The sequence below is a fragment of the Rhodoferax sp. P2_H8_2 genome, assembly GCF_056403235.1.
This window is the reverse complement of record NZ_JBFUFW010000001.1, coordinates 110,450-167,377: the sequence shown is the minus strand read 5'-3', so window position 1 is coordinate 167,377 and position 56,928 is coordinate 110,450. Positions and strand designations below refer to the sequence as shown.

Here is a 56,928-nt window from a genome sequence, read left to right as displayed (position 1 = left end):
CAAAGCAATAGTTTTTGTTCTGGAGACGCAGATGGATGAAGCGAGTCAGGTCATTACGTTGGGCGGAGGCTGTTTCTGGTGCACGGAAGCGGTCTTCAAGGAAGTAAGGGGCATCACCGACGTGGAGTCCGGCTACAGCAATGGCCATGTCGTAAACCCGAGCTATGAGCAGGTCTGCACGGGTGACACCGGCCACAACGAGGTCGTGCGTCTCACGTTTGACACCACCCAGATCAGCTTGCGGGAAATCCTGGAGATCTTCTTTGTGATCCACGACCCAACCACCTTGAACCGTCAGGGCAACGATACGGGGACCCAGTACCGCAGCGGCATCTATTTCAGCGACCCGGCCCAGGAGCAGGTGGCTGCCGACGTGGTGCGCGAACTGAAAGAAAGCGGCATCTACAAGAGCCCAGTGGTCACCGAGATACTGCCCGTGCGCAGCTATTGGCCTGCCGAGGAGTACCACCAGGACTTTTTCGAGCGAAACCCCAACCAGGGCTACTGCATGGCGGTGGCCGCGCCCAAGGTGGCCAAATTTCGCAAGACCTTTACAAGACTGCAAAAATAATCGCTTACCCTTGACCCTCAGGATTCACGCCGTACTTAGGAGGCCGCCATGATCAAGAAGATTCTCGGAGTTGTAGCGCTGCTGTTGGTGCTTTTGCTGGCTTATGCCGCGACGCGGCCTGATACGTTTCGCGTGGAGCGCTCGGCCACGATCAAGGCGCCGCCGGACAAAGTGTTCGCCTACCTGAATGATTTCCAGAAATTCGGCGCATGGTCGCCGTGGGAAAAGCTGGACCCGGCCATGCAGCGCACCTTCAGCGGCCCAGCCACGGGCGTGGGCTCGGTTTATGCTTGGAATGGCAATAGCGACGTGGGAGCGGGCCGTATGGAGATCAAGAGCGTTGAACCCAACGCCAAGGTCACCATCAAGCTCGACTTTTTGAAGCCCTTTGAGGCCAGCAACACGACCGATTACATTTTGCAGGCGAATGCTGATGGCACTACAAAGGTCACTTGGGCCATGTACGGGCCTATGCCCTATATCAGCAAGCTGATGTGCATCTTTGTCAGTATGGACGCGATGGTAGGCAAGGACTTTGAGCTGGGGCTGGCCAATCTGAAAGCAGCCGCAGAAAAATAGACAGTAAGAACAGGCAGTATTGAAGTATGGCGTCCAAGTCCAGTCCCCCCGGTTTTCTCGCCAAGATGGCGCAGCTGGTGCGGGCCGCTCCCGCGCAGGACGCGGGCGATTCCGAGCAATCGCAGCAACCCGATTTCAGCCATTCGGATTTGCAGGCACGCATTGAAGGCAAGCGCCGGGATGACCAAGTGCGCAAGCGCGAGTTCGAACATTTGCGCAAGGTACGCGCCAGCGCCGGCCTGGGCTCCCTGGGGCTGGCAGCGCAAGCCCGGTTTGCAGTCAGCTCCAGCTTCAACCCGGAAGAGGTCACCAGCGCCGCGCGGTTGCACACGCTTAAAAAGATCGATGCGATTGAAGCCTACATGGGCGAACAGTTGCAGCGCAAGCGCCAGACCGATATGGCGACCCACAAGCCAGCTGCCCAGGCGCCTTCTGCCGCATCGCGACGTGATATCCCTGTATTGACCCAAAGTGTGGATGGCCCGAAACGCACCACCATGGTGGGCAATGTGGCGCACGCGCCGGAAGCGGAGTCCTCCATGTCGGACATGGATCTGGATTTCACCGGCATGAGTGCGCCGGCGCCGCTTGCGGAAGAGCCTTCCTCCGGCAACAGCAGCATGAACAGCAGCTACTCGGAGTCGCGGCTGGAGTCACAGGAGATGAGTGGTGGTGACCACCCGGCGCTGCAGGATGCCGCCATTCGCTTCGCCGAAGGCGATGTGGCGGGTGCCGAAGCGGCGCTATTGGCTGTGATGCAAGACGCGACGCTGGACGCCGCAGTGGCCGACCGTTGTGCCTGGGCGCTCATGGACTTGTACCGCGCGACCGACCAGAGCCCGGCGTTTGATGTCGTGGCGATTGAGTACGCTCAGCGGTTCGGCCGATCGGCGCCAGAGTGGTATTCGATTCCGCATCTGCTGCGCAACTCCACAGCGGTGCATCAGGCACAAGCGCCACAGAGTGGTGCGACCTGGAGCAGCCCGCCGCTGTTGACAGCCCAGGCGGTTGCCCAAATGGCGGCGGCGCAACAAGGCGCGACGCGCCGCCTGCAATGGGGTGCTTTGCAATCGATGGCGCCAGATGCACTGCCGGCATTGACCAAGGTACTGACCCAGTGGGCCGAGCAACCGGTTTCGCTGGTGTTTGGTGGGGCCGAGGTTTTTAACGCGCTGCTGGAGGGCGCAACGGTCACCGAGCAGCGCGAGACCGACCCGGCTTGGTGGTTGTTGCGTTTGGAGGCCTTGCGTGTGCAGGGCGCGCATGAGCCCTTTGAAACGGTAGCGCTGGATTACTGCATTACCTATGACGTCTCGCCCCCCAGCTGGCTGGAAGCTGTCTGCACCTACAGCAATATGCAACCTGCGGGTGATGAAGCGACCTCTCCTGCGGAGCTGGACCGTCCGGCGTTTGTAGATACCCGCGCGCCCGAAGGCGCCGAGTTGCGAGGTGATTTGCTGGGCGATGCACAGGCAGTGCTGGACAAATTGCTTGCCGGCGAACACATTGTTGGCGAGCCGCTGGTTATCCACTGCCAGCGCCTGCTGCGAGTGGATTTTTCGGCGGCCGGCAGCATGCTGAACTGGCTGATGCAGCGCCGTGCCGAAGGCGTGGAAGTGCGATTCGTGCAGGTGCCGCGGCTGGTCGGAGTTTTCTTCCAGCTGATGGGCGTTGCCGAGCACGCCAGCGTGGCCATCACCACCAAATAAGCGACAGAGCTTCCAATGATCCAGACGCAGGGCCTGGCCTACCAGTACCCCCAGGGCCCTTTGCTGACGTTCCCGGATGTGGACGTTGCACAGGGTGCGGTGTTGTTGCTCAACGGTCCGTCGGGCTGTGGCAAATCGACCTGGCTGGCACTGGTTGCCGGTCTGGTATCTCCTACCCATGGCACGGTAAGTGTCGCAGGCCAACCGTTGCATTCGTTGCGCAAGATCGCCGCCGACGCGTGGCGCGCGAAGACCATTGGTTTTCTGCCACAAAAGCTGCACCTGAGCAGCGCGCTGACGGTGCAGCAAAACCTGACGATGGCGCAATGGGCGGCAGGCCAGTCAGAAGACTTGCCACGCATTGCCACTGCGCTGCAAGCGCTGGGCGTGAAAGACCTGGCTGCGCGTTACCCCTCGCAGCTCTCTGGTGGCCAGGCGCAGCGCGTGGCTTTGGCGCGTGCTGTGTTGCTGTTGCCACGTGTGATCCTGGCCGACGAACCTACCGCCAGCCTGGACGACGACGCCGCCAAGGACGCGGTGGAATTGCTGCTGTACACCGCCAGCCTGCACCAGGCGACGCTTGTAATCGCCACGCACGATGCGCGCGTAGCAACCTTGATACCCCCGGGGGCTGATGGTCAAATCGGCTTCCAGCGCTTATCCCTTGTGCGTAAGCAGCTATTAAATGTATAGCGGTGTGGCATAGCAAGGCAGTCACTGTGAAAACACTTTTCTTTGCCTGGCGCTATCTGTGGTCGCGGCCTCTGGGCGCTGCACTGAACCTGCTTCTGCTGAGCCTGGGTCTGGGTGCGATCACGTTCCTGTTGCTGGTCGGGCACCAGCTCAACAAGGCCTTTGACCGTGATCTGGCGGGCATTGATCTGGTGGTTGGTGCCAAGGGCAGCCCGATGCAACTGATCCTTTCTGGCGTGTTCCACATCGACGTGCCGCCTGGCAACGTGCCGCTGAAGGCGATACGCGAGCTGGAGAAGAATCCACTGATCGCCAGCGCAATTCCCATTAGCCTGGGCGACAACCTGCGCGGCTTTCGCATCGTCGGCACCTCACACGCCTACATCCAGCATTACGACGCTGCGCTGGCCCAAGGCCAGTCGTGGACTGCACCGATGCAGGTGGTGGTCGGTGCAACCGTCGCCAAGAAGCTCGGCCTGGTGCTGGGCAATACCTTTGCCGGCACACATGGCTTGGGCGGTGGTGGCCATGTGCATGGCGACAGCACCTACACCGTTACCGGCATCCTCGCGCCCAGTGGCAGCGTGCTGGACCGTTTGATCCTGACCGACACGGCGTCCGTGTGGAAAGTGCACGAAGACTTTACCGCGGTGGATGACGACGACCGCAAGGTGATGGAAGAAGAGCGCGAGATCACGATGGCGCTGATTCAGTACCGCACACCGCTGGCGGCGATGAGCCTGCCGCGGCTGATCAACACCACGACCGAAATGCAGGCCGCCTCACCCGCGTTGGAAATCTCGCGCCTCTTGAACATGCTGGGACTGGGTACCGATGTGTTGCGCGCGTTCGCCGGGGTGTTGTTGCTGACCGCGGGCCTGAGTGTTTTCATCGCGCTGTGGAGCGCGCTGCGCGAACGCCGCGCCGACTTGGCGCTGTTGCGCATGTTGGGCGCATCGCCCGCCAAGGTGGCGCTGCTGCTGCTGACCGAAGGTCTGTGGCTGGGCATATTGGCATCCATTTTGGGCTTGCTGTTGGGGCAAGCCTTTGCGGCCGCGTTGGCGTGGCTGCTGCAACTCGACAACTCGCTGCTGATTGGCGGCATGGTCTGGCCGCTGGAGCTTTGGGTTGTACCGGGTCTGGCGTTGTTCGTATCCCTGGTGTCGGCCTTGCTGCCGGCACTGGGTGCCTACCGCGTCAGTGTTCTTGAACTTTTACAAACGAGGTAAATTTATGAAGAAAACGCTCGTAGCGCTCGCCACAATTGCGTGGGCAGCTACCTTTTCGATAGCGGCGCTGGCCGCACCGGAAACCGACAAGGAAACCAAAGAAGACGTCGCGCGCCACCGTGCCATCGCCGCTGCGCATGAGGCCGCCGCCAAATGCCGCGAGGCGGGCAAGGGCGAAGACGTGTGCAATGCGCAATTGCAAGCCGCCTGCAAGGGCCTCGCGATTGGCAAGTTCTGTGGCATGAAGCACCAGCACTAAGACTTCGGGTACGCAGACTTTCTATGGCGTTGTTGAAATTCATGGCCCAATACTGGGTGAAGGGCAGATGGCACATCGGTGTGCTGGCCTTGGCGTTGGTGCTTGCACAAAGCATCGGCCTGATCCATGGCATCGCACACGCACCCTTGCTCACCGGATCGCAGCAATCGGCGTACGCCGAGCAAGCAAGCGATGCCACAGACAGCTTTGTCGAGCGTCTGTTTGGTGACCACCAAGACCAGAATGGCAATGCGAAATGCCACCTGTTCGACCAGAGCAACCATCTCGATGGTCTCTGCGATGTTTCCGTGGTGGTATTGCCCACCCACTTTGCAACAGCCATTCCTGTTGCGTTCGCGGGCCTGTTCACGGTCCGCTGGTTAGCGGCGTTTCACGCCCGCGGCCCTCCTTCCTTCCGTTGATTTTCTGAGTTAGTCGTTTCCGCCTCGCAGATTGCGCAGGCGGTGTAGTGCTTTGCACTTCCCTAGTCAATTTGGCTTCAGAGCATGTCGCTTTCGCGAGTGGTCTGACCCGCAAATCAATGGAATTCTCATCATGAAAAAATCTTCTTTTACGCTGCTCGTATTGAGCACGCTCACCGCTGCGCCGGTGTTCGCCCAAAACACGTCATCGTCCATATTGGCGCCGGTCACCGTCACCGGAAACCCGCTAGGTGCTACGGATTTAATAGCGCCTGCAGCACAGTATTCAGGCACAGAACTGCTCATTCGCTCGCAAACCACCTTGGGCGAAACGCTGGACGGTACGCCTGGCGTGGCCAGCACCTACTTCGGTCCGAACGCCAGCCGCCCCATCATCCGCGGGCTGGATGGTGATCGCGTGCGTGTACTCAACAACGGCGGCTCGGTCACCGATGTGTCCAGCCTGAGTTACGACCATGCAGTGACTGCTGACCCCTTGAGCGTGGAGCGCGTGGAGGTGCTGCGCGGCCCGGGCGCCTTGTTGTACGGCGGCAATGCGGTGGGCGGTGTAGTCAATGTGCTGGACAGCCGCATCGCGCGCGAGCCGCTGTTTGATGCCAAGGGTGGTATCAGCGGCAAGGCCGATCTGGGCGTCGCCAGTGGCAACGACGAGAAAAGTGCGGCGCTGATGCTGGACGCAGGCACAGACCGCTTTGCGTTGCACGCCGACGCGTTTCACCGAACCACCGACGATGTCGCTGTGCCCATCGATCTGGCATGCAGCAAACCCGGCGCGCCCACCACGGCCCGCGCTATCTGCAATTCGGCCAGCGATACGCACGGCGCGGCGGTGGGCGGCACGGTGTTCTTTGCACAGGGCTACCTCGGCGCTTCGGCCAGCCAGTTTGTCAGCAATTACGGCACCGTGGCCGAAGACGATGTGACGATTGGGATGCGGTCCGAGCGTTATGCCATCGACGGCGCACTGCGTGGCTTGCAGGGGCCATTGCAAAGTGTAAAAGTGCACCTGGGCCAGAGCGACTACCAGCACACCGAGTTTGAAGGTACCGAGACCGGTACTGTGTTCAAGAGCAGCGGTCATGACCTGCGACTGGAGGCGCGGCACGCGCAATGGGCTGGGTTGGACGGTGTGATTGGTTTGCAAGCCGAGACGTCGAACTTCTCGGCAGCGGGCGAAGAAGCGTTTGCCCCCTACAGCCAGACGCGGCAGGCGGCGGTGTTTGCGTATGAAGAAAAAACTTTCTCGTGGGGTCGGCTGAGTGGCGGTGTGCGTGTGGAGCAGGTGGACGTGCAGTCCTATGGCAACCCGGACGTTGACCGCTTCACAGTCGGCACACGCAGCTTTACGCCCGGCAGTTACGCGCTGGGCGCACTGTGGAATGTCGCACCCGCTTGGCAACTGACCACCAACCTGGCCTATAGCGAACGCGCGCCCAAGGACTACGAGCTGTTTGCCAACGGCCCCCACGTGGCGACGCATGCATTCGAGATCGGCGACGCCGGCCTGCGGCTGGAGCGGTCGACCAACCTGGATGTGGGTGCGCAATGGAAGAGCGGTGCCAACCGGTTTGCCGTCAGCGCTTTTGTGAACCAGTTTGACAACTACATCACCCAGGTAGCGACCGGCACGCAGCAGGATGACATGGATGTTTATGCCTTCAGCCAGGTGCGTGCCCGCTTCACCGGGCTGGAAGCCAGTGGCAATGTTCGCCTGCTGGAAGGCGCGCAAACGCTGGATCTGGAGCTGCGCGGTGACACCGTGCGCGCCCGCAACAGCGACACCAGCGAGGCATTGCCGCGCATTGCACCCGTGCGCGCGGGTGCCACGCTGGTCTGGACACAGGGGCAGTGGACTGCGCGGCTAGGTGCCAACCACTCTGCGGCGCAAACCGAGGTGCCTGCGGGTCAGCTCAGCACCGACGCGTACACACTGTGGAACGCGGCAGCAGGGTATACGACCAAGGTAGGCGCAACGCAAATGCTGTGGCTGGCAAAGGTGGAGAACATCACCGATGCGCTGGCGTATTCCGCCAGCTCGGTGCTGACGCAAACCGTGCCCGGCAAGGCGCCCATGCCGGGGCGCACCTTGAAGCTGAGCTTGCGCTGGAGCTTTTGAGCATTTACATACCGGGATTAAGATAGACCCAACCGGAGAAATTCCATGAAGTCTGTCTTCAATCCCATGTTTCCACGCAGCGCCGTTGTGGCGGCCTGCGTGCTCTTCGCAAGTCTGTGGGCGCCCTTGGCGGGCGCCCAACTCAGTTCGCCAGTTGCTGGTGGCGTGCCCGTGGGCAGCGGTGCTGGCGTTCATAGCCCGAACAGCCCGTTTGCGCCTATTCAGGACCGCTCTGACGTGTTGCCTTGGTCCGTATTGACGGCGGTGAAAACTAAAGTCGAAAAGAACCGTGTGCTGCCCGTGTTCAACACCAGCATCGTCGCGCTGGACAAAAAGAGCCAACGCGTGCAGGGTTTCATGATGCCGCTGGAGCCGGGCGAAAAGCAGAAGCATTTCTTGCTCAGCTCTGTGCCACTGACCTGTTCGTTCTGTACCCCCGGCGGGCCGGAGAGCATGGTCGAAGTCAAGACCAAGACACCGGTGAAATATTCGCTGGAAGTCGTGGTGGTGGAAGGGCAGTTTGCGGTGCTCAATGACGACCCGTATGGCCTGTACTACCGCATGACTGACGCGGTCGCCATCAAGTAAGGCGCCCATGCTGCAGGTCAAGGCGCTCAACAAATCTTTTGGAGCGCGCAAGGCCGTTGACGGCGTTTCGTTCTCACTTGAAAAAGGCCAGACGCTGGGCTTGATTGGCCCCAACGGCGCTGGCAAATCCACTACGGTAGGCATGATATGCGGGCTGATTCAGCCCGATGCGGGCGAGGTCTTGCTCAATGGTCAGCGCATGGAGGCCGGTGCGAGCGCTGCCAAGCAGACACTGGGTTTGGTGCCGCAGGATCTGGCGCTGTTCGATGACCTGTCGGCCCGCGAAAATCTTCGCATCTTTGGCGCGTTGTATGGCTTGCATGGTGCTTTGCTGAAAGAACGCTGCGCCGCGGCGCTGGAGCTGGTGAGCCTCAGTGACCGTGCCGGCGACAAGCCTTCCACCTTCTCCGGCGGCATGAAGCGGCGCTTGAACATCGCTGCGGCGATGCTGCACCAGCCGCCACTGCTGATACTGGATGAGCCCACGGTGGGCGTCGACCCGCAAAGCCGCAATGCGATTTTTGATTGCCTGGAGGCGCTGCAAGCCAAAGGCCATTCGCTGATCTACACCAGCCACTACATGGAAGAAGTGGAACGCCTGGCAGACCATATCGTGGTTATCGACCATGGCAAGGTGATCGCCGATGCCACGCCTGCCAGCCTGTACCAGCAACTGCCTGCGAAAGCGGCGTTGCAAGTGGAACTGGCAGAGCCTTTGTCAACGGAGTTGCAAGCCGCATTGGGTGTAGTTGCCGGGGTGCGCGAAGTGCATGTCGATGACAGCAAACTTCGAATTGCATTGGTGACGACCGAACACGCCAAGCCGGTGTTGGACTGGCTGGTTCAGCAGGGCGCAAGGCCTGTGCATTTCGCCACCGCCCGCACCAATATGGAAGAAATCTTCCTCACTCTCACAGGCCGCAGCTTGCGGGATGGATCATGACAGCACTGTGGGCGTTGATTCGCAAAGACCTGATCCTGTTTGTGCAGGACCGCCGCGCGCTTTTACTGAGCCTGGCGATGCCCATCGTGCTGGGCGCGTTCTTCGGCTATATCTTTGGCGGCTCTGGGCGCTCGGGTGATAACGCGAAGATTGAAATCGCCGTGGTGTCGCAGGATGACAGCGCGGTGGCGAAGAAAATTGTGGCGGGCCTGAAGGCAGACACCGCGCTCGCGGTTGAAGAGTTACCACTGGAAGACGCGAAGGCCAAGGTGCTTAAGGGCAAGACGAAGGCCGCCGTGGTGATTCCTGCTGGTTTTGGCGAAGCCGCGGGTGCTGCATTGTTTGGCGGGCGCGAGAAGCCAGATATTGCCGTCTATTACGACCCATCGCAATCGGCTGTGCTGGCCATGGTCAAAGGCATGCTGACGCAGCATGTGATGCAAAACGTCAGCGCTGAAATGATGGGCGTTGCCGGTGGCAAAAAGTTCGTAGACACCAGCATTGCGCAGCTGGACCAGGCGGTTGCTGCAGACCCCAGCAAAGCGGAGCAGGGTGGTTTGCGCGATTTTCTGGTGAGCCTGCGCAAATTCCAGACCACACAAGAAGTGGCCACCAAACCTGCGCAGTTTGGGTCGGGGCCAGAGGGCACTGGTGCTGCGGGCGGTCTGTCCATGCCGTTTTCTACCCGCGACGAAGCCATGAGTTCCGGCCCCAAGTACAACGGCTATGCGCATGCGTTTGCCGGCATGGCCGTGCAGTTCATCTTGTTCATGGGCGTTGATGCGGGCATCGGCATTCTGCTCGCGCGGCGCATGGGGCTGTGGAACCGGTTGTTGGCCGCCCCCATCTCGATCGGTACGATCCTGGCCGCACGCGCGATTTCCTGTGCGCTGATTGCGCTGGGCATCTTGTTTTTTATCTTCACCGTTGCTGGCCTGTTCTTTCAAGTGCAGATTGCGGGCAGCTTCCCTGGCTTTGTCGGCGTCTGTGCCGCGTTTGCGTTGTTTACGGCCACCTTTGGCCTGCTGATCGCCGCCTTTGGCAAGACGCCCGAAGCTGCGCGCGGCATGGCGATCTTTGCGACGCTGATCATGGTGATGCTGGGCGGTGCCTGGGTGCCGTCCTTCATCTTCCCGCAGTGGATGCAAACCCTTACGCTGGCCGTGCCCACGCGCTGGGCGGTGGACGGGCTGGACGCCATGACTTGGCGTGGTTTGGGGCTGGATGTGGCACTGCCGGCCATCGGTGTATTGCTAGGTTTTGCGGTGGTGTTCGGCCTTTTGGCTTGGTGGAAGTTCCGCAGTGAGGGTGCGCGGGCTTGAACGCGGTCGTCCTGTCATCGCTGCTGCCGGTTGTCTTTCTGATTGCTATCGGTTTTATAGCTGCTCGCGCACGTATTCTGGGCGCTGCAGGCACAAAAGACCTCTCAAACCTGGCCTTTCTGATCCTCACGCCCGCACTGCTGTTCCGCACCATGAGCACGGTGCATGTGGAGCAACTCGACTTTATGCCGGTCGCCAGCTACTTCATCGCCGTGGCCATCGTGTTCTTCGGCACGCTGCTGGTACAAGGCTTCAACCGCCGCGCCGCCGTACTGGCGCTGGCTGGTACCTTCAGCAACACCGTGATGATCGGCATTCCGCTGGCCGAACTGGCCTATGGCAAAGAGGGTCTGGTGATTTTGCTGACGCTGGTGTCCATCCACGCGCTGGTGTTGCTGACCTCTGCCACGGTGGTGCTGGAGCTGGCGGTCGCGCGGGAGAGCGAACACGGCGCGCGTGCCCCGGTGAAGACCGTGCTGATGGCGGCGCGCAACGCCGTGTTGCATCCTGTGCCGCTTCCCATCATCGCAGGGCTGATTTTTGCGCAGACGGGGCTCACCATCCCGCCGCTGATCGACAAGCCCCTGGGCTGGCTGGGTGCAGCGTTTGGGCCACTGGCCTTGTTGTTGGTGGGCGTCACGCTGGCGGGCAAGTCCATCGGCGATCACTGGCGCACAGCATTGGGCCTGGCGCTAGCCAAGAATGTGCTGATGCCAGCGTTGGTGTTGGTCAGTGGTTGGTTGCTGGGTGTGCACGGCTTGCACCTGCTTGTGATGGTAGTCGCGTCTTCGTTGCCCATCGGCGCCAACGTATTCCTGTTTTCGCAGCGCTATGCGGTGGCGGAAGGGGAAGTGACCGCTGCGGTTGCGTTGTCTACTTTGCTGGCTTTGGTCACAGTGTCGTTTGCGATGCTGGCTGTGCCACATTAGCCTGCTACTCCGTGGAGAAATGGAGATTGGTGCTACACAGTCATGGACGATGGTTTGTGAAAGCGCTTTTCAATAAACCGCCAACTGAGCCAACTTACAACTAGAGTGATCCCCATACTCAGAAGAAGTTTGATGGCAGAAGCCTGCTCGCCCCCGAAATGCTTCACGAAAAGAATCGCGGGTAGGTGATACAGGTAAAGACTGAAGCTGATCTTCCCAATCCAGGGCAAGCCTGAGTAAACGACCCATTTGCTGTCCGCCATCTTCGCGCTGGCGAGCACGATCAGTGCAAAGGAAAACTCAAGACTGGTGCGCCAGAACACGACGTACTCACCGTGAAGCCAGTAGTCGCCAGCGTGACGCATATAAGTCTGCAAGCTAAAGACCATACATACGATACCCAGGGCGAAAAGTGGCCAGCGCATTTGCACGAGCCTGCGATTGAGCTGCTGCGACAGATGGAGCATGGCGGTCATGCCTCCCAAAGCAAATGCATCCAGCGATCCCGGCAATTGTGTCGCAGCAAAAAATCGCGGGTCTGGTGATAGAAACAGAAAGGCGCTCATGCGCCACAGAATGCAGAGTGCCAGCATCGCGCTTGAGATGTACCAGAATTTTCGCCCATCCCGCAGAAAAGGCGCCAGTGCCAACATCAAAATGTAATAGGGAAATTCGACGCCCAAAGTCCAATAAACTCCATTGAGTGAACCCCCGAGGCCTGGGAGAAAGTTGTGCAACATTGAAATGTGCAGCAACACGTTCGTCACCAAGTATTGATTCACAATTCGGTTGCCGAGCACAATCCCGCCGATGACTACCACTGCCAATGAAAAGAGGTAGGCCGGGTATATCCGGGTAACGCGCGCACGGATGAATCCGCTGGGGCTCCATGAGGTCGGTCTAAGTATTGCTTGTGTGATGAAGAATCCACTCAATACATAAAAGAGATCCACGCCAAACATTCCGTAGGTCGGCCAGTTCGAAAGGGGCTCCATGAGGACGGGCATGATGTCAAAAGCCCGCAAGTGATGCAAGATGACGGCCAGGACAGCGAAGGCACGGCAAGCGTCCAGGGCGGCAGATCGATTTTTCACCATTGGATTTTCCTTAAGATACGGATTCACTTTGAATTCTAGTTGGGCCATACTTGCGCGCATGCGTTTGAATTTTTCAGTTGGATTTACGAAGTATTTTGGTGTCGGTTTTTCCGTATGCTGGATTTCCTGCTGTTTCATATCTTGCATCTCCCACCATTATGGGAAGACATCGCTGATGCGCAGAGATGGCTAAAACTGCGCAGGTCTAGGGCGTTTAGAGGATCCAACGCCGTGCCATACTTGCGCTTATGCGTTTGAATTTCCTCTGCCATGCCTGCCGCACTGCCAACGATGTTGAGATTGCAAACGTTGCTTGCATTTGCCGCTTCGATGTTGCGAACGTCGGCGTCGCCCTGTGCATAACGATTTGCTAGACTGATGCATGGCATCGATCCGCCAATTTTCTGTATTTGCGCTGGTAGGGTTGGCATGCGCGGTTCTGGACATCACGGTCATGCAGGCGCTGCTGCTTGCAGGACTTCATCCGGTTTTGGCAGCAACTTTCGGCTTCCTGTCTGGTCTTATTGCCAACTTTCTCCTGCATAGCCGGGTCACCTTCAATGGAACTCAGGGCAAGACCCAGTTTTTCCGGTTTCTTACGGTTGTTGCTGTCAACTACCTGATTACCGTCGGATTTGTCTCTTTGTCTTCTGCCTTTGTCGGCGAACCCTTGCTCGGGAAAATCCTTTCATTGCCACTGATCGCCATCAACGGTTTTTTTCTGAGCAAGTACTGGGTCTTCAAATGATTGAATATCGAGCCGTAGAGTTTTCAACGGAAACACTGGAAAAATATGTTGCGCTTTTCGCGCGCTGCTTTCCAAAGGCAGTGCCCTTTACGGCGCAGTACCTGCATTGGTTGTATTGCATGAACCCCGACGGCTCGGCAGTTGGTTTTGATGCATGGGATGGTGATCAAGTCGTAGCGCACTATGCTTGCATTCCGGGCCAGGTTCGTGTGAGCGCAGTTGAGATGCGATCGCTGTTGTCGTTGAATTCTGCGACCCATCCGAACTATCAAGGACAAGGGCATTTCACCCGTTTGGCAGAGCTGACTTACGCGCAAGGCGCCTCGCTGGGATACGGTTGTGTTTTTGGCATTGCCAATGAAAATAGCACAGGCGCATTTGTACGCAAACTCGGCTTCCAGTTGGTGCAGCCTTTGCATGCATATATCGGAGTGGGTCCGCTGGGACTCGACAGGAGCAAGGTTGAACGCGACGTCAACTTTGAACGGCTTTGGCACCCTCAATCATTGAAATGGCGCACGCGCAATCCAAGGAACCCCGTTCAAGTAACGGTACTTTCAGATCGCTTCGCATTTCGCGCATCTGCAAACCGCTTTGTGCAGGCCTATGCGGAGCTGCCCCTCCAGCAAGGGTTCAAACCTGAAAATGGCAAGGCGAACCTGGTATCTCCGTTTCGCTTGTCCATCGGTTTGTGGCCGGGCAGTGCCGCACGCCACACAGGCTATTTCAATATCCCCTTGTCGGTTCGGCCATCTCCGTTAAATTTCATATATCGCGCACTGTCTGGTGCGCCAAAGCAGATTGCGCCAGATAGTCTGCTTGTCAGTTTTCTTGATTTCGATGCCTATTGAGAGGTTGAACTTGAGCAGGCGCGTACTTTTTTTGTTTGCACATCAGGATGATGAATTTGGCGTATTCCAGGCAATCGTCGATGAAATGCGCGCCGGCAATCAGGTATTTTGTGCATACCTGACAAACGGGGCAGCCAATGGCGTGTCTTCGGAACGCAGAAACGCTGAATCGCTGGCTGTTTTAGGTCGGCTTGGTATTCCCTCTGACCAGGTCTTGTTTCCTGGCACGGAACTGGATATTGCAGATGGGCGGTTGCCACACCGCCTCCATATCGCCGGACCATGGCTCACCAAATGGCTGGTGGAACAGCGACAAATTCGTAGCATCTTCATACCGGCATGGGAGGGTGGACATCACGACCATGATGCATTGCATGCACTGACGCTTCAGCTCAATCCGATACGCAGTGGTGATATCGCAATAAGGCAATTTTCGCTCTATAACAGTTTTGGCAAGATTGGGCCCATGTTCAGCGTACTTCGGACGATTGCCGAAAATGGTCCTCCACGCAAACGCAACATCCCTATTCGCAATCGAGTTCTTTTCCTGCGCTGTTGCCTGGGCTATCCATCTCAAGCGAAGTCATGGTTTGGCCTGTTCCCCATGGTCTTTTTGCATTACCTGTTGCGCGGCTACCAAGAAACGCAACCCGTAAGCCTTGAACGCATAAGACTTCGCCCCCACAACGGCATGCTTTATTACGAAAAGCGCGGTTTTTTCAGTTGGGACGAGATGGAACGTTGCTTGTCCAGCTGGGAGAAAACGCAATGACGATGAAGTCGCAATTGCAAGCGGTATAACGACTGACCTCGCCCAAGGTGACTGCTGGGCGACTTGGGGTTTTGTCACAATGCACCCGCGGAAAGTTTTTGGGGATGCTTGAAAGTCGGTCGCCTGTACGGCAGGAAATTTGAAATCCGCAGGCAGACCATGGACAAAGTGATTGACTGGATGACGCTCTACGACCACCGCAGAATTACTCGACGTTGGGCTATGTCAGCCTGATGTGGGGTTCGGCAAATTTCTGGTCGAGTGCGTTCTGTTTTTGCTTAGTTTCTTGATATCAAAATCTTGGGTTTACAGGGATGAATAAAAATACTATCGCCGTCGTCATACCTTGCTACAAGGTGACGCAACATATATTGGGTGTTATCGAAAAGATAGGGCCCGAAGTCAACCGGATCTACGTGGTGGACGACGCCTGCCCCGATGGCAGTGGACGAATGGTGCAAGAACGCGCCGTGGATACGCGAGTTCAGGTGATATTTTGCGAGACCAATCAGGGTGTTGGTGGCGCGGTCATGGCGGGTTACCAAGCTGCACTCCGTGATGGACATGACTGTATGGTCAAGATCGATGGCGACGGCCAGATGAACCCGGAATTGGTGCCTTTATTTGCAGGCCCCATCCTGAATGGCCATGCGGATTACACCAAGGGCAATCGTTTCTTCAATCTGGAAGATGTGGAGTCCATGCCGCTTCTCAGGCTTGTAGGCAATGCCGGCTTGTCCTTCATGTGCAAGGCGTCTTCGGGCTACTGGACTATTTTTGACCCCACCAATGGGTACACCGCAATCAGCCGGCAGGCTGTCTCCTTGCTACCCATGGACAAAATCAACAAGCGATACTTTTTTGAGACCGATATGCTATTTCGGTTGGGTACTTTCGGTGCGGTCGTGCGTGATATCCCCATGCGGGCAATTTACGGCGATGAAACATCGAATCTGTCGGTGCGCAAGGTGCTTTTCAGTTTTGCATGGGGGCACATGAAGAATTTTTCAAAGCGCATTCTGTACAACTATTTCCTGCGGGGCTTTTCTGTCGCATCGGTTGAACTGATCCTGTCTTTGTGCTTTCTCAGCTTCGGCGTTGTTTTTGGACTTTTCAAATGGGTGCAGTCGGCGCACAGTGGCGTTTTCGCTTCCAGCGGAGAGGTCATGCTTGCTGCGTTGCCGATCATTGTTGGCGTGCAACTGCTGATCTCATTCATCGGCTTCGATATGCAGAATCAGCCAAAAATACCACTGAACTCAGACCGAATATGAGCGATCGATTGCCCATGCGACATTTCATTACAGCGCTTTGGCACTTCGTTTACAAACGCGGCCTAGCAATACCTCTTCTGCTACTCGTTGCGGTTGGTTTGAACATTCAAGCTGCAATTGAGAAAATTCCAACTGCTGTTTACCCTGACTCTTTGAATGGGTATCTGCCTTTGGCGAGGGAATTTCTGTCACAACCATTTTCCTTCTTAAGGGATGAGCATTCGGTTCACGTCGCCCCAATGGGGTATATGTGGAACGCGTTATTTGGTGCCAATGTTTCAGCCATAGAAGTAGCAAACGGGTTGCTCTCGTGCCTGATGATTTTCGTCCTGTATCGCCTTGGGCGACGTTTGCATTCAAAAGCGGCGGGCGTTGTGGCGGCGTATTGTTACGTTCTGTCGCCACTGTTGGCAGACTACAAAATTGCTGTTTTAACGGAGCCGCTGTTCTTGTTTTGCACCGCTGTTTGGTTGATGGCGGTGGCGGAGATGGACTCCAAAGAACGGTGGCCTGTTTGGGTGGCCGGTATCGCCTTCGGCTTAGGAATACTATCGCGCGGAACTTATATCTACTTTCTCTACGCCGTCCTGGCGATCTCGCTGGTGATGTGTTTTCTGAAAGCATGGCGACACACTGCACAGCGACTGTTCCTTGCCCACGTGTTGGCCTTGTTATTTCCGCTAGTGTTTATTGTCAAGAACTGGATTTTTTTTGATTACCCAAATATCGCCACGGGTGTTGGAGCGGCGTTGTATCTGGGAAATCACCCGGTGACACAGGGCTATGAAGCCCCGTATTTCCAACTTTCATTTGATGACGGTGCCGTCACGCAAGGACTCAGCCATCTGTCGATCGCGGGCGATGCGCTGCTCAAGGGCACTGCGCTGTTCATGCTCAAACAGCAGGCGATTGGTGATGTGCTGACGGCATATGTCCAAAAAACAATTGCATTTTTGTTTGTTACAAAGGCGGTTCTCTTTGAACCTATCTGGAATTGGCGTTCTTTTCGAATCGCCGAAATCGTGCTTGCCGTCATCGGGCTTTTTGCCGTTCGCCAGGTGTGGATGCGTTATTTTCTTGCGGGGGCGGTGACCTACCAGGTGGCGGTGCATGCGCCTGTGCTTTACACCGTCCGGTACAGCATTGGGGTTCTGGAAATTCCACTCATTATTTTGTCTGCAGTTGGTTTTGTTCAGCTATGCATGCAATTGCGCAACGGCAGACGCGTCTATGCGCGATTTTTGATGGTGCCAGTTCTCCTACTTATCGTTGGAGGTGTTGCACTTGGCGAACGGCTGCGCACGTCCGGTCAGGTGTTTATGCCTGATGTACTGTCTGGGCCGCATCAATCCTTTTTTGCGTGGGATGCAACTGCCGCCCAAACTGGAAAGATCGTAACGACACCGCACAAAACCTGGGCCTATGAAATCCCGATTCCGCAATTACCTTTGAATGGCAAACAGGAAGATTATGTTGCGTCAATCAACATTACTGCCACTCCATCAGACGCTTTCAGCAAGTGCAGTGACGTTGGCCTGTATTGGAAGACAGTCGCTGACCCGCAATACACTGAACTGAAGAGCAGCCACTTCAATTTGGTGACCGATGGAAAAGCACATTGGTATCACCTCAGTCTTTCCTTGAGCCAATCGAACGTGTATCCGGCCGACAGCGGGGCCTACCAATTGCTAGGTAACTGCGCTTCGGTCACCCATATTGAAGTGAACAGCTTCAAAATTTCTGCGTCAAGAGTGGGCCAAGTGTTCCGCGCGCAATATTTGAAATCACTTGAGCGATAGTGACGATTCACGTGTGCCCATGGATTAAGTGGGGCGTACCCTGCCAAATTTGAGGTTGCTGGTTACGGTGCTAGCCGCTCGCGCTTCCAGCCATCATCTATTTGCAATGTGTAGCGCAATCGATCATGCAAACGGCTCTTTCGCCCTTGCCAGAACTGCCATTGTTCTGGTTTCAAGCGGTAACCGCCCCAGTGCGGCGGGCGTGGCGGCTGCAATAGAAACTGTGCGCCGTATTTCGCCGCGTTGGCAACCAGTACGCCGCGCCCTGAAATCACTTCGCTTTGGGGCGATGCCCACGCGCCAATCCGCGAATCCAGTGGGCGGCTGTTGAAATAGGCATCGCTCTCTGCATCGCTGACTTTCTCGACCACGCCTTCAATGCGCACCACGCGTTCCAGTTCCACCCAATGGAACTGCAATGCGGCGAACGGGTTGCCTGCCAGCTCTTGCCCCTTGCGGCTCGCGTAGTTGGTAAACCAGGTGATGCCCTGCGCGTCATAGCCTTTGATCAGCACAATGCGGGTGGAGGGGCGCAAATCGCTTCCGACAGTGGCCAGCGTCATGGCGTTCGGTTCGGGCACCTCTGCGCTTATGGCCTCTTTCAGCCATTGGTCAAACTGGGCCAAGGGGTCTGAGTGCGAGGCGTCTTCGTTCAGTTCGGCGCGTTCGTAGCTTTTACGTAAATCTGCAAGGGAAGTCATGGCGGCAGTATAGGCAGGAAGGTCGCGCCTGGGGGACAGGTTCCGGGGGTTTACCCGAATGCACCTTGGGCGACGCAGGTCTACGCTGCTGGTTGCGACTGCGGTATCGGCCCGGCCGCGAACCCTGATGGAGCAACTCCTATGAGCGTCAAGTTTCAAGTCAACGGAAAAGCTGTCACGGCGCAAGCCGAACCCGATACCCCCTTGCTATGGGTGATCCGCGATGAGCTGGGTATGACCGGCACCAAATTTGGTTGTGGCGCCGCCCTGTGCGGCGCCTGTACCGTACATCTGGATGGCGTACCCGTGCGCTCCTGCCAGACGCCGCTCTCCGTCGTGGCGGGCAAGAAAGTGGCCACGGTCGAGGGTCTGTCCAAAGACAACACCCATCCACTGCAGGTGGCGTGGATCAAGCACGATGTGCCGCAGTGCGGCTACTGCCAGTCGGGCCAGTTGATGAGCGCGGCTGCCCTGCTCACGGGCAACAAGAACCCGACCGATGCAGACATCGACTCCGCCATGAGTGGCAACATTTGCCGTTGCGGCACCTACCCGCGCATCAAGGCTGCCATCAAGGATGCAGCTTCCATGATGCGCAAAGCGTAAGGAGCACGATCATGACAACCTCACGTCGCGAATTTCTTAAGACCTCTGCGGCTGCCGCTGGCGGCGGCCTGCTGATGGGTGTGGCACTGCCCGGCCCGCTGTCGGCCGCTGGCACGCTGCATACGCCCAATGCCTGGGTGCACATTGCCGATGACAACACCATCACGCTGATGTGCGCGCGCTCCGAGATGGGGCAGGGCGTTTACACCTCACTGCCCATGCTGATTGCTGAAGAGCTGGAGGTGGACCTGAAAACCGTCAAGGTGCAAAACGCGCCGCCTGCTGCGGTCTACACCAATGCGTTGCTAGGCGCGCAGATTACCGGCGGCTCCACCTCGGTGCGCGATGGCTGGGAGAAGCTGCGCGTGGCGGGCGCGCAAGTGCGCGAAATGCTGATCACGGCGGCGGCCAATGAATGGAAAGTAGACCGCGCGTCGCTGAAAGCCAAGGGCGGTTACGTCACCGGCCCTGGCGGCAAGAAGGCCACCTATGGCCACCTGGCAGAAGCGGCAGCGAAGTTGCCGGTGCCAGAAAAAGTGGCGCTGAAAGATCCGAAGGATTTCACCGTCGTCGGCAAACGCACCAAGCGCCTGGACACGCCCGGCAAAGTCAACGGCACAGCGCAGTATGGTATCGACGTGAAGCTGCCCGGCATGCTGTACGCGAGCCTGGAGCAGTGCCCGGTGATTGGTGGCACGGTCGCAGGCTTTGATGCGGCTGCGGCCAAAGCCGTGCCCGGTGTGGTTGATGTCGTGCAGATTCCCGACGGCGTGGCGGTGGTTGCCAAGAGTTACTGGCAGGCGCAGAAGGCACGCAAGCTGCTCAAGGTCACCTGGAACGAAGGCGCAGGTGCTGCGCTGGACCACAACACCGTATTGACCGCCACGCGCGGTGCAATCACCACGGTCAAGGCGATTCCGATTGGCACGCCGGTAGGCAATGCGTCCGGAGCGATGGCGGGTGCGGCCAAGATCGTCAAGGCCGAGTACATCAGCCCCATGCAAGCGCACGCGCCATTGGAGCCGATGAACTTCACCGCCAGCTACAAAGAGGGCAAGGTGCGTCTGATTGGCTCTACCCAGTTCCAGCAGGGCGCGCAAGGCGGCGTGGCAGCGGCGCTGGGCCTGAAGCCCGAAGACGTGACAGTGGAAACGACCTTCCTGGGCGGCGGTTTTGGTCGGCGGCTGGAGGTGGATTTCATCATCCAGGCGGCGCAAATCTCCAAGGCCATCAGCAAACCGGTCAAGCTGGTCTGGTCGCGCGAGGATGACATGACGCACGACTTCTATCGGCCCATGGGCGTCAACCAGCTGCAGGCCGGGCTGGATGCGCAGGGCATGCCGGTGGCGCTCCAGTTCAAGGTCGCATCGCAGTCCGTCACGCAGCGTGCGTTTGGCTTGCCGAAGGAAACCTACGACCCGTTCATGGGTGAAGCGGCAGTGGCCGGCTATGAGATCCCCAACACCGAGCACCAGCTCTACATCACCGACACTGGCATGCGCGTGGGTTACTGGCGCGCGGTGAGCCACAACATGAACGCGTTTGCCAACGAGAGCTTCATGGATGAGATGGCGCTGGCTGCGGGCAAGGATCCGTACCAGTACCGAATGGCGCTCTTACGCAACAAGCCGCGTTTTGCGAATGTGCTCAAACTCGCCGCCGAAAAAGCGGGCTGGGGCAAGCCGTTGGCTGCAGGCCACTTCCACGGCATTGCGCTGATGGAAGGGTACGACTCGTATCTGGCCGAAGTGGCGGAGGTGTCGGTCAAGAATGGCGAAGTGACGGTGCACAAGGTAACGGTCGCTGCCGACGTGGGCCACATGATCAACCCCGACACGGTGGAAGCACAAATCCAGTCGGCTGTCGTGTTCGGCATGGGCGCCGGGCTGATGCAGGAGATCACCCTTGCCAAAGGCCGCGTGCAGCAGACCAACTTCAATAACTTCCCCGTGGTGCGCATGTTTGAGGCGCCGAAGATCGACATCGTGCTGGTGCAAAGCACCGAAAAGCCCGGTGGCATCGGCGAGCCTGTGACCGCGCTGGTGGTACCCGCGATTGCCAATGCGGTGTTTGCCGCGACCGGCAAGCGCGTGCGCAAACTGCCATTGACGCCGGAGGCCATTGCTGCGGCCTAAGACAGGATCGCGGTTCAGGATTACAGTCGACGCATGGAAAGTCTGGACCTGCGGGTATTGGGGGATGCGCTAGCCTGGAAACAGGCTGGCCATGCCGTCACTTTGGTCACCGTCGTAGAAACTTGGGGCAGTGCGCCGCGACCGCCTGGTGCGCTGCTGGCGGTGCGCGATGATGGCGTGGTGAGCGGCTCGGTGTCGGGTGGTTGCGTTGAAGATGACCTGATTGCCCGCACCAAAGAAGCGTTGCAAAGTAAAGCCCCCCAAGCCCCCAACAAGCCTGCGATGCTGGCCTACGGCGTCAGCAAGGAAGAGGCGGCGCGCTTTGGCCTGCCATGCGGTGGCACGCTGCGGCTGGTGCAAGAACCTTTACTCGACACCGTCTGGATTGAAACTGTACTGGCCCGCACGGCCAACCACCAACTCATTGCGCGCACGTTAACGCTTGGTACTGGCGAAGTCACGTTGAGCGACGCGGTGCGCGCGCAGTCCATGCAGTTCGACGGCACCACACTGACCACGCTGTTTGGCCCACGCTGGCGCCTGTTGCTGATTGGCGCGGGCCAGTTGTCGCAGGTGGTCGCCGCGATGGCCACAGCTTTGGATTTTGAAGTTCTGGTGTGTGATCCGCGCGAAGAGTATGCGCTCACCTTGGACACGCACCCCACGCCCGGCGTGCGCCGCCTACAGGGCATGCCCGATGACGTGGTGCGCGAACTGCACCCCGATGCCCATACTGCCATCGTCGCGCTGACGCACGACCCCAAGCTGGATGACATGGCCCTGATTGAAGCATTGGCCAGCGATGCGTTTTACGTGGGTGCTTTGGGTTCGCGCCGCAACCAGGAAGCGCGCAAGGGCCGGTTGGCCGAGCACTTTGATTTGACCGACGCACAGCTTGCGCGGCTGCATGGCCCGGTCGGCCTGCGCCTGGGCGCACGCACACCCGCTGAGATTGCGGTCTCCATCGTGGCGGAAATCGTGCAGGTCAAAAATGCTGTGCAAGCCACCTTCATGGCCAGCGCACAAACTTCTACTTGTGCCGTTGACTGAGAGTCGATTGGTTTCCAGCGAGGAGGCCGCGCATCTGCCTACCGTGCTCGTGTTGGCCTCTGGTCGCGGCGAGCGCTTCTTGGCATCCGGCGGCACTACCCACAAACTGGAAGCCGACCTTGGCGGCAAGACCGTCCTGCAACGCACGCTGGATGCCGTGCGTGCCAGTGGTCTGAGCTGGCACCTGGAAGACGCGGGCCACCCAGGCATGGGTGACAGCATTGCAGCCGCCGTGCGGGCCACGCGCAGTGCATCGGGCTGGATGGTGTTGCCCGCAGATTTGCCGCTGGTTCGCCCGCAAACTCTGGTCGATATTGCCCGTGCTGCCTTAGACGGCGACGTGCTGGTTCCGGTGTTTGACAGCCAGCGCGGCCATCCGGTGCGGTTTGCCGCTACGTGTGGTGATGTATTGGCAGTTTTGGAAGGAAATCAGGGCGCGGCGCCCGTAGTAGCTGCGCAAGCAGCTATCAAAATAATAGTAACTGATCCGGGCTGTGTAATGGACATTGATACGCTGGACGACTTGCGACGGGCACGCGCGATGCTGCAGAGCATGGCTTTGTCGCACAATGCAAACATGGCGCGCTAACTGATGCTCGCCCATACCAAGAGAGGATGAACCATGCGTTGGCGTGCATTGCCTGCAATAGCCTTTGGCTTGTGCGCCGCTGTGGCGCAGGCCGAGACGCTGGTCGTTCTGGGTGGTGACAGCTTTGCGCCGACGTCGTACCTGGACCGCGGGCAACCCGCCGGTACCTTGATCGACATCCTGAAAAAGGTGGCTGAGAAGACCGGTGACCACTACGAGATTCGCTTGTATCCGTGGAAGCGCGCGTATGAATACGCAGTGCGCGGCGAGGGTGCGATTGTCGGTTTGTCGATGACGCCACCGCGCCAGGAGATTTTCGATTTCTCCGAGCCATTGCAGCACAACGAATTGCAACTGGTCGTGGTTAAAGGCAGCGAGTTTCCATTCGCGCGGTTGTCTGACTTGAAGGGCCGCAACATCGGTGGCGGCTCGGGCGTGAGTTACGGGCCCGAGGTCGACAGTGCGATAGCGTCGGGCGTGTTTGTGATGGTGAGCGATACCGACGCCAGCGCACGGCTGCAAAAGGTGCTGCTGGGCACGCTGGACGCGGCCATCATCGGGCACGGCATGCCGGGCTTGGATTGGTTGGTCAAAAGCCATCCGCGCCTGCAAGCGCGGCGCGATGAGTTGACGGTGTTACCCAAGCCGCTGGCGCGTGACCCGCTGTACCTGGCGACCGCCAAGACCATGCAGAAGAAGGATGCGCTGGAACGTTTGAACAAGGCGCTGGTTGAACTTCAGCGCAGCGGTCAACTGAAGGTGAAATAGCGGACGTAATTCGTACCCCACTGGTAACCCGGGATATTCCAAAGGCACGCATTCCAAGTTACCATCGAGCATGTAATTTTGTTACAAGATTTGTATCGAGACCGCGCCATGCCCAATCCCCTCCACCCCGTCATTGACGCCGTTACCCGGCGTATCCAGGAGCGCAGTGCGCTCACGCGGGGCGCCTACCTCGCGCAACTGGAAGCCGCGGCCAACCGCAAGCCGGGCGCCGACCGCCTGGGTTGCGCCAATGTGGCGCATGCGTTTGCCGCAATGCCCGACAACGATAAGACCCGTGTCACCGGGCTGGACAAGCTGAAGATCGTCGCCGAAAAAGGTCCGAACATTGGCATCGTTAATGCCTACAACGACCTGTTGTCGGCCCATGCGCCGCTGCAACACTACCCCGACCTGATCAAGACCGAAGCCCGCAAGCATGGCGCCACCGCGCAAGTGGCAGGCGGCGTACCCGCGATGTGCGACGGCGTAACGCAGGGCACGGCGGGCATGGAGTTGAGCCTGTTCTCGCGCGACGCGATAGCGATGGGTACGGCTATTGCGCTGAGCCACGATGTGTTTGACTGTGCGCTGATGCTGGGCGTGTGCGACAAGATCGTTCCGGGCTTGCTGATTGGCGCATTGCACTTCGGCCATCTGCCCACGGTGTTTGTTCCCGCTGGGCCGATGACATCCGGCCTTTCCAACAACGAAAAAGGCAAGATCCGCGAGAAGGCCGCACAAGGTCTGGTCGGTCGCCCCGAGTTGCTGGCCGCAGAGTCTGCCGCGTACCACGGCCAGGGCACTTGCACTTTCTATGGCACGGCCAACAGCAACCAGATGCTGCTCGAAGCCATGGGCCTGCATGTGCCGGGCACGGCCTTTATCAACCCCGGCGAGGATGTGCGCCAGGAGCTGACGCGCGAAGCGGTGCGGACGGTGCTCGGCATCACCAAGTCCAAACGCTTTGCGCCGATTGGCAAGGTGGTGGATGAGCGTTGCATCGTTAATGCGATGGTGGCGCTCTTGGCCACCGGTGGCTCCACCAACCACCTGATCCACTGGGTCGCGGTGGCGCGGGCCGCGGGCATCGTGATCGACTGGAACGATTTCTCTGCGCTGTCCGATGTGGTGCCGCTGCTGACACGCGTGTACCCCAATGGCAGCGCCGACGTAAACCAGTTCCAGGCCGCGGGCGGCCCGGGCTTTGTGATCCGCGAGTTGCTGGATGCGGGCTTCATGCATGCCGATGTGCTGACCACGCGTACCGGTGGCATCCGCGAATACACCGCGATCCCCAGCGCGCAGGCCGACGGAGCCTTACAGTGGACCGACCCCGGTGCCAGCAAGGACGACACCGTGGTGCGCCCTGCAGCTAATCCATTCAGCGCCAGTGGTGGCTTGAAGTTGCTGCAAGGCAATCTGGGCCGTAGCGTGATCAAGATTTCTGCGGTACCGGACGACCGCCACATCATCGAAGCGCCCTGCCGTGTGTTCGATTCGCAGGAGGAACTGCACCACGCGTTCCAGGCCAATGAGTTGAACCATGACGTGATCTGCGTCGTGCGCTGGCAAGGCCCGCAAGCGAATGGCATGCCAGAACTGCACAAGCTCACGCCGCCGTTGGCCGTGCTGCAAGGCAAGGGCTTCAAGGTGGCACTGGTGACCGATGGCCGCATGAGCGGTGCGTCAGGCAAGGTGCCCGCGGCCATCCATGTGTCGCCAGAAGCTGCAGCCGGTGGAGCGCTGGCGAAGGTGCGCGATGGCGACGTTATTCGCCTGGATGCGAATGCCGAAACACTGCAAGTGCTGGTTGATGTCGCTGAATGGGCCGCAAGGCCGCTGGCCACCATGCCCGAAGAGCTTCGCGCTGCCAATGGCATCGGCATGGGCCGCGAACTATTTGCCAATTTCCGCCGCAATGCGCTGGCGGCTGAAGAAGGAGCCTGCACATGGCTGTAACAACGAACACTCTGACCGCCCTGCAAGTGATGCAGGATGCCCCTGTAATCCCCGTGATCGTGCTGAACGATGTGGCACACGCCGTACCCATGGCGCAGGCACTGGTGGCCGGCGGCGTTCGCATGTTGGAAGTGACTTTGCGCACTCCACAGGCGCTGGCCTGTATTGAAGCTATTGCCAAGGCCGTGCCAGAAGCCGTGGTCGGCGCAGGCACGATTCGCAGCAAAGCCGATGCGCAAGCTGCGGCCAACGCAGGCGCCCGTTTTGCGGTGAGCCCCGGTTACACCAGTGCGGTGGGTCAAGCTTGCCGCGATGTGGGTTTGGCCTTGTTACCAGGCGTAGCAACCGGCAGCGAGATCATGATGGCGCAGGAAGACGGTTTTACACAGTTGAAATTCTTCCCCGCAATGCAGGCGGGTGGGCCCGTGATGCTGAAGGCTTGGAGCGGCCCGTTCTTTGATGTGCAGTTTTGTCCTACTGGCGGAGTGACGCTACAAAACGCGCCGGACTTTTTGGCATTACCGAATGTCGTATGCGTTGGGGGCTCTTGGATTGTCCCCGCCGATGCGATGGCCAAGGGTGACTGGGCTCGGATTACGCAACTGGCGCTTGATACGCAGTCCCTGAAGAAGTAATTCTTGTTTTTTTGGGGGGCTAGCAGGGCTCCCCTTCTGGATCATGCGTGTCGGGTACTCTTTTCCGTACGTGTCCCCCGCGCCGTGAGGGCGCTCCTCCTTGACCTCCCGGAAAAGAGCACCCAACCCACCTGATCCCACAGAGGTGCAGGTTTACCAACGTCTTAAAAACCATTCGCATGAAACAGTTCCCGTTGATGGTGCGGGGTATGCGTTTTGCGTAGGTAAAGGAGGAGGGCCCTCACGGCCCGGGGGACACGGAGCAAAACGTATGCCCCGCGCCGTCAGCGGGCGAGATAAGTGACTCCGAGTCAGGGACTCTCAACCAAAGCAGCCGTAGCCTTACGAACCAGTGGCAACACAAAAAGCACAGTGGGAAACGCGACGATCCAAGAGACCAGCCAGGCCCCCAACCACTTCTGTAGCAACCCCGGCACAAGCCCCACACCCAAAACCGTGCTGACAAATGAAATGATGCAAGTCATCAGAATCGACAACAGCAGCGGCATCACTACACCGGCGTAGCGGGCGGGCAGTTTCTTCAGAGCCATGGATTACAACTCCTTGCGCTGAATCAACTCGATCTTGTAACCATCGGGGTCGGTCACAAACGCGATCACGGTGCTGCCACCTTTGACCGGCCCGGCCTCACGCGTTACGTTGCCGCCTGCTGCCTTGATTTTTTCGCAAGCGGCGTATGCATCAGCAACACCTAGCGCGATGTGGCCAAAGGCTGTGCCCAATTCGTAGCTTTCGACACCCCAGTTATAGGTCAGCTCGATCTCGGCGTGCTCCGGATTTTTGCCGTAGCCAATGAAGGCCAGCGAGTATTTGTACTCGGGGTTTTCTGAAGTACGCAGCAGTTGCATGCCCAGCACTTGGGTGTAGAAATCAATGGAGCGTTGGAGATTGCCAACGCGCAGCATGGTGTGAAGTAATCGCATGCGGAGGATTGTGCCGCAGCTAGCTGTCGCACGCCTTTCAGAGCGGCTTTAGCTCAAACACCAGGCAGGTCGTCGTGGCGTGGGCGTACAGCGTGCCGTCCGCCCCGACGATGCGAGCCTCTGCGGTCGCGAGTTGCCGGCCGCAGTGGATTACGGTGCCGATAGCACGTACACGGGGCGCCTTGGCCGGGTTGATGGCTTTGACGAGATTGACGCCCAGCTCTGCTGTGGTGTAGCCCCGGCCTACCGGCATCATCGTGTGCACCGCGCAGCCCAATGCCGAGTCAAGGATCGTGGCGTACCAGCCGCCGTGGATGCCGCCCATGGGGTTCAGGTGAGCGGGGCCAGGCGAGCCCTGAAAGACCGCGCGGCCCTGGCTAGCCTCAATCAGTTGAAAGTCCAGCGTCTTGGCAATAGGCGGGTAGGGCAGCTCACCGCGCAGCATGGCCTGCATCATTGCCAGCCCGGTCTTGCCAGCAACCTGCTCGGGGCGTGACACACCGGAGCCCGCGCCAGCATTCAGACGGGCTGTGATCTCCTGTTCTTGGGCGATCCAGGTTTCCAGCACAGACATATCGGACATCGTTCCACTCCAGCAAAAGGGTTTCTAAAGATTTATTATTGCATATACAACAATTGTAGATACAATAATCAACATGAAAACCGAAGTCAAGCCGGAAATTCAAAACTTTCAACTCGAAAAGCCGCAAGGCTGTACCAACCTGAAACTGCGCCAGCTGATGCGCCGCGTTGCTAGCCATTACGACGCCGAGGTGGGTAAGACCGGGCTCAAGGGCACGCAGTACTCGCTGCTATCCCATGTGGTCAAGCTTGGGCCCATACGCGCGGTCGATCTTGCAGGCGCGATGCGGGTGAGCACTTCTACCTTGTCGCGCAACTTGCAGCCGCTGGTGGCGATGGGCGTGATCGAAATCCTGCCCGGCGCCGACGCGCGCAGCCGCCTGATCAGTGCGACCGAAGCTGGTCAGCACAAACGCACCGAAGCGCAGCGCAAATGGCGCATTGCGCAAGAAGGCATCAACCAGACATTGGGCGCGCAGCGCGTGCTGGCCCTGCATGCGCTGATAGACGAGTCTCTTGAACTGCTATCCCTCCTTGGAGAAGAAGACGATGTCTGATGTTAAAAATCCCGACGCGGACGGCGATTTGCCGATGGGCCGCCCCGAGGCAAATCAGCCCCCTTGGGGGGCAGCGACCCGCGTAGCGGCGGAGCGTGGGGGCCAGTACGCCGTCTGGCTGGTACTGCTGGCCGCTGCGGGCACTTTTGCGTTGACGATGGGCGTGCGCCAGACCATGGGTTTGTTCATGGGTTCGTTGAATACGTCGACCGGTCTGGGCGTGGGTCAGATCAGTCTGGCCTTTGCATTTGGACAACTGTGGTGGGGGCTGACGCAGCCCTTTGCCGGTGCCTTCGCCGACCGTGTGGGCGCCGGGCGCGTGTTGTTCCTCGGCGTGGCGCTGGTCGCGTTGGGCACTTTCATCACACCGTTCATGACCACAACTGCAGGCCTGATCTTCGCCATTGGTGTGCTGGCTGCCGGTGGCGCAGGCATGGCGGGTCCGGCCGTGTTGATGGCCGCAACTACGCGGCTGCTGCCGCCTGAAAAACGCGGTGTCGCAACCGGCATCGTCAACGCCGGCGGTTCGTTTGGTCAATTTCTGATGGCGCCGATTGCAGGCGCGCTGATCCTTGGCGTGGGCTGGGGCAATGCGATGCAGGTGATGGCGGCCATCGTGCTGTTGGCTTTGCCTGCTGCGTTCTTCCTGAAAGGCAACAACGTGCAGGCCGAAGTGCCTGGTGTCAAATCGGTCGGCACCGGTGAGGCCGTGCGCACGGCGCTGCGCACCCCCAGCTTCTTGCTATTGGCAGCCGGCTTCTTTGTCTGCGGTTTCCACGTCGCGTTTCTGGCAACGCATTTGCCCGGTGTCGTTGCCGCGTGCGGCCTGCCTGTGCAATGGGGAGCCTGGGCGCTGGCCACGCTGGGCTTGTTCAATATCGTCGGCAGTATTGCGATGGGCTGGGCGGTGGGCCGCTGGCGCATGAAGTCGCTGCTATCGCTGGTCTATGCGGTGCGCGCTGTGGCGGTGCTGGTGTTCTTGTTCGTACCTAAGACGGGGCCGGTCGTATTGGTGTTCGCCGCAGTAATGGGTGTGAGCTTCCTATCCACCGTGCCGCCCACCGCGGGCCTGGTCGCCAAGTTCTTTGGTACGGCCAATATGGCCACGTTGTTCGGGTTGGTCATGTTGACGCACCAGGTTGGCGGCTTCCTGGGCGCGTATCTGGGGGGCAAGGTGTTTGATGCGACCGGCAGTTACGACTGGATCTGGTACGCCGACATTTTGCTGGCCGTCGGTGCTGCGCTGATTCATTTGCCGATCAAAGAGGCCAAGTTGCCGGCCCGTGCGGTGACGGCATGAGCACTGCTGCGGTACAGGGCTCTGAACCCGGGGTATTAGACCCGCGCACCCGTCTGTTACTGGAAGGTCCCATCGTTCCTACATTGCTGCGCTTGGGTGCACCAATGGTGCTGGTGATGGTGGCCCAGGCGGCAGTCGGACTGATCGAAACCTGGTTTGTCGGCAAGCTGGGCACCGATGCACTTGCCGGAATGGCGTTGGTGTTTCCTGCGGTGATGCTGATGCAAATGATGTCGGCTGGTGCGATGGGCGGCGGCATTGCCTCAGCCATTGCCCGTGCCCTGGGTGCGCGCCGCCGTGAGGATGCGAATGCACTGGTGTTCCATGCCTTGGTGATTGGTCTGTTGTTTGCTGCGGCGTTCACATTGGCGCTGCTGCTGGGCGGACGCTGGCTCTACACCCGCATGGGCGGTACCGGAGCCGCACTCGATGCGGCGCTGACGTATTCCAATTGGGTATTCGCCGGGGCAGTGCTGGTGTGGCTGTTCAATTCACTCTCCGCCATCATCCGCGGCACTGGCAATATGGCCGTGCCTGCGGTGGTGACAGTCGGTGGCTTGGTGTTTCTGGTACCGCTGTCGCCCTTGCTGATCTTCGGTTGGGGGCCGGTGCCAGCCATGGGTATTGCTGGTGGCGCTCTGGCGCTGCTGGTGTATTACGCAGTCGGCACGCTGGTGTTGATCGCCTACATGTGCTCAGACCGCAGCCTGCTGCGCATCGAGTGGGCGCAGTGCAAACTGCGCTGGCCTCTGTTCAAGGACATCTTGCGGGTTGGCGTGATTGGAGCAGTGTCTACCGTCGCAACTAACGTCTGCATAGCGATTGCGACCGCGCTGTCCGGTGCGTTCGGCCCCGCGGCGATTGCTGGTTATGGCACTGCGTCACGGCTGGAATACTTACTCGTACCTCTGGTGTTTGGCCTGGGCGCGCCGTTGGTCGCGATGGTCGGTACCTGCGTGGGCGCAGGTCAGCGCGAGCGGGCCATGCGCGCGACATGGATTGGTGCGGGCCTAGCGTTTTTTCTGTCAGAAGCGATAGGCATCGTCGCGGCGGTGTTTCCAACGGCTTGGCTGTCACTGTTTGACAGCGATCCGGCAATGATCGCCGCAGGCTCACGTTACTTGCAGATCGTCGGGCCGTTTTATGGTTTCTTTGGACTGGGGTTGGTGCTGTACTTTGCGTCGCAAGGGGCGGGCAAATTGTTGTGGCCGGTGATTGGTAACGCCGCGCGTTTGCTGGTTGCTGCTGTCGGGGGTGCACTGGCTTTGCAGTGGGGCGGTGATCTGGGCATCGTGTTTGCGGCGCAGGCGGCGGCGATGGTGGTGTACGGCGTGATCAACGCGTATGCCATTGCCGGTGGCGCATGGTTTGGCACGCCTGGCTGGCCGCGGTTGCCGGGTGCTTGGGCTCGGGCTTGAGTTCCTTGGGCGGCGCTTGACCACATTTCACTCGCACGGGCGCAACCGGCCAATGGGCTTTGGCCTCACCGCCTAACCGCTCCTGTCGGCCATCCCGCGTACCAACCTTCTGCGCACCAATAAAGCGGTAGTAAGCTTGCGGACATGACGACCTTCAAAAAAGTAATCCTGTTCACCGACACCGATGGCTTCGCAAAATTCAAAGAAGAAGACGTACCGCTGAATCAGGGCACACCGCAATCCATGCTGTCAGACGTATTTGCGTCTGGCGGCTATCAGTTGCGTACCAGTCCGCTCGGGTTTCGCAGTCAGTTCCATTGCACCGGCGCGCCCCAGTGGTGTTTTATTCTGGGCGGGCAGATGGAGATTGGCTTGCAAGGTGGCGTGTCGCGCATCTTCAAACCGGGTGAGCATTTCTACTCTGCCGATGTATTGCCTGAAGGCGCCACCTTCGATCCGGCCATCCATGGGCACTGGAGTCGACAGGTGGGAGCGGAGCCGTTAGTGACTTTGTTTGTTCGGGGGTAACGAGGTTCGGCCTGTCAAATCAATAGTGATTAGCAGGGTTGTAGCTCACATTGACGCGCGTAAGGCTTTCCATGGGTTGCGGAGTGAACTGGATGGAAATGTCGTTGTTTGCGGATGTAAACCGAAGATTCCCTGCGGACATGAGCGCGATTTTGCGCGTGCCCGACAACTGTGCGTATAAGTGATTCTGTTCACGGGTGATCGTCAATGTCTTCCCGTTACCAAGTGCATACTCACCCCCTACTTCGCGGAAAACGCCGCGCGAAACAGATGGCTCCTTGCTCAAGTCACCACTGCGGACGGTAACAGATTCAAGATTTTCAACATCCTTTGCAAATGCGGGAGCTGCCAGAGTAAGAATGCAAAGTGCGAGCGCAGACGTCAATGTTTTCATGATGATTCCTGTCGAAATGGGTTGAAAAAAGTGGGGCCAGAACCCCATCGCGCAATGCTTTTGCACTGCCGACAAACCCAATTTATGCGCGCGGCAGATATTGCACGAGCGACCTGCGACGAACTGCGGAATCAGTGGAATGAGATTCGAATAGAGGCACTGACCCGGGGGTCAGTGTTTTGCTGCACCCTGCATCTCGCCAGACAACATGCGGCGAACGCCTGCAGGGGCGTCCGCCACTGTATTCACCAGCGCGTAGGCCACATCGCGTGCAGCAATCGATTGGTAGTTGGCGGGAATGACGGCCTTGAGCCAGCGGGTAGCAACAAGGGCAATGCGTTCACCGCTGCGAATCGGTTGGTCCAGCGCCTCGCGGTTGCCAGCGAGCATCGATGGCCGAGCGATCACCAGGCTCTCATAGCCCGTGGTTGCCAAGCCGGCTTCCATTTCGCCCTTGACCCGGTTGTAAAAAATACTGGAGGAAGCATCGGCGCCCATCGCGCTGACCACTCCTAATTTTGTAGCGCCTTGCGCGCGTGCGGCGAGCGCAACAGCCATAACGGCTTCATAGTCGACAGCGCGAAATGCCTGCTTGCTGCCAGCTGTTTTGATGGTGGTTCCCAACGCAATAAACACATCATCGACCTGGGGCAACTTGCCCATGGCCGAAAAATTGACGACCTGCTGCGTCAGTTTGGGATGCTGGTGGGGCAACTTGCGTCGCCCCACGATGTGCACTGTGGTGTAGCGCTTATCGGCTAGAAGAGCCGCCAGGACCTCGCGGCCCACGAGACCCGTTGCCCCCGCCACCAAAGCCACCCGAGCGTCCGCCGCCGTTGCCGCCATAACCGCCACCTCCCGAATTGGAACCACCGCGGTTGCCGCCACCATAGCCGCCACCACCACCGCCACGGCGTGCACCGCGTGCGGCCATCATATCGACGTTGGTACGCATCGGATCAGGCTGGGCTGTGGAAGGACGCGGAGCGCGGCCTTCATGTGTGAAACCAGCAGGAGGCTGGTGTTCGGCATTGCCGCCACCTTGACGTGGGCCACGGCCCTGGCCTTGGGGTGGGCGATTGCCCTGAGGACGTGGGGGTTGGAACTCGCCGCTGCGGTCTGCACCGCGGCCACCGCCACCATTGCCGCCACCGTTACCGCGCGCGCCTTGGCCGCCGCGGTTGCCGCCTCCGCCATTGCCGCCACCGTTGCCGCCGCGGCCACCTTGACCGCCTGCCTTGCTGTCGCGCACGCGCTGCAGCATTTCCGTACGGGCTGCTTTCGCAGCTGCTTGCATTACGTCGCGGCTTGGCGGTTTGCCAGCGCCGCCCCAAATGGTCTGGCGACCCATAGCAATAGGTTCACCCTTTTCGCCTGGCTCGGGGCCAAAACCTTCGATGATCTTGACTTCAATGTTCTGCTTGGTAAAGCGCTCGATGTCCTGCATGAAGCCTTCTTCATCCAGGCACACCAGATTCACTGCGGCGCCGTCGGCACCCGCGCGACCGGTGCGGCCAATGCGGTGCACATAGTCTTCGCTGACGTTCGGGATTTCGTAGTTCACGACGTGTGGCAGGTCGTCGATGTCAATGCCGCGAGCAGCAATGTCAGTTGCAACCAAAGCGCGCACATCGCCGCTCTTGAAGCCGGCAAGTGCCTGTGTACGGGCTGCTTGGCTCTTGTTGCCGTGCAGGGCCATCGCGGTGATGCCGTTCTTTTCCAGAAACTCGGCCACATTGTTGGCGCCGAACTTGGTGCGGGTGAACACCAGCACCTGGCTCCAGTTTTGTTCGTTGATGATGTGGGCCAGCAAGGCCTTTTTCTTGCCGCGACCAACCGGGTGGATCACTTGCGTGATGCGTTGCACGGTGGTGTTACGCGGCGTGACCTGCACGCTTTGCGGGTTCTTCAACAGGTTATTGGCCAGCTCGCGGATCTCGTCGCTGAAGGTGGCGGAGAACAGCAGGCTTTGTTTGTCCTTTGGCACCAGAGCCAGCACCTTCTTCACGTCATGGATGAAGCCCATGTCCAGCATGCGATCGGCTTCGTCCAGCACCAGCATTTGCACCTGGCCCAGGTCCAGCATGCCTTGCTGTTGCAGGTCCAGCAGGCGACCGGGTGTGGCGACCAGAATATCCACGCCTTTTTTGAGCTTGGAGATTTGCGGGTTCATGCCAACACCGCCAAAAATGACGGTGGAGCTGAGTTGCAGATATTTGCCGTAGGTGCGGATGGATTCTTCCACCTGCGCTGCCAGTTCGCGGGTCGGCGTCAACACCAGGGCACGAATGCCGGTACCGCCAAACTTGTTTTGCGCGCTGCGGCTCATGGAGAGGCGGTGCAGCAGGGGCAGCGTGAACGCTGCGGTCTTGCCGGTGCCGGTCTGGGCGCCGCCCAGCAAGTCGTTGCCCGCCAGCACCAGCGGAATGGCTTGCGCCTGGATCGCGGTGGGGGTTTCGTAGCCTTGCTCGCGCACAGCCTTAACAATGGCGGGAGCCAGGTTCAATTCTTCAAAGTTCATGAGATGTTGCGCCCGTCCGGGGCGCCAAGGGATCGGCCGGTCCGGGTGCGCTTGCAACCGGTCAGTCAGAGGCAGATGGATTCAAAAGATGGACGCCAATTGTCGGTCGGGTCCCCAGCAAGGTGCTGGCGTTGCGGGCAACTGAAGCGCCGCAACAGCGCATATTGTCGCACATCGCGGCAAAAGAGGCTGATAAGCCACTCTCGCACCCGTCGGGCGTAACAAAATGTTGTGGAAGCTGGCAAGGGACTGGTCAGCCATGCGTTCCCCGTAGAGAATGTAGAACGATGAACAAATTCCTGTTACGGCGATTGGGTGTTGCAGACGATCCGGCTGGATTGAAGCCCACGTTGCACAACAGCCTGGAGGCCGCCCTGGCCCAGAGCGACTCTCTTGTCGAAGATATTCTGGGGGGACTCAAGGGCTTGCTGACCCCCACCAAAGTCAAAACCCATGCACTCAATCCTGTGACGGGTGCCAAACAGGTAGTGGAAGACCTCAGCGAGCGCAGTGATGAATTCAAGAAGCTCTTTTCAGAATCCCTGCGTGCCGCGGTGTATGGGGGTGACACCCAACGTGCGGTGGACAAGCCCCTGGTGCGTTTCGACGACTTCCAGTTTCTGGAAGAGGAGCAGATCGACGCCAACATCGAATATGCACTGACCCAGCAAGAAGTGCAGATGGCGGTGGAGGACGTGTTGCCGGCATTGAACGGCATGATCAGCAGCCTGATGGGCTGGACCTCGGTGCAGCCCCATCTGAACCCGCTCAAACCGGATTCGTTTGTGCACGCGCTACGGACCAGCCTGACGGCCATGGTACGTCGGGAAGACGACCGTGCTGCCGTGATGACACCCGCTGCGGGCCTGATGGGCACAGGCCTGCGCCAGTTGTACCGGGAAATTACCGATTGGTTGCGCTCACAGGGCGTGGAGCCGGTGTTGCCGCATGCGAAGGCGGGTGGTGGTTTCGGCGGTGCGGGCAAGGCGCCGGAAACATCGGTAACCCGCACCATGCTGACGCTGGACAAGTTGCGCCGGTTATTGTCGGGGGAGCTTTCCTTCGATTTGCTGCCCTCGGCCAACAAGGATTTCACTCACACCGTACCCGCGTCCTTCCTGGCGTTGGAGGACATGAAGCTGGTAGAGCCAATGATGAAGCGGCTGAAAGAGCGTGCCAGCCTTGCCAATGCAGAAGCCAACGCAACTGGAACTGCGGCAAAGCCCCCCGGAAAGAGGGTCGGTGACAAGCCGGTCCTGCGCGAAAAGACGCAAAGTCGCAAACTGGGCAAGGAACTGGGCGAAGAAGTGGTGCGCCTGATGCTGGAGAACCTGATGCAGGATCGCCGCCTGATGGCGCCGGTGCGCAACAGCCTCAAAACCCTGGAGCCGGTCCTGATCAAGATGTCGCAGGTGGATGCCCGGTTTTTCAGCGAACGGCAGCATCCGGCACGCCAGTTCCTGGACAGGATCACCAGCCGCAGCTTGGCCTTTACATCAGTCGATGAGCCTGGCTACGGCCGTTTTCAGAAAGCGCTGGATAACAGCATCAGCGTACTGGTGATGGGAGAAAGTGACGCTGCCAGTTTTGCGCGCGTGTTGCGCAAACTGGAAGACGGCTGGAGCAAAGACGAGCAGGAGCAGCGCACACGGGCCGAAGAAGCGGCGCGCGAGTTGCTCCATGTGGAGCAACGCAACATGCTGGCGCAGCGTTTGGCGCAGGAGTTCACCGAGAAGCTGCAGGGCAAAAAACTTCCGGAGATGGTGCTGGCGTTCCTACGGGGGCCGTGGGCCCAGGTGGTCGCGGAGTCTCAGTTGTTGCGTACGGACGGTTCCGCCGACCCGGAAGGCTACAAGAATCTGGTGGAGGATTTGGTCTGGAGCGTGCAACCGCGCCTGGCCCGGCGCAACCGCGCTCGCCTGGTCGATTTGGTGCCCAGCATGCTGGTCACCATGCGGCAGGGATTGGGACTGATTTCTTACCCAAGCGAACGCATCACCGTCTTTTTCGACGAACTGATCACGATCCACGAACAGGCCTTCGAGGGCGTGCGCAACACTGGTCCGGCACCGCTGACCGACAGTTCCGGAGTGGTGGTGCACGATGGCGACGATACCTCGAGCGACGTCTCCCGCGATGAATTCTGGATGGCCGAGCATGAAGCCACTGACTCGGGTTTTCTGGACGCACACGCACACAATGCCGAAGATTTCCCGCAACCGCCCGAGTTGCCGGAGGTCGAGGAGCCGCAGGACTGGTCGACCGAGAGTCTGACGCCTGGATGCTGGGTAGACCTCGCGTTGGGCGGTGTCTGGGTGCGTGCGCAACTGACCTGGGCCAGTCCGCACCGAACGTTGTTCATGTTCATTTCTGGCGCGGGCCTGGCGCACTCGATGTCGCGCCGAACCATGGACCGGCTGCATGGCCTGGGCCTGATCCGCTTTGTCTCGGATGGCCGCGTGATGGACAACGCGCTGGATGCCGTGGCGCAAGCCGCGTTGCGAAATGACCTTGGTAAAGGCGGCGGTATCAGTTAAGGCCCTCGCGCTCCAAGGGCGCCAATTTCCCGTTGCGGGGCTGACCGCCAAGCGCTTCAGAGACTTGAGGCGGTGCGGTGCAAAATTGCCCTAAATCTCCATCTACGGCCCGTCGAGCGGGTGCCGCAGTCGATAATGTCGGTTTTACGTTCCCGAAATACCTACCGCAATGGCTCAATACGTTTTTTCCATGAACCGCGTCGGCAAGATCGTGCCGCCGAAGCGTCATATCCTTAAAGACATCTCGCTGTCCTTCTTCCCCGGCGCCAAGATCGGTGTTTTGGGTACCAATGGCTCCGGCAAGTCCACGCTGTTGAAGATCATGGCCGGTATTGACAAGGAAATCGAAGGCGAAGCGATTCCCATGGCCGGTTTGAACATCGGTTACCTGCCCCAGGAGCCCAAATTGGACCCGACCCAGACCGTGCGCGAAAGCGTCGAAGCGGGCATGGGCAAGGTGTTTGCCGCCAAGGCGCGCCTGGAAGAGGTTTACACCGCGTACGGCGCAGAAGACGCCGACTTTGACGCACTGGCTGCCGAGCAGGCCGAACTGGAAGCCATCATCGCCACCGCTGGCACCGATTCCGAACACCAACTGGAGATTGCCGCCGACGCGCTGCGCCTGCCACCATGGGACGCCAATATCGGTGTGTTGTCCGGCGGCGAGAAGCGCCGCGTGGCGCTGTGCCGTTTGCTGCTGTCCAAACCCGACATGTTGTTGCTCGATGAACCGACCAATCACTTGGACGCCGAATCGGTGGACTGGCTGGAACAGTTCCTGCAGCGCTACCCCGGTACTGTGGTCGCCATCACCCACGATCGTTACTTCCTGGACAACGCCGCCGAATGGATTCTGGAGCTGGACCGCGGCTCCGGCATTCCGTACAAGGGCAATTACTCTGACTGGCTGACCCAAAAAGGCGCCCGACTGGAAGCCGAACAAAAGGGCGAAGAAGCCCGCGCCAAGGCCTTGAAGAAAGAACTGGAATGGTCGCGCCAGAACCCCAAGGCCCGCCAGGCCAAGAGCAAAGCCCGTCTGGCCCGCTTTGAAGAATTGAGCGACTTCGAATACCAGAAGCGCAATGAAACCAACGAAATCTTCATTCCCGTGGCAGAACGTTTGGGCAGCCAGGTCATCGAGTTCAAGGGTGTCACCAAGTCCTTTGGCGACCGCGTGTTGATCGACAACCTGAGCTTCAACATCCCTGCCGGCGCCATCGTCGGCATCATTGGCCCGAATGGTGCGGGTAAATCGACGCTGTTCAAGCTGATCGCCGGCAAAGAGAAACCAGATTCGGGCGAAGTCGTGATCGGCTCTACCGTGAAGATGGCTTTCGTGGACCAGCACCGTGATGACCTGGCCAACGACAAGACCGTATGGGAAGACGTATCGGGCGGACTCGACATTTTGAATGTCGGCAAGTTCCAGATGGCCAGCCGTGCCTACTGCGGCCGCTTCAACTTCAACGGGGCCGACCAGCAGAAGAAGGTTGGCATGTTGTCTGGTGGTGAGCGTGGCCGTCTGCATTTGGCCAAGACGCTGATTGCCGGCGGTAACGTGCTGATGCTCGATGAACCTTCCAACGATCTGGACGTGGAAACCCTGCGTGCTCTGGAAGACGCGCTGTTGGAATTCGCCGGCACCATGCTGGTGATCTCCCACGATCGCTGGTTCCTCGATCGCATCGCCACCCACATCCTGGCTGCCGAAGGTGACAGCCAGTGGACCTTCTTCGACGGCAACTACCAGGAGTACGAGGCCGACAAGAAGAAACGCCTGGGTGAAGAGGGCGCCAAGCCCAAGCGCATGCGCTACAAGGCACTCAAATAATTCAATCTGCCATGGTAGACAGCTCCCTTCCCCGTAACGTGCCGCACAACCCTCAGTACGAAGCCCTGTACCACGCCACCGTCAAGGAAGCTGTGGCCGGTGGTGCCTTGCTGATGGGCAAGATGGCGGATGCGGCCCGCAACGCGCTCAACGCGCGTGAGTTGGTGACGCGGGATTTTCGGGAGCGCGATGCTATCGCTGAGTCAGCCAAGCAGTTGCACCAATGGGAGCCTAAACTGTGCGTGCGCTATCAGGAGGCGCTGGAGTTTGCTTTTCAGAATCCGGACAAGATCAAGAAGACCGTGACTTTGTCCATGGCAGATGTCCAGTTCGACCAGCTCGAGTTGATGGACGAGGTGCAGGTGCTGACCAGTGTGACGATGGCGCGCACACAACAGGTCGCCATGCTGTCGGCTGAAGCCAGCCTCGCGGACCTCAATACCTTGATCAGCAGCACATTGGGCTTGGGGGTCGTGCGCCCCGAGCGCAATCCTTTGCGGCCCGAAGTCTATGTGCAGGCCCTCAAAGACGTGGTTGAGCAGACGCAGGTGCCGGCCACGGTACAACTGGACTGGTTGGGTGCCATGAGCGTGACGCTTGGCCAGGAGTTGCGTAGCCTGTACGCCACGCTGGCGGACAAGCTGCGCAATGCCGGGGTAGTGGCTGCTGGCTACGCAGTGACCCAGACACCGACGGCACTTGGCGTTGGCCGGGGTGTGGCTCAAACGGTGGGCGCAGAGCCGGTAGACCATGCGCAGCCAGCGCCTGCTGCGGGCCAACCCAGAACATCCTCGGTTCGTGCAGCGGGTTCAGATTCAGGCGTTGCTTCCTACCCTTCAGCGCCAGTAGCGGCCCCAGCTGGCATACGCGGAAAATCAGAAGTGTTGCTGACGCTGGACAAATTGCGCCGCTTGCTTTCGGGCGAACTGGAGGCTGCGCCGGTCAATAGTGTGCAGGCCTTTGCCGCCCAATTTGCGCAGGAGTTCGAGGGCAAACACGCGACCACACCAGCTGTACAGCAGCATACCGACTTTGATTCCACCGTACCCGCGGCGCTGGAAGCCCTGACCGAGATGAAGCAGGTGGACCGCGTGGTGCAAAGCCTGCAGGAGCGTCGGGCCCTCAATAGGTCTGCGCCGCCCGTGGCGGACAGTGCCTCGGCATCCGCCGACTCGGTGCGCAGCGCACTGCGCCGCCACGTGACGGGTGTCGCCCAGGCCCTGAGCCTGGAGGTCGTGGCGCTGATGGTGGACAACATGGCCCGCGATGCACGGTTGTTGCAGCCGGTGCAGGCGTTGATCAAGACCCTGGAACCAGCGCTGGGGCGTCTGGCGATGGTAGACCCGCGTTTCTTTACTGACAAACAACACCCGGCCCGGATTCTGCTGCAGGATGTGACCCACCGCAGCCTGGCCTATGTCAATACCGAGGCGCCGGGCTTTGATGGCTTTATGGGCCGCATCGAGAAGGCTTTGACGCCACTGGTGCAGGCGCAAATCGACAACGCCGAGCCCTTCGAGAACGCGCATCGCCAGTTGCTGGACTCCTGGCAGGATGAAGAGAAGGAGAAAGAATCCGCACGTGAGCACGCAGTGATGGCGCTGCAGCATGCCGAGCAGCGCAACCTGCTGGCGGAAAAAATTGCACGCGATATCGATTCGCATCCGGACGCCGCGCAAGTGCCCGCTGTAGTGGTTGATTTTTTGTGCGGCCCCTGGGCCCAGGTGGTGGCACAGGCACGCATTGCGGATGGTGTCGGCTCCAAATCGTCAGCCAAATACCAGTCCCTGATTTCGGCCATGTTGTGGAGCGCGCACCCGGATCTGGCGTCCGGCAACATCGCCAAGCTGACCAAGCTGGTGCCGTTGCTGATCAGCACGCTGCGCGAAGGGTTGGAGACCATTCGTTACCCGGCCACGCGCACCAGCGCCTTCCTGGAGGCGCTGATGGGCCTGCACCAGAAGGCGTTCCGCAAGGCATCCAAAGGTGCTGAAGCGGAGCCCGAGGCGCCAGTGCTGGAAACAGACTCCAGATTCGGTCGCGCAAACCGGGTCGACGAGGGAGACCCTTGGGTCGACCCCGTGGAGGCAAGAGCCTCGAACTTTGTGGACATTTCTGACGGGTCCGAAGAAGCAACCGGTACGGCAGCAGCGAGACCGCAAACCAAGGTTGACATGTTGCTGGATGCCAATCTTGACGAATTGCCGCTAGGCTCATGGGTCGAGCTGCAGATCGATGACCAATGGGTTCGCACCCAACTGACTTGGGCCAGTCCGCACGGCACGTTGTTCCTGTTTACCAGTGCAGCGGGTACTACGCAGTCGATGACCCGGCGTTCGCGTGACCGGCTGGTGGAGTCGGGCAAGTTGCGCGTCATCTCGGGTCAGCCGGTGCTGGACAGCGCGCTCAATGCCGTGGCCCAGGCGGCCATGCGCAACAGCGTGGACACCACACTCTGAGGTTTTAAAACCATGATGACTTTGCGTCGTCATTTACAAATCCTTTACTAAACCGCTATACGGCCTACATAGCCAAAGCGCGCCGGGGCTTCACAGTTGCAGCATGCAACGCGAAGCCCTTTTTCTACCCTCGGCGCATTCCGGTTTTCTGGACCATGCCAGCGCGCAGTCCTCCAGCGCCAGCCAGCGCAATACCCTGCACTACTGTCGCATTGACGGCGGCAATTTTGGTGACGATCTGAACCTGGTGCTGTGGAAGCGCCTGTTCCCTAACTTCTCGGAACTGGCCGGTCGTGTGCAGTTCTATGGCGTGGGCACATTGCTGGATGGCCCGCAGGACCGCAGTGTGAAGAAAGTGGTGCTGGGTACGGGCATTGGTGAATTGCACCAGGCTGCACGCGATGGCAACTGGGATTTCCGTTGGGTGCGTGGCCCCCGAACGGCAAAGGAATTTGGTTTGCCCACCGAAGCAGGCTTGGGTGATGCGGCCATCCTGTGGCCGGAATTGAAAGCAGATCACGACGCGTATGGGCCTGTCGGGCTTGTGCCGCATTACATGACCTACGACAGCTTCGACTGGGAACTGGTAGCCCAGCAGGCCGACATGGTGGTGATCAATCCGCGACAGTCCCCCAGTCAGGTGATCAAACAGATGCGTGGTTGCTCGCGCATCCTGGCGGAGTCGCTGCACGGCGGCATTTGCGCCGACGCCATGGGTATTCCATGGGCTGCCTGTGTTTTGGCGCACCGCTTCAATGAATTCAAATGGCGTGACTGGCTGGAAACGATTGGACGTGCCTACGAACCGCTGGTGACAGACCGTCCGTTGGTGCGCAGCATTTCAACGGGGAAAAGCTGGGCCAATCAGATGGCCCGCCTGGTGAATTACCGCGCCAGCACAAGGCATCCGGCTCTGCGCCCGGTAGCACCCGCCACAGCCTGGGATGTTCAGCAGGTTGCGAAGACCTTGAATGACTTCGCGCGGGTTGAGGCCAACTTCCGGTGCAGCCCTGCTGCCACCATTGCCTCGCAGCGCGACCGCATGGAGGCGCGTTGCGCTGCGTTTGCACGCGACTACGGACTGCAATTTAATCCAGTCTGGTAGCGCTGACCCCGCGCGGCGGGGCGATACACTGATCGAAATTCCCATTTTGATCTTTGGAGAGCCCATGCGTCGGATTCCCTTGCTTCTATCGGCTGCTATTACCAGCCTGACCCTGCTTTGCGCTGGCCCCATCCATGCCGCCACACCAGCGGGCACCACCGTGATGGACAACTTCATGCAGGACGTCAAAAAGACGGTTCTGCCCAATGGCCTGACCGTCATCACCAAGCCGCAAAAAGGCACCGGTGTTGTGGCCATCAATACCTGGGTCAAGGCGGGCTACTTCAATGAGGCCGACGAGATCGCGGGCATGGCGCACTTGTTCGAGCACATGTTCTTCAAGGGCTCCAAATTGTTTCCCGGAGCGGAGCAGATTTCGCAGGAGCTGTCTTCCATTGGCGGGCAGACCAACGCCGGTACGATTTACGACAGCACCAACTATTACTTCGTCGTGCCCCGCGAAGGTTTCCGCAAAGCCGTAGAGATCCAAGCTGACGCGATTGCGCACCCGATCTTTGACCCGGCCGAGCTGCGCAAGGAAGCTGAAGTGGTGATCGAAGAGTCCAACCGCAAGCTGGACAACGCCGCCCCGGTGTCGATGGAGCGCATGTATGCAACGGCATTCACGCAACACCGTATGAAGCGTTGGCGCATTGGCTCCAACGAAGTGCTGCGCAACATCCAGCGCGACAACTTGCTCGCTTTTTTTGAGACGGTGTACCGACCCGGCAACATGATCCTGTCGATTGCGGGCGACGTTACGCATGAGGAGGCTTTGGCCGTTGCACGCCAGACGTTCGGGGCCATCCCCAAGGGCAAGCTGGACAAAAAATACGGCCCCACCGAGCCCGAGCAAAAGGCCTTCCGTTTTGGCCAGTCATCGGCCGAGATCAAGCAAGGCTATTCGGTGTTTGGCTGGCATACACCGGGTGTTGGCAATGCAGATGAACTGGCGCTGGATGTGTTGTCCGCCGTACTGGGCGATGGCCGTTCGTCTCGCCTGTTCACCCAAGTGGTGAGCCCCACTGCCGCCAGCACGGCATCAGCCAATCACGACACATTCGACGACATAGGCATCTTTTCCATCCTGGCAAGTTTTGACGAAAAGAACCGCGCCGAAGTGGACCGCCGCACCGTGCAAGAAGTCGAGCGCATGAAGGCCTGGGGCCCGACTGAGTTTGAATTGCAATTGGCCAAGAACCGGGTAGAGAGCGCCCTGGTGTTCGGCATGCAAAGCGCATTGGGTCAAGCCACAACCTTGTCGCAGTACGAGGCACGCTATGGTGTGGAGAAAATACGTGCGCGGTTGCTGGCGCTGCAGGCACTGACGCCCAAGCAAGTGCAAGAGGTGGCGCAGCGCTACCTGCGCATCGACAACCTGACGCTGTACCACTACCGCCCCAAGGGAGCGCCTGAGCTGAGCACGGAAGTAGCCATGGCGAGTGTGCGGGAAGCCGCCAAGACCGTGCCGCCCGCGATTGCGGCGACGCCTACCCCTGCTGCCATTGCACCTGTCGCTGCTGCAACCGCTGACCGTGCGGTGCAGGACATCCGCCTGTCGAATGGCGCACGCCTGCTGGTGCGCGAGCGCACCGGTTCACCCGTCATCTCCACCAACGTCTATTTCAAGGGTGGGCGCAGCGAAGAGAGCAGTCGTAACGCCGGTATCACCCAGTTGATGACCCGTTCGTTGCGCAAGGGCACCGCGCAGCGTAGTGGCGAAGATCTGGACCGCCAGATCGAATTCCTGGGCACCGAATTCAACATCACGCTGGAGCCGGATTTCTTTGGGATGGGCTTGGACATCCAGCGTGGCAATTACGGTGCGGGCCTGGCTTTGTTGGCAGAAGTCCTGCGTTCACCAGCGTTTGAAGACAAGGGTGTGCAGCAAGAGCGCTCCCAGCAGCTTGGCGCCATCAAGCGCAACGCTGACTCCGCCACTGCGCGACCGGTACAGATGGCCTTCGAGGCCATGTACCCGGGACACCCCTATGGCTTGCCGTCCACCGGATATCCGTCTTCACTGGCTGATATTGGCTCCAAGGAATTGCGCGACTGGCACAAGGAACGCGTGAATGCGCAAGACGCCGTGTTCGTAGTGGTGGGCGACATTTCGCTGCAGGCAGCGCGCCAGATGATTGAAGCGCAGTTTGCCTGGTTGCCCAAGCGCAGCGTAGAACGTACCGCGCTGAAGCCGGCAACGCCGCCTATATCGCGGCTGGAGATCGCCGAGTACCGGGATCGCAAGCAATCCGCCATCGTCTATCTGTTTCCCACCGTGGCGCGCACCGACAAGGACTGGCCTGCATTGCGCCTGCTGGGCAATGTGACCTCCGGCCTGGCAGGCACATTCTTCGCAGAACTGCGCAGCAAGCGTTCACTGGCCTACACCGTGTTTGCGCAGGACAACTCGCGCGCAACAGATGGCCTGTTCCTGGCTTACATCGCCACCGATGCCAAGAAGGAAGAGACCTCAAAGGCCGCGCTGCTGGAAGAAATACGCCGCTTGGCTAAAGATGAGTTCAACGCAGACGATGTGCAGCGCGCCAAGTCGTATTACGCAGGCTCCACCCGCATCAACCGCGAAACCAACGCGGCACTGAGTAGGGAACTGGCAACCAATTCCATGTTCGGTCTGGAGCTGGACTTTGTGGACCGCCTGCTGGAGACTACTGCCAAGATCGGGGTGGATGACTTGCGTGCGGTCGCTGCCAAGTATTTGATGGGTGACGGCTTTGTAGGCGCCGTGCAAAAGGGCAAACCTTAAAGAAACAGTGGGTGCGGATGGTTAGCGGCCCATGCCGCCCATCCCACCCATGTTTCCGCCACCGCCCATACCGCCGCCAGGTCCACCGGAGCCGCCACCGCGGTGGCCTCGGCCCTCCGGTTTACCAGCCTTGTCCGCGGATGCCGGGCCGCCCGACGAGCCACCGCCGATCACAGGAATGGACGCCAGCAGGTTCTGATTCGCTTGTCTTTGCTGCGCAGGGGTGAGTGTTGCGTACAAGGCCTTGGCCGCAGTCTCAATGTCTTCCAGCGCAGCCAGACGGTTGGAGTGCTGATCCACCAGGCGCCTGATTTGTACCGGCGCCGCATCGTTCTCTGAAGCGAGCACCGGCCGCTCCTGGTAATGCAGCGTGATGTAGGCATTGACCGCTGATTCGTATTTTTGCCATGCGGCTTCCTGCGTTGCTTGCAAGCCCAGTTGGTCGTGCACGCTGGACAGGCTGCCACCCGCAGCGGGACCATTGGGTGGCGGTGGTGGGGTTTGTGCAAGTGCCAGCAGAGGCAGGCACAGCGAAACAACGGCAACAAACTTTTTCAACGGAAGCTCCTGACAAAAACAGCCCATCAGGTTAAGACGGGTGGGCGTTGCGCAGTGCTGCTGCTTGGCAAAGTTAGATAAAGTTACAGAGGATGCTCGGTGTAGAACTTGCCACCGTGGAACAGAAGTGGCGAGGCGCCGATGCGGTGCTCGCAACGTTCGACCTCGCCTACAAAAATGACATGGTCGCCTTCTTCGTAACGGCTGCGGTTGAAGCATTCAAACGTCGCGACCGTGCCCTGCAGGATGGGGGCACCGCCTGCGCCGGATGTGAAGGGCACGCCTTCAAAGCGGTTGGCGCCGGGCGCGGCAAACTGGCGCGCCAGATCCTGCTGATCGGCCGCAAGGATGTTGATCGCGTAATGGGAGCCCGCAGTAAACGAGGCCAGTGAACCCGCAGACCGGGCCAGGCTCCACAGTACCAGTGGCGGCGCCAATGACACGGAGTTGAACGAATTGGCTGTCAGGCCTATCGGGCGGCCTTCCGGGGACAGTGCAGTAACGATGGTGACGCCAGTGGCAAACATGCCCAAGGCGGAGCGGAAGTCCTGCGCAGAAAAGTCCGGTGGGAGTGCCCGCATAGGGGTTGCAATGGAAGGCATGGGCACGATTATGCAATGCCGCACCCTACAATGGCCGCATGCAATATCGAACCCTGCTCGCTCCCATGGTTGCTATGTTTTGCATAGCGGCTCACGCAAGTTATTCAAGGACTTGCATCGATTTCGCTTCCAAACTCCCAAATGTCTCTGCGGCCCTGTGCGAAGCCGCCCAGTTGCAGGACATGCGCGCCAAGTCCGTGCAGGGGCGCACCATCTGGGGCCGCGATGTGCGCGCCGAAGACGCGAAGCTGCGCATCCTGGTGATAGGCGGAATCCATGGCGATGAAATGTCGTCCAGCTCGATGGTGTTTCACTGGATCGGATTGGCGGGCACACCGGTAGCCGACATGCCGCAGCCCGTGGAGTGGCGCTTCATTCCTTCGCTCAATCCGGACGGCCTGTTCTCGCGGCCCGCCCGGCGTGTCAACGCCAATGGCGTAGACCTGAACCGCAACTTCCCCACACCCAACTGGACGCGTGACGCCAAACAGTATTGGGAAAACCGTACCAACAGGGACAAACGCCGTTGGCCCGGCCCGAAGCCACTGTCCGAGCCTGAGTCCCGTTTTTTGCATGAGCAGATGGACAGCTTCAAACCCAACCTGATTGTCAGCGTTCATGCCCCCTACGGCGTGTTGGACTTTGACGGCCCGTCGGTGCCACCCAGCAATCTGGGCCGCCTGTACCTGGATCAGGTCGGCATCTTCCCTGGTTCGCTGGGCAATTACGGCGGCATCCACAAGGGTGTACCCGTTGTGACCATCGAGCTGCCCAGTGCCAACCGCACGCCGTTGGACAAGGAGATGCGCCAGATGTGGATAGACCTGTTGCGCTGGACCACCGATCGCCTCGGCCCCGGTTTGCCCGCGAAGGCGCCAGCGCCATGAGCGCGGCGCTGGATGTCGCCATCGTCGGTGCGGGCTTTGGAGGTTTGTGTGCGGCGATCAAACTGCGTGAACAGGGGTTCAACAACATCGCCATCCTGGAGCGCAGCAATGAGGTAGGTGGCACCTGGCGCGACAACGTCTATCCCGGTTGTGCCTGTGATGTGCCTTCGCACCTGTACAGCTTTTCGTTCAAGCCCAATATGCGCTGGACGCGGCCTTATCCGCAGCAACCGGAGATTCAGGACTACGTGCTGCGCACTACCGAGAAATACGGCCTGCGCCCGCTGATCCGTTTTGGCAGCGATGTGCAGGCATTGCACTGGTTGGCTGATGAAGCCTGCTGGCGCATCGAATTGACGGGGCAGGAGCCGCTGTTCGCCAAACACGTGATCCTCGCCACCGGCCCGCTGAACAAGCCGCTGATCCCGCAGTTGCCTGGGCTGGATACTTTCGCTGGCCCCACGTTCCACTCCAGCCATTGGCATCACGATGTCGCGCTGAAAGGCAAACGCATTGCCGTCGTCGGCACGGGTGCCAGCGCGGTGCAATTTGTGCCCGAGATTGCCCCCGATGCCGAGAAGCTCACAGTCTTTCAGCGCACTGCGGCTTGGGTCTTGCCGCGCTGGGACCAACCCTACGGCAAGCTGCGCACCTTCGCCTACCGCTATGTGCCCGGCCTGCAACGCCTGAGCCGTTGGCGCGTTTACTGGTTCAATGAATGGGTGGGCATGGGCTTCATGGGTCACAAGGCGATGCAGACCATGCTCAAGCGCATGTCCGGTCACCACCTGCGCAGCCAGGTCGCAGACCCCGCGTTGCGCGAAGCGCTGACCCCCACCTTCGCCCCCGGTTGCAAGCGACTGCTGATTTCCAACACATGGTTCCCCACGCTACAGCGGCCCAACGTGGAACTGGTCACGCACGCCGTGTCGCGCGTTACGCCAGAGGGCGTTGTGTCATCGGATGGCGCGCTGCATCCCTGTGACGTGATCATCTGGGGCACCGGCTTTCAAGCCACCGAGTTTGTAGCGCCCATGAAGATTTTTGGTGAAGCAGGAGAGCTGGGCACGCAGTGGAAGCAGCAGCCCGCCGAAAGCCATCTGGGCATTACTGTCGCAGGTTTCCCAAACCTGTTCCTGCTGGTCGGACCCAGCACCGGCCTGGGCCATAACTCCATCATCTTCATGATCGAGTGCCAGGTGGGCTATGTGGTGCAGGCACTCAAGGCATCGCGTACGAATGGCGCGCAGCCGCTGCGCTTGAAACCTGCAGTGCAGCACAGCGAATACCAGCAAATCCAGAAAGACATGCAGCGCACCGTGTGGGTGTCAGGTTGCAAGAGCTGGTACCAAAACGCCAATGGCCAGATCGATACGCTGTGGCCGGGATATACGTGGCAATACTGGTTGAAGACGCGGCGGTTTCAGGTCAGCGACTATCTGTAGATTTTCACTCGAAATTCCAATAAAAAGTGGCGGCAAGGCTCATAAAACGTGCGTAAGCAGCTACTAATTCAATAGCATTCGACACTGCCCCTAGAGCCCGCGGCCAAGCGGTATTGGAGGTTCAGTGCCCCAGAATCTTCGACAGGAAATCCCGGCTGCGTTCGCTTTGCGGGTTATTGAAGAACTCGTTGGGCGTGTTCTGCTCAACGATCTGGCCTTGGTCCATGAAGATCACGCGGTCTGCGACGGCCTTGGCGAAGCCCATTTCGTGGGTCACGCAAATCATCGTGATACCGTGGCTGGCCATCTCGACCATCACGTCCAGCACTTCCTTGATCATCTCCGGGTCCAGCGCCGAAGTGGGCTCATCGAACAGCATGATCTTGGGTGTCAGACACAGCGCGCGGGCGATGGCCACACGTTGTTGTTGACCACCGGATAGCTGCAGCGGGTACTTGCCCGCCTGCTCGGCGATGCGCACGCGCTTGAGCTGTTCCATCGCTTTTTCTTCGGCATCCTTCTTGGGCATCTTGCCGACCCACATCGGTGACAGCGTCAGGTTTTCCAACACGGTCAGGTGCGGGAACAGGTTGAACTGTTGGAACACCATGCCGACCTTTTTGCGCACGTCGTCGATGGCCTTGACGTCGTCGGTCAGCTCCACGCCGTCGACGATCAGATTGCCCTGTTGGTGTTCTTCCAGGCGGTTGATGCAGCGGATCATCGTGGACTTGCCGGAGCCGGATGGGCCGCAGACCACGATGCGCTCGCCTTTGGTGACGGTCAGGTCAATGTCGCGCAACACATGAAAATTGTTGCCGTACCATTTGTTGACTTTGTCGAAGGTAATGATGGGTTCGGTCATATGGGCCTAGCGAAGCTTGCTCTTGTTGACCTGCTTTTCGATCCACAGGCTGTAGCGGGACATCGAGAAGCAGAAGACGAAATAGATCAGGGCGATGAACAGATAGCCTTCCAGGCGGAATGGGCGCCACTCGGCATCCGAGTTCATCGCCATGTTCATCGCGCCGGCCAGCTCAAACAGGCTGACGATGGCGACCAGCGAGGTGTCCTTGAAGCTGGAGATGAAGTTGTTCATCAGGCCCGGCACCACCATGGCCAGCGCCTGTGGCAACACGATCTTGCGCTGCGTCTGCCAGTACGACAGGCCTAGCGTGGCAGCGGCTTCAATCTGTCCTTTGGGAATCGCTTGCAAACCCCCGCGAATCACCTCGGCCATATAGGCCGCGGCGAACAGCGTGAAACCGGCAATCACCCGCACCAGCACATCGATGGAGAAGCCCTGTGGCAACAGCAGCGGAAACATGAACGAGGCCATGAACAGCACCGAGATCAGCGGCACGCCGCGGATCAGTTCGACATAGATGGTGCACAGGCTGCGAATCGCGGGCATGCCAGAGCGGCGGCCCAGCGCGATACACAGGGCGATCGGGAACGCCATGCCCATTGCCAGCGTGGACAGCAAGATGGTCAGCGGCAGGCCGCTCCACAGATCGGTGTCCACTTTGCTCAGACCCAAGACGCCGCCGCGCATCAGCGTGAAGAAGAACGCCAGGCACAGTACCCAGGCAGCAGCCAGCCAGGGCTTCCAGAAGACGCGCATGCAACTGCAGATGATCAGCGTCAGCAGCACCGCCGTGCCAATCAACGGGCGCCATTGCTCGTCAAACGGGTAGCGGCCAAAGATGATGAAGCGGAACTTCTCGTGGATCACGCCCCAGCAGGCGCCAGTGCCCGCGCGGCAGACAGCCGGATCGGGAACCCACACGGCATTCAGCACGGCCCAACGGAACAGCGTGGGCAGGTAGTTCAGCATGAAGCCCAGAATCACTAGCGTACCCAGCGAAGTGGCCCAGCTGCCGAACAGATTGGTGCGCAGCCAAGCCACCGGTCCCTTGGACTGGTTGGGCGCAGGGCGTGCGGCGATGAGTTGGAATAAGGTAGCAACCATGGCTTAGCGCTCCTTGATCGCCGAGCGGCGGTTGTACCAGTTCATCAACAGCGAGGTCAGCAGTGAGGTGCACAGGTAGACCGCCATGATGACGGCGATGCACTCGACGGCGCGGCCGGTCTGATTGATCGCGGTGTTGGCAATCGACACGACGTCCGGATAGCCAATGGCGACCGCCAGTGAAGAATTCTTGGTCAGGTTCAGGTACTGGTTGGTGATCGGCGGAATGATCACGCGCAGCGCCTGCGGCAACTGCACCAGCCGCATGCTCTGGCCGCGCGACAGGCCCAGCGCGGCAGCGGCTTCAGCCTGGCCAGCGGACACGGACTGGATACCACCCCGCACAACTTCCGACACAAAGGCGGCGGTGTACATCGTCAAGCCGATCAGCAGCGTCATGAACTCGGGTGTCAGCGAGCCACCGTGCTCGACGGCAAACTCACCTTGCACCGGGCTGTTCATCGCGGTGGGCGCGCCACCGGCGAGCCAGCCCAGAAATGCCATTGCCACAGCGATACCCAACGGCGCCAGCACCATACTGCCGGCCTTGCCCGTTTGCTCAAACTTCTTGAACGCGTAACGACGATAGCCCCAGGCGGCAAAGCAGCCCACCACAAAGCCGCAGACTGCCCAGACATGGCCGTTTGCCCAGATAGGAATCGGGAAATTCAAACCGCCCTTGCTCAGAAACAGCGGGCCTAAATGGAAAGGCTCCGTGGCTGCTGGCAGCACTTCAGAGAACAGCAGGTACCACATCAGCAACTGCACGTAGATGGGGATGTTGCGAAACAGTTCTACATAACATTGACACAGCCCGCGCACCAGCACATTGCGCGAGAAGCGACCTACGCCAATCAGTGTGCCCAGAATCGTCGTCAGCACGATGCCCAGAATCGCCACGCGCAAGGTGTTGCTGACGCCAATCAAAAAGGCGCGCCAATAGGGCTCGCCGGAATCAAACGCGAACAGGCTTTCACCAATGTCAAAGCCTGCCGCACTGGTCAGAAAGTCAAAACCACTCTGGATGCCCCGCGCCCGCATATTGGTCGCAGTGTTGTGTGCCAGGTACCAGACGGAGAGTCCGATCACCAGCAGCGCTACCGCCTGGTAGACCAAGCCCCGAAAGGCTTGGCTACGCCAGGACCACTTTTTCTTGGGTGCGGTTTGCATCTAGATCGGAATCAACGAATAGGCATGGCGTACTGGATGCCGCCCTTGTTCCACAGGTTGTTCAGACCACGTGGCAGTTTCAGTGCCGACTTGGGGCCGACATTGCGTTCAAAGATTTCACCGTAGTTGCCGGTGGTTTTGATCGCGCGGGCCAGCCATTCCTTGTCCAGACCCAGCAGCTTGCCGGTGTCATCGGTGGTGCCCAGGATGCGGCCAATGACCGGGTCCTTGTTGTTGGCTTTGAGTTCATCGACGTTAGCGGAGGTCACACCGTACTCTTCGGCTTCCAGCAGGCCGTATAGCGTCCATTTGACGATGGCCGTCCATTCGTCATCACCGCGGCGCACGAATGGGCCCAGCGGTTCCTTGGAAATCAGCTCGGGCAGGATCAGGTGGTCATCGGGCTTGGCCGCAGACTTGTTGCGCACGGCGGCCAGGCCGGAAGCATCTGTCGTATAGGCGATGCAACGGCCGGAGAAGTAAGCGCCTTCGACGGCATCCAGCTTTTCAAACACGACGGGCTTGATCGCCAGGCCGTTGGCCTTGGAGTAGTCGGTCAGGTTCTTTTCAGTGGTGGTGCCGGACTGCACGCAGACGGTCTGGCCCTTGAGTTGTTTGGCGCTCTTGATCTTGCTCTTGACCGGGACCATGAAGCCCTGGCCGTCGTAATAGGTAACGCCGGTCATCGACAGACCCAGCGATGCGTCGCGGGTCAGCGTGGCAGTGGTGTTGCGCGACAGGATGTCGATTTCGCCGGATTGCAGCGCGGTAAAGCGCGCTTGGGCCGTCAGTGGCACGTATTTGACCTTTTCGCCGTCGCCCAGAGTCGCAGCGGCGACAGCACGGCAAACGTCCACATCGATGCCGTTCCACTTGCCGGACGAGTCGGCAGCACTAAAGCCGGCGAGGCCTGTGTGCACACCGCACACCACCTGCCCACGCGCCTTGATGGCGTCGAGGGTTTTACCAGCGTGTGCGGGCAGTGCCAGCACGGTTCCCAGTGCGGCGGTTGCCGCTGCAAATGCGATTTTCTGAAGCTTCATGGTTGGACTCCGAGAGTGGAAAGGTTGGAGGACTTACGCCCCATAACGGGGCCGAGGACCTGATGGCGAATGTAATGCAAAAGCCGGGCCAACCCAACAGGGTTAAAACCCTGTTGGCACTGCAGTGATTCGCCGCTAGGCTGTCACAAATGCAATCCACCCCCAGCGCCCACTACAAATTCTGGCCCGCGCGCCTGCCCCATAGCATCACCGTCCCGGAAACATCCCTGTGGGACAACCTGGAAACCAGCGCCCGGCGCTACCCACACAAGACGGCTCTGGTGTTCTTTGGCCAAGCCCTCAGTTATGCCGATTTGCTACAAAAAACAGAGCGGCTTACGCACTATCTGTGCGCGCTGGGGGTCAAAAAGGGCGACAGAATCATTCTGAACATGCAGAACTGCCCACAACTGGTGATCGCGCACTTCGCGATACTGCGGGCCAATGCGGTGGTGGTGCCGGTCAATCCCATGAACCGGGCCGAGGAGCTGAAGCACTACATCACGGACCCGGACGCCAAGGTGGCTATAACCACCAGCGATCTGGCCGCTGAACTTGCCCGCGCCAATGATGCGCTGCCCGAGGCACAACGCCTGCAGCATATGGTGTTGACCCATTTCACTGATGCGTTTGACAGCGCAGTGACGGGTGAAGACGCGCCCCCCGCCGCCTGGCACGACTGGCTGCTGACGCGCCATGCGCCGCCAGCGCCCTTGTGTGCGCAGGTACATACCTGGGAGCAGGCGCAGGCATCGCAAGGCGCCCTGCCAGCGCTGGACGTGGGGCCACAGGATCTGGCGCTGCTGCCTTACACCAGCGGCACCACCGGGCTGCCCAAAGGCTGCATGCACACGCATGCCAGCATCATGCACAACGCCGTGGCTAGCAGCCTGTGGGGCAATGGCAGCGCGGAGAACGTGACCCTGGTGGTCGTGCCCATGTTCCATATCACCGGCATGGTCAGTGTGATGCACACCGCCATCCGCGGCGCTGCCACGTTGGTACTGATGCCGCGCTGGGACCGCGAGCTGGCCGGGCGCCTGATCTCGCGCCACAAGGTGACGCACTGGACCAACATCCCGACGATGGTGATCGACCTGCTGGCCAGCCCGAACTTTGCGCAGTTCGACCTCTCCAGTCTGACGCTGATAGGCGGCGGCGGTGCGGCGATGCCACAGGCCGTTGCGCAGCGCCTGCTGGAGCAATATGGTCTGCGCTATGTAGAAGGCTATGGCCTGACCGAGACGGCCGCACCCTCACACACCAACCCTCCGGACCACCCCAAGCAACAGTGCCTGGGCATTCCCTACATGAGCACCGATTCGCGCGTCGTAGACCCCGACACGCTGGCCGAAATGCCAGTGGGCGAGCAGGGCGAAATCTTGATCAGCGGCCCGCAGGTGTTTCAGGGCTACTGGAAGCGGCCCGAAGCGACGGCGGCGGTATTTGTGGAGATAGCCGGCAAGCGCTTCTTCCGCTCCGGCGATCTGGGCCATGTCGATGCGGATGGCTATTTCTTTCTGACCGACCGGCTCAAACGCATGATCAATGCATCCGGCTTCAAGGTCTGGCCGGCTGAGGTCGAGGCTCTGATGTTCAAGCACCCGGCGATCCAGGAGGCTTGCATCATTTCGACCAAAGACAGCTACCGCGGCGAGTCCGTGAAAGCCGTTGTGGTCTTGCGCGCATCGCACAAGGGGCAAGTGAGCGAGGATGCGCTTGTCGCCTGGTGTCGCGACAACATGGCTGTTTACAAGGTGCCGCGCACGGTACAGTTTGTCGACGCGCTGCCCAAGAGCGGCGCGGGCAAGGTGATGTGGCGCACCTTGCAAGAAAAGGAGAACGCATGAAGCGCGCTCACAGGAGTTGTTCCCATGTTTGAAACCGCGATAGCTGGCAGCCTGCCTAAACCTTTCTGGCTGTCAGAAACCGAAAAGCTTTGGCCGCAATGGAAGCTGGCCGGGCCAGACCTGCTACGCGCCAAAGCCGATGCAACGCTCTTGTGGATCAAGGCACAGGAAGACGCGGGGCTGGACATCGTCGGCGACGGCGAGCAAAGCCGCCAGCACTTTGTGCACGGTTTTCTGGAGCAGGTGGACGGCATCGACTTTGAAAACAAGGTCACGATGGGCATCCGCAACAACCGCTACGACGCGCAAGTGCCGCAAGTCATCGCACCGCTGAAGCTCAAGGGTCGTGTGCATGCGTTTGAGGCGCAACTGGCCCGCGCGCACACCAAGAAAAAACTCAAGTTCACGCTGCCCGGCCCGCTGACGATTGTCGATACCGTGGCGGATCGCTTCTACGGTGACAAGGTCAAGATGGCGTTTGCGTTCGCCGAGCTGCTGAACCAGGAAGCGCTGGCCCTGCAGGCCGATGGTGTGGACATCATCCAGTTTGATGAACCTGCCTTCAACGTCTACATGAAAGATGCCGCCGACTGGGGTGTCAAAGCACTGGAACGTGCAGCGCAAGGCTTGACCTGCACCACCGCCGTGCACATCTGCTACGGCTATGGCATCAAGGCCAATGTGGACTGGAAAGAAACACTGGGCCAAGAGTGGCGCCAGTACGCCGATATTTTTCCGGCGCTGGCTGCCAGCAGCATCCAGCAGGTCAGCCTGGAGTGCTACCACTCGCATGTGCCGCCGGAGCTGATGGCCTTGTTAAAAGACAAGGACGTCATGGTCGGTGTGATCGATGTAGCCAGCGATGTGATCGAAACGCCGGAACAGGTCGCCGACACCATCGGGTTGGCGCTGCAGCATGTGCCCAAGAACCGCATCTTCCCCTGCACCAACTGCGGCCTCGCGCCCATGAGCCGCGAAGTAGCAGAAGCCAAACTCGCCGCCCTTGCGCAGGGCGCGGCTTTGGCGCGGCAACGTTATGGAGCGACAGCATGAGCCTCATGCAACCACCCCACGGCCATAGCCATCCGCCCACCGACTGGAAGCACGATGGCGTGCGCGTCGTTCCCGGCAACCAGCTCGATGGCAATGTGCCGTCCACCCCTGGCATGGACCGCAAGGCCGCGATCAACTTTGCGCGCGTCGGCGCGCAAAAACTGTGGGCCGGCACCGTCACCATCCACGCCAACGCCAAGACTGGCGCGCACCACCATGGCCCGCTGGAAAGCGTGATCTATGTCGTCAAGGGCCGAGCCCGCATGCGCTGGGGCGAGCATCTGGAATTCACCGCCGAGGCAGGCCCGGGCGACTTCATCTACGTGCCACCCTTTGTGCCGCACCAGGAAATCAACGCCAGCGAAACTGAACAGCTCGAGTGCGTTCTATGCCGCAGTGACGGCCAAGCCGTCGCGGTGAACCTGGACATCGAGCCCGCCGAAAAACCGCAGACGGTCCTGTGGATTGACCCTACACACCCGCACGGGGGTGTGTAGGTCAGGCGCATCCTTGGGGCGAGATTGGTAGCCTTTTAGGCCTCCAGGGCCCATGAAACTTGCGTAAGCAGCTACTTATTCTGTAGCAACCTGCAGCACCAGCTTGCCAAAGTTTTCGCCGTTGAATAGCTTTTGCAAGGTCTCTGGGAAGGTCTGCAGACCGACGACCACGTCTTCCTTGCTCTTCATGCGGCCATCCTTCAGGTAGCCCGCCATCTCGGCGATGGCAAGGTGGTAGCGGTCGGCGTAGTCGAACACGACGATGCCTTCCATGCGGGCGCGGTTGACCAGCAGGCTCAGGTAGTTCTTCGGCCCTTGCACAGCGGTCGTGTTGTTGTACTGGCTGATCGCACCGCAGATGATGATCCGTGCGCCACGGGTGATCTTGGCCAGCACGTCGTCCAGAATCTCGCCGCCGACGTTGTCGAAGTAAATGTCCACGCCCTTGGGGCAATGTTCTTTCAGGCCCGCGCGCACAGCGCCTGGGCCGGCCTTGTAGTCGATGCAGGCGTCAAAGCCCAGCTCTTTCACGACCCAGTCGCA

General features: G+C 59.6%; 53 protein-coding genes and 1 pseudogene (1 of these 54 running past the window's edge). 39 read left to right on the top strand and 15 right to left on the bottom strand.

The annotated features are described in order from the left end of the window. Positions 1–31 precede the first annotated feature (31 nt). From msrA to AC1DV6_RS00780, 12 genes are all read left to right on the top strand, one after another. Positions 32–571, top strand: coding sequence for a peptide-methionine (S)-S-oxide reductase MsrA (gene msrA / locus AC1DV6_RS00835; protein WP_477974303.1), 540 nt, complete (start codon positions 32–34; stop codon positions 569–571). 48 nt (positions 572–619) lie between these two features. Then, complete coding sequence (locus AC1DV6_RS00830) at positions 620–1,150, top strand: SRPBCC family protein (RefSeq protein WP_477974302.1); 531 nt, start codon at positions 620–622, stop codon at positions 1,148–1,150. Between the two features lie 26 nt (positions 1,151–1,176). Next, entirely contained in the window at positions 1,177–2,859 is a 1,683-nt protein-coding gene (locus AC1DV6_RS00825; RefSeq protein WP_477974301.1) for an STAS domain-containing protein, read from the top strand. 15 nt (positions 2,860–2,874) lie between these two features. Next, the gene (locus AC1DV6_RS00820; RefSeq protein WP_477974300.1) at positions 2,875–3,552 is read left to right on the top strand and encodes an ABC transporter ATP-binding protein; all 678 of its coding nucleotides are present in this window, start codon (positions 2,875–2,877) and stop codon (positions 3,550–3,552) included. A 26-nt stretch (positions 3,553–3,578) separates the two neighbouring features. Continuing rightward, a complete protein-coding gene (locus tag AC1DV6_RS00815; RefSeq protein ID WP_477974299.1) occupies positions 3,579–4,781 on the top strand; it encodes an ABC transporter permease in 1,203 nt (400 codons plus the stop codon). 4 nt (positions 4,782–4,785) lie between these two features. Further along, entirely contained in the window at positions 4,786–5,040 is a 255-nt protein-coding gene (locus AC1DV6_RS00810) for a hypothetical protein (protein WP_477974298.1), read from the top strand. 23 nt (positions 5,041–5,063) lie between these two features. Continuing rightward, positions 5,064–5,462 (top strand): hypothetical protein, encoded by a 399-nt coding sequence (locus AC1DV6_RS00805; RefSeq protein ID WP_477974297.1) that lies wholly within the window; start codon positions 5,064–5,066, stop codon positions 5,460–5,462. A gap of 133 nt (positions 5,463–5,595) precedes the next feature. Next, positions 5,596–7,599 carry a TonB-dependent receptor gene (locus tag AC1DV6_RS00800; RefSeq protein WP_477974296.1) on the top strand — a complete coding sequence of 668 codons (2,004 nt, stop codon included), beginning with the start codon at positions 5,596–5,598 and terminating at the stop codon, positions 7,597–7,599. 45 nt (positions 7,600–7,644) lie between these two features. Then, on the top strand, positions 7,645–8,187 hold the full coding sequence (locus tag AC1DV6_RS00795; protein WP_477974295.1) for a DUF3299 domain-containing protein: 543 nt from the start codon (positions 7,645–7,647) through the stop codon (positions 8,185–8,187). A 7-nt stretch (positions 8,188–8,194) separates the two neighbouring features. Next, complete coding sequence (locus tag AC1DV6_RS00790; RefSeq protein ID WP_477974294.1) at positions 8,195–9,130, top strand: ABC transporter ATP-binding protein; 936 nt, start codon at positions 8,195–8,197, stop codon at positions 9,128–9,130. Beyond that, positions 9,127–10,452, top strand: coding sequence for an ABC transporter permease (locus AC1DV6_RS00785; RefSeq protein ID WP_477974293.1), 1,326 nt, complete (start codon positions 9,127–9,129; stop codon positions 10,450–10,452). Before AC1DV6_RS00790 ends, AC1DV6_RS00785 begins: the two co-directional genes overlap by 4 nt. Further along, positions 10,449–11,381, top strand: a complete 933-nt coding sequence (locus AC1DV6_RS00780) for an AEC family transporter (RefSeq protein ID WP_477974292.1) — start codon at positions 10,449–10,451, stop codon at positions 11,379–11,381. Before AC1DV6_RS00785 ends, AC1DV6_RS00780 begins: the two co-directional genes overlap by 4 nt. A 32-nt stretch (positions 11,382–11,413) precedes the next feature. Here the strand turns inward: AC1DV6_RS00780 and AC1DV6_RS00775 are convergent, their stop codons facing one another. After that, on the bottom strand, positions 11,414–12,616 hold the full coding sequence (locus AC1DV6_RS00775; protein ID WP_477974291.1) for an acyltransferase family protein: 1,203 nt from the start codon (positions 12,614–12,616) through the stop codon (positions 11,414–11,416). Between the two features lie 244 nt (positions 12,617–12,860). Here AC1DV6_RS00775 and AC1DV6_RS00770 point away from each other — a divergent pair, with 244 nt between their 5' ends. From AC1DV6_RS00770 to AC1DV6_RS00745, 6 genes and pseudogenes are all read left to right on the top strand, one after another. After that, on the top strand, positions 12,861–13,226 hold the full coding sequence (locus AC1DV6_RS00770) for a GtrA family protein (protein ID WP_477974290.1): 366 nt from the start codon (positions 12,861–12,863) through the stop codon (positions 13,224–13,226). Beyond that, a complete protein-coding gene (locus tag AC1DV6_RS00765) occupies positions 13,223–14,077 on the top strand; it encodes a GNAT family N-acetyltransferase (protein WP_477974289.1) in 855 nt (284 codons plus the stop codon). The genes AC1DV6_RS00770 and AC1DV6_RS00765 overlap by 4 nt, the downstream gene beginning before the upstream one ends. Continuing rightward, positions 14,046–14,849 carry a PIG-L deacetylase family protein gene (locus AC1DV6_RS00760; RefSeq protein WP_477974288.1) on the top strand — a complete coding sequence of 268 codons (804 nt, stop codon included), beginning with the start codon at positions 14,046–14,048 and terminating at the stop codon, positions 14,847–14,849. Before AC1DV6_RS00765 ends, AC1DV6_RS00760 begins: the two co-directional genes overlap by 32 nt. A gap of 78 nt (positions 14,850–14,927) precedes the next feature. Next, positions 14,928–15,139: pseudogene (locus tag AC1DV6_RS00755) on the top strand (hypothetical protein); the annotation flags it as partial. A 24-nt stretch (positions 15,140–15,163) separates the two neighbouring features. Continuing rightward, on the top strand, positions 15,164–16,123 hold the full coding sequence (locus AC1DV6_RS00750) for a glycosyltransferase family 2 protein (protein ID WP_477974287.1): 960 nt from the start codon (positions 15,164–15,166) through the stop codon (positions 16,121–16,123). Next, complete coding sequence (locus tag AC1DV6_RS00745; protein ID WP_477974286.1) at positions 16,120–17,922, top strand: ArnT family glycosyltransferase; 1,803 nt, start codon at positions 16,120–16,122, stop codon at positions 17,920–17,922. The genes AC1DV6_RS00750 and AC1DV6_RS00745 overlap by 4 nt, the downstream gene beginning before the upstream one ends. A gap of 62 nt (positions 17,923–17,984) precedes the next feature. Here the strand turns inward: AC1DV6_RS00745 and pdxH are convergent, their stop codons facing one another. Then, on the bottom strand, positions 17,985–18,623 hold the full coding sequence (gene pdxH, locus AC1DV6_RS00740; RefSeq protein WP_477974285.1) for a pyridoxamine 5'-phosphate oxidase: 639 nt from the start codon (positions 18,621–18,623) through the stop codon (positions 17,985–17,987). Positions 18,624–18,764: 141 nt separating this feature from the next. On the opposite strand from pdxH, the gene AC1DV6_RS00735 reads away from it, so the two are divergent. From AC1DV6_RS00735 to eda, 7 genes are all read left to right on the top strand, one after another. Then, positions 18,765–19,229: a (2Fe-2S)-binding protein gene (locus AC1DV6_RS00735; RefSeq protein WP_477974284.1), complete on the top strand. Its 465-nt coding sequence runs from the start codon at positions 18,765–18,767 to the stop codon at positions 19,227–19,229. 11 nt (positions 19,230–19,240) lie between these two features. After that, positions 19,241–21,364, top strand: a complete 2,124-nt coding sequence (locus AC1DV6_RS00730; RefSeq protein WP_477974283.1) for a xanthine dehydrogenase family protein molybdopterin-binding subunit — start codon at positions 19,241–19,243, stop codon at positions 21,362–21,364. Positions 21,365–21,397: 33 nt separating this feature from the next. Beyond that, entirely contained in the window at positions 21,398–22,414 is a 1,017-nt protein-coding gene (locus AC1DV6_RS00725; protein ID WP_477974282.1) for an XdhC family protein, read from the top strand. Beyond that, complete coding sequence (locus AC1DV6_RS00720) at positions 22,401–23,003, top strand: nucleotidyltransferase family protein (protein ID WP_477974281.1); 603 nt, start codon at positions 22,401–22,403, stop codon at positions 23,001–23,003. The genes AC1DV6_RS00725 and AC1DV6_RS00720 overlap by 14 nt, the downstream gene beginning before the upstream one ends. Positions 23,004–23,036: 33 nt before the next feature. Continuing rightward, positions 23,037–23,771 carry a substrate-binding periplasmic protein gene (locus AC1DV6_RS00715; protein WP_477974280.1) on the top strand — a complete coding sequence of 245 codons (735 nt, stop codon included), beginning with the start codon at positions 23,037–23,039 and terminating at the stop codon, positions 23,769–23,771. Positions 23,772–23,879: 108 nt separating this feature from the next. Then, positions 23,880–25,730: a phosphogluconate dehydratase gene (edd, locus tag AC1DV6_RS00710; protein ID WP_477974279.1), complete on the top strand. Its 1,851-nt coding sequence runs from the start codon at positions 23,880–23,882 to the stop codon at positions 25,728–25,730. After that, positions 25,721–26,365: a bifunctional 4-hydroxy-2-oxoglutarate aldolase/2-dehydro-3-deoxy-phosphogluconate aldolase gene (eda, locus tag AC1DV6_RS00705; protein WP_477974278.1), complete on the top strand. Its 645-nt coding sequence runs from the start codon at positions 25,721–25,723 to the stop codon at positions 26,363–26,365. Before edd ends, eda begins: the two co-directional genes overlap by 10 nt. Positions 26,366–26,676: 311 nt before the next feature. Here eda and AC1DV6_RS00700 read toward each other — a convergent pair whose 3' ends face one another. From AC1DV6_RS00700 to AC1DV6_RS00690, 3 genes are read right to left on the bottom strand one after another with little or no spacing between them, the layout of a single operon-like run. Then, positions 26,677–26,916, bottom strand: coding sequence for a DUF2798 domain-containing protein (locus AC1DV6_RS00700; protein ID WP_477974277.1), 240 nt, complete (start codon positions 26,914–26,916; stop codon positions 26,677–26,679). A 3-nt stretch (positions 26,917–26,919) separates the two neighbouring features. Further along, positions 26,920–27,309 carry a lactoylglutathione lyase gene (gloA, locus tag AC1DV6_RS00695; protein WP_477974276.1) on the bottom strand — a complete coding sequence of 130 codons (390 nt, stop codon included), beginning with the start codon at positions 27,307–27,309 and terminating at the stop codon, positions 26,920–26,922. Positions 27,310–27,346: 37 nt separating this feature from the next. Then, positions 27,347–27,892, bottom strand: a complete 546-nt coding sequence (locus AC1DV6_RS00690) for a PaaI family thioesterase (RefSeq protein WP_477974275.1) — start codon at positions 27,890–27,892, stop codon at positions 27,347–27,349. A gap of 73 nt (positions 27,893–27,965) precedes the next feature. Between AC1DV6_RS00690 and AC1DV6_RS00685 the strand changes: the two genes are divergently transcribed. From AC1DV6_RS00685 to AC1DV6_RS00670, 4 genes are all read left to right on the top strand, one after another. Beyond that, positions 27,966–28,448: a MarR family winged helix-turn-helix transcriptional regulator gene (locus tag AC1DV6_RS00685; RefSeq protein WP_477974274.1), complete on the top strand. Its 483-nt coding sequence runs from the start codon at positions 27,966–27,968 to the stop codon at positions 28,446–28,448. Continuing rightward, complete coding sequence (locus tag AC1DV6_RS00680) at positions 28,441–29,748, top strand: MFS transporter (RefSeq protein ID WP_477974273.1); 1,308 nt, start codon at positions 28,441–28,443, stop codon at positions 29,746–29,748. Before AC1DV6_RS00685 ends, AC1DV6_RS00680 begins: the two co-directional genes overlap by 8 nt. After that, the gene (locus tag AC1DV6_RS00675) at positions 29,745–31,166 is read left to right on the top strand and encodes an MATE family efflux transporter (RefSeq protein ID WP_477974272.1); all 1,422 of its coding nucleotides are present in this window, start codon (positions 29,745–29,747) and stop codon (positions 31,164–31,166) included. Before AC1DV6_RS00680 ends, AC1DV6_RS00675 begins: the two co-directional genes overlap by 4 nt. Before the next feature lie 144 nt (positions 31,167–31,310). Continuing rightward, entirely contained in the window at positions 31,311–31,694 is a 384-nt protein-coding gene (locus tag AC1DV6_RS00670; protein WP_477974271.1) for a cupin domain-containing protein, read from the top strand. Between the two features lie 19 nt (positions 31,695–31,713). Here AC1DV6_RS00670 and AC1DV6_RS00665 read toward each other — a convergent pair whose 3' ends face one another. From AC1DV6_RS00665 to AC1DV6_RS00655, 3 genes are all read right to left on the bottom strand, one after another. Next, the gene (locus AC1DV6_RS00665; RefSeq protein WP_477974270.1) at positions 31,714–32,088 is read right to left on the bottom strand and encodes a hypothetical protein; all 375 of its coding nucleotides are present in this window, start codon (positions 32,086–32,088) and stop codon (positions 31,714–31,716) included. A 171-nt stretch (positions 32,089–32,259) separates the two neighbouring features. Then, on the bottom strand, positions 32,260–32,877 hold the full coding sequence (locus AC1DV6_RS00660; RefSeq protein WP_477974269.1) for a Rossmann-fold NAD(P)-binding domain-containing protein: 618 nt from the start codon (positions 32,875–32,877) through the stop codon (positions 32,260–32,262). Next, on the bottom strand, positions 32,840–34,609 hold the full coding sequence (locus AC1DV6_RS00655) for a DEAD/DEAH box helicase (protein ID WP_477974268.1): 1,770 nt from the start codon (positions 34,607–34,609) through the stop codon (positions 32,840–32,842). Before AC1DV6_RS00655 ends, AC1DV6_RS00660 begins: the two co-directional genes overlap by 38 nt. 287 nt (positions 34,610–34,896) lie before the next feature. Between AC1DV6_RS00655 and AC1DV6_RS00650 the strand changes: the two genes are divergently transcribed. From AC1DV6_RS00650 to AC1DV6_RS00630, 5 genes are all read left to right on the top strand, one after another. Then, positions 34,897–37,146: a DUF1631 family protein gene (locus AC1DV6_RS00650; RefSeq protein WP_477974267.1), complete on the top strand. Its 2,250-nt coding sequence runs from the start codon at positions 34,897–34,899 to the stop codon at positions 37,144–37,146. Between the two features lie 169 nt (positions 37,147–37,315). After that, a complete protein-coding gene (gene ettA, locus AC1DV6_RS00645; RefSeq protein ID WP_477974266.1) occupies positions 37,316–38,977 on the top strand; it encodes an energy-dependent translational throttle protein EttA in 1,662 nt (553 codons plus the stop codon). 11 nt (positions 38,978–38,988) lie between these two features. After that, the gene (locus tag AC1DV6_RS00640; RefSeq protein WP_477974265.1) at positions 38,989–41,436 is read left to right on the top strand and encodes a DUF1631 family protein; all 2,448 of its coding nucleotides are present in this window, start codon (positions 38,989–38,991) and stop codon (positions 41,434–41,436) included. Between the two features lie 103 nt (positions 41,437–41,539). After that, entirely contained in the window at positions 41,540–42,541 is a 1,002-nt protein-coding gene (locus tag AC1DV6_RS00635) for a polysaccharide pyruvyl transferase family protein (protein WP_477974264.1), read from the top strand. 64 nt (positions 42,542–42,605) lie between these two features. Next, the gene (locus tag AC1DV6_RS00630) at positions 42,606–45,308 is read left to right on the top strand and encodes a M16 family metallopeptidase (protein ID WP_477974263.1); all 2,703 of its coding nucleotides are present in this window, start codon (positions 42,606–42,608) and stop codon (positions 45,306–45,308) included. 21 nt (positions 45,309–45,329) lie between these two features. Here the strand turns inward: AC1DV6_RS00630 and AC1DV6_RS00625 are convergent, their stop codons facing one another. Then, on the bottom strand, positions 45,330–45,866 hold the full coding sequence (locus AC1DV6_RS00625; protein ID WP_477974262.1) for a Spy/CpxP family protein refolding chaperone: 537 nt from the start codon (positions 45,864–45,866) through the stop codon (positions 45,330–45,332). Between the two features lie 83 nt (positions 45,867–45,949). Beyond that, positions 45,950–46,468, bottom strand: a complete 519-nt coding sequence (locus tag AC1DV6_RS00620) for a flavin reductase family protein (RefSeq protein ID WP_477974261.1) — start codon at positions 46,466–46,468, stop codon at positions 45,950–45,952. Positions 46,469–46,506: 38 nt separating this feature from the next. Between AC1DV6_RS00620 and AC1DV6_RS00615 the strand changes: the two genes are divergently transcribed. Then, the gene (locus AC1DV6_RS00615; protein WP_477974260.1) at positions 46,507–47,355 is read left to right on the top strand and encodes a M14 family zinc carboxypeptidase; all 849 of its coding nucleotides are present in this window, start codon (positions 46,507–46,509) and stop codon (positions 47,353–47,355) included. Further along, a complete protein-coding gene (locus AC1DV6_RS00610) occupies positions 47,283–48,800 on the top strand; it encodes a flavin-containing monooxygenase (protein WP_477974259.1) in 1,518 nt (505 codons plus the stop codon). Before AC1DV6_RS00615 ends, AC1DV6_RS00610 begins: the two co-directional genes overlap by 73 nt. 121 nt (positions 48,801–48,921) lie before the next feature. Here the strand turns inward: AC1DV6_RS00610 and AC1DV6_RS00605 are convergent, their stop codons facing one another. The 4 genes from AC1DV6_RS00605 to AC1DV6_RS00590 are packed head-to-tail and all read right to left on the bottom strand — an operon-like array spanning position 48,922 to position 52,985. Next, a complete protein-coding gene (locus AC1DV6_RS00605; RefSeq protein ID WP_477974258.1) occupies positions 48,922–49,665 on the bottom strand; it encodes an amino acid ABC transporter ATP-binding protein in 744 nt (247 codons plus the stop codon). 6 nt (positions 49,666–49,671) lie between these two features. Then, on the bottom strand, positions 49,672–50,772 hold the full coding sequence (locus AC1DV6_RS00600) for an amino acid ABC transporter permease (RefSeq protein WP_477974257.1): 1,101 nt from the start codon (positions 50,770–50,772) through the stop codon (positions 49,672–49,674). 3 nt (positions 50,773–50,775) lie between these two features. Further along, a complete protein-coding gene (locus AC1DV6_RS00595) occupies positions 50,776–51,942 on the bottom strand; it encodes an amino acid ABC transporter permease (protein ID WP_477974256.1) in 1,167 nt (388 codons plus the stop codon). 11 nt (positions 51,943–51,953) lie between these two features. After that, the gene (locus AC1DV6_RS00590; protein ID WP_477974255.1) at positions 51,954–52,985 is read right to left on the bottom strand and encodes an amino acid ABC transporter substrate-binding protein; all 1,032 of its coding nucleotides are present in this window, start codon (positions 52,983–52,985) and stop codon (positions 51,954–51,956) included. Between the two features lie 149 nt (positions 52,986–53,134). On the opposite strand from AC1DV6_RS00590, the gene AC1DV6_RS00585 reads away from it, so the two are divergent. The 3 genes from AC1DV6_RS00585 to AC1DV6_RS00575 are packed head-to-tail and all read left to right on the top strand — an operon-like array spanning position 53,135 to position 56,385. Then, complete coding sequence (locus AC1DV6_RS00585) at positions 53,135–54,835, top strand: long-chain fatty acid--CoA ligase (protein WP_477974254.1); 1,701 nt, start codon at positions 53,135–53,137, stop codon at positions 54,833–54,835. Positions 54,836–54,859: 24 nt separating this feature from the next. After that, entirely contained in the window at positions 54,860–55,888 is a 1,029-nt protein-coding gene (locus AC1DV6_RS00580) for a methionine synthase (RefSeq protein WP_477974253.1), read from the top strand. Positions 55,889–55,893: 5 nt separating this feature from the next. Further along, positions 55,894–56,385, top strand: coding sequence for a cupin domain-containing protein (locus AC1DV6_RS00575; protein WP_477974925.1), 492 nt, complete (start codon positions 55,894–55,896; stop codon positions 56,383–56,385). Between the two features lie 75 nt (positions 56,386–56,460). On the opposite strand, the gene AC1DV6_RS00570 is transcribed toward AC1DV6_RS00575, so the two are convergent. Then, on the bottom strand, positions 56,461–56,928 hold the final stretch of the coding sequence (locus tag AC1DV6_RS00570) for an NADP-dependent oxidoreductase (protein ID WP_477974252.1). 573 nt of this gene lie beyond the right edge of the window; 468 of the gene's 1,041 nt are visible here — the last part of the coding sequence; its start codon lies beyond the right edge, outside the window; its stop codon occupies positions 56,461–56,463.

Excerpts from the sequence above, each read along its gene's own strand:
- msrA (WP_477974303.1), top strand. The coding sequence starts at position 32 with ATGGATGAAGCGAGTCAGGTCATTACGTTGGGCGGAGGCTGTTTCTGG.
- AC1DV6_RS00830 (WP_477974302.1), top strand. The coding sequence starts at position 620 with ATGATCAAGAAGATTCTCGGAGTTGTAGCGCTGCTGTTGGTGCTTTTG.
- AC1DV6_RS00825 (WP_477974301.1), top strand. The coding sequence starts at position 1,177 with ATGGCGTCCAAGTCCAGTCCCCCCGGTTTTCTCGCCAAGATGGCGCAG.
- AC1DV6_RS00820 (WP_477974300.1), top strand. The coding sequence starts at position 2,875 with ATGATCCAGACGCAGGGCCTGGCCTACCAGTACCCCCAGGGCCCTTTG.
- AC1DV6_RS00810 (WP_477974298.1), top strand. The coding sequence starts at position 4,786 with ATGAAGAAAACGCTCGTAGCGCTCGCCACAATTGCGTGGGCAGCTACC.
- AC1DV6_RS00805 (WP_477974297.1), top strand. The coding sequence starts at position 5,064 with ATGGCGTTGTTGAAATTCATGGCCCAATACTGGGTGAAGGGCAGATGG.
- AC1DV6_RS00800 (WP_477974296.1), top strand. The coding sequence starts at position 5,596 with ATGAAAAAATCTTCTTTTACGCTGCTCGTATTGAGCACGCTCACCGCT.
- AC1DV6_RS00795 (WP_477974295.1), top strand. The coding sequence starts at position 7,645 with ATGAAGTCTGTCTTCAATCCCATGTTTCCACGCAGCGCCGTTGTGGCG.
- AC1DV6_RS00790 (WP_477974294.1), top strand. The coding sequence starts at position 8,195 with ATGCTGCAGGTCAAGGCGCTCAACAAATCTTTTGGAGCGCGCAAGGCC.
- AC1DV6_RS00785 (WP_477974293.1), top strand. The coding sequence starts at position 9,127 with ATGACAGCACTGTGGGCGTTGATTCGCAAAGACCTGATCCTGTTTGTG.
- AC1DV6_RS00775 (WP_477974291.1), bottom strand. The coding sequence starts at position 12,616 with ATGAAACAGCAGGAAATCCAGCATACGGAAAAACCGACACCAAAATAC.
- AC1DV6_RS00770 (WP_477974290.1), top strand. The coding sequence starts at position 12,861 with ATGGCATCGATCCGCCAATTTTCTGTATTTGCGCTGGTAGGGTTGGCA.
- AC1DV6_RS00765 (WP_477974289.1), top strand. The coding sequence starts at position 13,223 with ATGATTGAATATCGAGCCGTAGAGTTTTCAACGGAAACACTGGAAAAA.
- AC1DV6_RS00750 (WP_477974287.1), top strand. The coding sequence starts at position 15,164 with ATGAATAAAAATACTATCGCCGTCGTCATACCTTGCTACAAGGTGACG.
- AC1DV6_RS00745 (WP_477974286.1), top strand. The coding sequence starts at position 16,120 with ATGAGCGATCGATTGCCCATGCGACATTTCATTACAGCGCTTTGGCAC.
- pdxH (WP_477974285.1), bottom strand. The coding sequence starts at position 18,623 with ATGACTTCCCTTGCAGATTTACGTAAAAGCTACGAACGCGCCGAACTG.
- AC1DV6_RS00735 (WP_477974284.1), top strand. The coding sequence starts at position 18,765 with ATGAGCGTCAAGTTTCAAGTCAACGGAAAAGCTGTCACGGCGCAAGCC.
- AC1DV6_RS00730 (WP_477974283.1), top strand. The coding sequence starts at position 19,241 with ATGACAACCTCACGTCGCGAATTTCTTAAGACCTCTGCGGCTGCCGCT.
- AC1DV6_RS00725 (WP_477974282.1), top strand. The coding sequence starts at position 21,398 with ATGGAAAGTCTGGACCTGCGGGTATTGGGGGATGCGCTAGCCTGGAAA.
- AC1DV6_RS00715 (WP_477974280.1), top strand. The coding sequence starts at position 23,037 with ATGCGTTGGCGTGCATTGCCTGCAATAGCCTTTGGCTTGTGCGCCGCT.
- edd (WP_477974279.1), top strand. The coding sequence starts at position 23,880 with ATGCCCAATCCCCTCCACCCCGTCATTGACGCCGTTACCCGGCGTATC.
- eda (WP_477974278.1), top strand. The coding sequence starts at position 25,721 with ATGGCTGTAACAACGAACACTCTGACCGCCCTGCAAGTGATGCAGGAT.
- AC1DV6_RS00700 (WP_477974277.1), bottom strand. The coding sequence starts at position 26,916 with ATGGCTCTGAAGAAACTGCCCGCCCGCTACGCCGGTGTAGTGATGCCG.
- gloA (WP_477974276.1), bottom strand. The coding sequence starts at position 27,309 with ATGCGATTACTTCACACCATGCTGCGCGTTGGCAATCTCCAACGCTCC.
- AC1DV6_RS00690 (WP_477974275.1), bottom strand. The coding sequence starts at position 27,892 with ATGTCCGATATGTCTGTGCTGGAAACCTGGATCGCCCAAGAACAGGAG.
- AC1DV6_RS00685 (WP_477974274.1), top strand. The coding sequence starts at position 27,966 with ATGAAAACCGAAGTCAAGCCGGAAATTCAAAACTTTCAACTCGAAAAG.
- AC1DV6_RS00680 (WP_477974273.1), top strand. The coding sequence starts at position 28,441 with ATGTCTGATGTTAAAAATCCCGACGCGGACGGCGATTTGCCGATGGGC.
- AC1DV6_RS00675 (WP_477974272.1), top strand. The coding sequence starts at position 29,745 with ATGAGCACTGCTGCGGTACAGGGCTCTGAACCCGGGGTATTAGACCCG.
- AC1DV6_RS00670 (WP_477974271.1), top strand. The coding sequence starts at position 31,311 with ATGACGACCTTCAAAAAAGTAATCCTGTTCACCGACACCGATGGCTTC.
- AC1DV6_RS00665 (WP_477974270.1), bottom strand. The coding sequence starts at position 32,088 with ATGAAAACATTGACGTCTGCGCTCGCACTTTGCATTCTTACTCTGGCA.
- AC1DV6_RS00655 (WP_477974268.1), bottom strand. The coding sequence starts at position 34,609 with ATGAACTTTGAAGAATTGAACCTGGCTCCCGCCATTGTTAAGGCTGTG.
- AC1DV6_RS00650 (WP_477974267.1), top strand. The coding sequence starts at position 34,897 with ATGAACAAATTCCTGTTACGGCGATTGGGTGTTGCAGACGATCCGGCT.
- ettA (WP_477974266.1), top strand. The coding sequence starts at position 37,316 with ATGGCTCAATACGTTTTTTCCATGAACCGCGTCGGCAAGATCGTGCCG.
- AC1DV6_RS00640 (WP_477974265.1), top strand. The coding sequence starts at position 38,989 with ATGGTAGACAGCTCCCTTCCCCGTAACGTGCCGCACAACCCTCAGTAC.
- AC1DV6_RS00635 (WP_477974264.1), top strand. The coding sequence starts at position 41,540 with ATGCAACGCGAAGCCCTTTTTCTACCCTCGGCGCATTCCGGTTTTCTG.
- AC1DV6_RS00630 (WP_477974263.1), top strand. The coding sequence starts at position 42,606 with ATGCGTCGGATTCCCTTGCTTCTATCGGCTGCTATTACCAGCCTGACC.
- AC1DV6_RS00620 (WP_477974261.1), bottom strand. The coding sequence starts at position 46,468 with ATGCCTTCCATTGCAACCCCTATGCGGGCACTCCCACCGGACTTTTCT.
- AC1DV6_RS00615 (WP_477974260.1), top strand. The coding sequence starts at position 46,507 with ATGCAATATCGAACCCTGCTCGCTCCCATGGTTGCTATGTTTTGCATA.
- AC1DV6_RS00605 (WP_477974258.1), bottom strand. The coding sequence starts at position 49,665 with ATGACCGAACCCATCATTACCTTCGACAAAGTCAACAAATGGTACGGC.
- AC1DV6_RS00600 (WP_477974257.1), bottom strand. The coding sequence starts at position 50,772 with ATGGTTGCTACCTTATTCCAACTCATCGCCGCACGCCCTGCGCCCAAC.
- AC1DV6_RS00595 (WP_477974256.1), bottom strand. The coding sequence starts at position 51,942 with ATGCAAACCGCACCCAAGAAAAAGTGGTCCTGGCGTAGCCAAGCCTTT.
- AC1DV6_RS00590 (WP_477974255.1), bottom strand. The coding sequence starts at position 52,985 with ATGAAGCTTCAGAAAATCGCATTTGCAGCGGCAACCGCCGCACTGGGA.
- AC1DV6_RS00585 (WP_477974254.1), top strand. The coding sequence starts at position 53,135 with ATGCAATCCACCCCCAGCGCCCACTACAAATTCTGGCCCGCGCGCCTG.
- AC1DV6_RS00580 (WP_477974253.1), top strand. The coding sequence starts at position 54,860 with ATGTTTGAAACCGCGATAGCTGGCAGCCTGCCTAAACCTTTCTGGCTG.
- AC1DV6_RS00575 (WP_477974925.1), top strand. The coding sequence starts at position 55,894 with ATGCAACCACCCCACGGCCATAGCCATCCGCCCACCGACTGGAAGCAC.